Genomic DNA, 57,671 nt, shown 5'->3' with positions numbered 1-57,671 from the left:
AAAACTGTCTATAAATTGAGTTTTGCATGACTGTCACCAGTAGTTAGCAAAGCTAACCATTTAATTAGCAAGACTAACTAAATGGTTAAATTAAATAAAAGAAAGATGAAACAACAAAAACTAAACCATACAGCTGAGGCCTTTGCTTTAGTTTAAAATGACTTATTACTCAATGCTTTATTCAATAAAGCTTGTAACTGTTCAGCTTCTTGCTGATTTAATTGTTGCATCATTTGGTCAGAGATATCTTTGTACACTACCTGCTCCAAAGACATTTTTTCTGCGACTTCTTCCGTAAGCAACACACGCTTAGCACGAGCATCCTCATTACATGCGATGCGTTTCACCAAACCCTTTTTTTCCAAACGCACAACCATTGTCGATGCGGAAGGCTTAGTCACTTGCAGCTCTTCTGCAAGATCGGTTATTCGCACACCCTCAGGGTAAACCTGAATCACACGTAAATAATCGAACTCATTAAAGCTTAGATGTGATAATGGATCTTCTTTGGCATAGACACGCCAAGCTTTGGCGCAAAAACGCTCTAAATCAATCAAGCTTTCTTCTAATGCCATAAAAGCCACCACCACTTAGTTAGCAAGACTAACTATTTTAAATGAGTCACTCATCAAGTTCAATCATAAAAAAAGCCGCTCTCATCGAGCGGCTCTAAATCATTCAATTTCCAGCTTCTTGGCAGCCTTTAACTTGGCCAATCTATCTTGCTGTAATTGATCGTAAATTTGCGCCAACTCCAAGAAAGAATAGCGATGCTCAACATAATCGTAAACGTTGAACGAAATCGCGAGCTTATAAAGTGAGATGGCACTTGCGATATCACCTTCAAGCTGATTACGCTTTCCAAGGTAGAAATACGTTTCCGTCAATCGTTCAGCTAGGCGATAGTTCTCTCTCGTTCCATCCATAATTGCTTTAAGCGCGTCTTCGTCCGAGACGTCTCGTAGCATGATGGCAACAAGAACCCATCCCCACTCTTCACTACGATCTCGTAAATAACGCTGTTGAAGATTGGCTTTTGCTTGCTCTGGATTTTGCTCAGCTTCGATGATGTACAGCCATAATGAACGAAAAGGATCCGTTGGCATTTCTTGATAATGCTTGGTCATATCTTCTAAAGCGAGATCGATTCTGCCACCATAATACAGTGCAATCGCACGGTTGCGCTCAGCATAGGTATTATCAGGAGCCAACTCTATGGTCGAGTCAAACGCTTCATATGCCGCATCAAACTCTCCTACTTGGGTAAAGTATACTCCCAAAAGATTGAAGATGTCCGGCTGAGCAGGATTCAACTGCAAAGACTGGTTAAAGTCCAAACGGGCAAGATCACGTAAACCAACGCTGTCGTAGTAGCTACCGCGCTCATAATGCATTTTAGCGCGCACTTCATCACTAAGGTCGGGACGTTGTAGCAACTGCGAGAGACGCGCGATTTGTACTTCTTGTTGAACACTAGGCTGAAGTGGCACCGCCATCGGTGGATATAACCACTTTTGTGCTGATTGTTGAGAAGTATTTGCACAACCGGTCAGCGCGATAGCAACACATAAAATTGCGGTTTGAAACCATTTCACTAATTGATACTCCTGTTTGGACCGCTCAAGATTTATTTCTCTTAATGCAATATAGGCGATAACCTCGTTTGAGGTTAATACATCGAAACAAACCAAAAAAGGGGAGCGAAAATGCTCCCCTTTTATAACATGCTTTCAGGCCCTTAATCTAATAAAAGGCTGAAAGTCTCATTTTGTCTTACTCGTCTTTAGCAGCTGGTGCTTCAGCAGCAGCTTCTTCAGCTGGCTTTTCTACCGCTTCTTTCATGCTTAGACGTACACGGCCTTGGCGGTCGATTTCAAGAACTTTAACTTGAACTTCTTGACCTTCAGCTAGGTAGTCAGACACTTTCTCTACGCGTTTTTCTGCGATTTGAGAAATGTGTACAAGACCATCTTTGCCTGGAAGAACCGTTACGAATGCACCGAAGTCTGCTAGACGTGCAACTTTACCTGTGTAGATACGGCCCACTTCAACTTCAGCAGTGATCTCTTCGATACGGCGGATAGCTTCTTTCGCAGCAGTGCCTTCAGTTGCCGCAATCTTGATAGTACCGTCGTCTTCGATTTCGATAGTTGTACCAGTCTCTTCAGTTAGAGCACGGATAACTGCACCACCTTTACCGATAACGTCTTTGATCTTCTCAGCGCTGATCTTCATCGTGTGAATACGCGGAGCAAATTCAGAGATGTCTTCACGAGCACCAGAGATTGCTTCATCCATTACAGATAGGATGTGCTTACGTGCGCCTTGAGCTTGGTTAAGCGCAATTTGCATGATTTCTTTAGTGATGCCTTCGATCTTGATGTCCATTTGAAGTGCAGTGATACCAGTGTTAGTACCTGCTACTTTAAAGTCCATGTCACCTAGGTGGTCTTCATCGCCAAGGATGTCAGAAAGTACAACGAAATCGTCACCTTCTTTAACAAGACCCATTGCGATACCAGCAACAGATGCTTTGATTGGCACACCTGCGTCCATAAGTGCAAGAGAAGTACCACATACTGAAGCCATTGAAGATGAACCGTTAGATTCAGTGATTTCCGATACAACACGTACTGTGTATGGGAACTCATCAACAGAAGGCATTACTGCAGCAATACCACGCTTCGCCAGTTTACCGTGGCCGATTTCACGACGCTTAGGAGAACCTACAAAACCAGTTTCACCTACACAGTATGGAGGGAAGTTGTAGTGCAGTAGGAAGTGATCTTTACGCTCACCAGTTAGCTCATCGATGATTTGAGCATCACGCTGAGTACCTAGCGTTGCAGTAACGATCGCCTGAGTTTCACCACGAGTGAATAGCGCGCTACCGTGAGTACGAGGAAGAACACCAGTACGTACATCTAGTGCACGAACCATGTCTTTTTCACGGCCATCGATACGAGGGTTACCTGCAATAATACGGCTACGTACTACTGTCTTCTCTAGATCATGGAAGATAGTGTGGATTTCTTTTGTGTCTGCTTCAGGATCTTCAGCAAGAAGAACTTCATTTACTTCCGCAGCGATCTCATGGATGCGGTCGTAACGAGCCATTTTCTCAGTAATTTGGTAAGCTTCAACAAGTTTAGCTTCTGCTAGATCAGCAATCTTATTTTTAAGCGCTGTGTTCTCTTCAGGAGCAACCCAATCCCAAGCAGGAGTTGCAACTTCTGCTTTGAATTCGTTGATAGCTTGAATAGCAACTTGTTGTTGGTCATGACCATAAACAACCGCCGCTAGCATTTCTTCTTCAGTTAGGTTGTCCGCTTCTGACTCAACCATCAGTACTGCTGACTCTGTACCTGCAACAACAAGGTCAAGCTTAGAAGTTTCTAGTTCAGTTTGGCTAGGGTTAAGTACAAGCTGACCATCGATATGACCAACACGCGCCGCACCGATAGGGCCGTTGAATGGAATGCCAGAGATAGCAAGAGCAGCAGAAGTACCGATCATTGTAACGATATCTGGCTGAACATCTGGGTTTACAGACATTACTGTCGCGATAACCTGAACTTCGTTTTTAAACGCGTCTGGGAATAGCGGACGGATTGGACGGTCGATTAGACGAGCTGTTAGCGTTTCGCCTTCAGAAGGACGACCTTCACGTTTGAAGAAGCCGCCTGGGATTTTACCCGCAGCGTAAGTACGCTCTTGGTAGTTAACCGTTAGTGGGAAGAAGTCTTGACCTGCAACGGCTTCTTTTTTACCTACAACAGATACGAATACAGACGTATCATCCATTGTGACCATAACTGCTGCTGTAGCTTGACGTGCAATAACGCCAGTTTCTAAAGTAACTGTGTGGTTACCGTACTGGAACGTTTTAACAACTGGTTTTTCGAACATTGTTATTCCTTGTTTCTAATCTTCCTTTAGTGCTTAAAGAAATCTTAGATGTGTTAATTGACACTCAAGGCATTACGAATCGCGACTAGTAAAAAGAAACTCGGAAATTCCTTTTGAATAGTCGCGACCTTTTGGTCGACGTGGTTGACTGTAATGCTATGAGCTTTTGAGAAAACCTCTTACAAGGTTTAGCCGCCAGTATTATAACGGCATAAGTCTAATTTGGCTAAATTTAGGCAACAAAAAAGGGGCATAAAGCCCCTTTTTAGACAAACTGCTATGCAGTCGCTGATTAGCGACGTAGGCCTAGACGTTTGATTAGGTCTTGGTAGCGAGCTAGGTTTTTACCTTTTAGGTAATCTAGAAGCTTACGACGACGAGAAACCATGCGTAGAAGACCACGACGGCTGTGGTGATCGCCTTTGTGCGCTTTGAAGTGACCTTGTAGGTGGTTGATAGAAGCTGTAAGTAGAGCTACTTGAACTTCTGGTGAACCAGTGTCGCCTTCGCCTTGTGCGTATTCTGCAACGATTGCTGCTTTAGTTTCTGCATTCAGAGACATAATTCTCTCCTAATAAGAGTAGGTTTAAAGTTGTAGCAGCCAATCTCTGATTCAGCCGCTACGCGAAGCGAGGATTATAGGGAAATTTCCTATCTCGTGCAATATAAAAATACCGACACTCAGGTCGGTATTTTCAATCATTTACTTGGATGCAACGTCATCTCGGAACACGACCAATCGCTTAGGAGCGATTTTGCCATCTTCGTTCATTTCGCCAACGCCAATAAATAAGCGTTCTTCACCCATAGTAAGGCGAAGTGAGCCCTCTGTCGGAGCACCAAATACTTGAACGGGCTGCCCATGTTGGACCATATCCGCCAGTTCAGGCACCAAGTTGACTTCTGGTAAGTCTTCTACCGCTGTATCCATTGGCAAAAGTAGCGGGTCCAGTAGTTCTCGAGGCGCTCGTTCCTCGCGGTGAGCTTGCTCTAGCAACTCATTTAGTTGCTCAAGTGTTACCATATTCTCGTAAGGGTATTTAGCCACACCAGTACGACGAAGCATAGTTACGTGCGCACCACAACCTAACATTTCGCCCAGATCATCAACGATAGTACGAATATAGGTACCTTTAGAGCAGTGCACTTCCATCTCTACTTCATCGCCTTCAAAACGGTGAAGAACAATCTCATATACCGTGATCTTACGAGATTCACGCGGAACTTCGATGCCTTTACGAGCGTATTCATACAAGGGTTTACCTTGATACTTCAACGCAGAGAACATGGAAGGCACTTGATCAGATTCACCACGGAACTGATCGATGCACGCTTCTAGCTTGTCTAACGTAACATCGACTGGACGCGTCTCTACAACTTCACCATCCGAGTCAGACGTATTGGTACGTTCACCCAGCTTTGCGATCACGCGGTAGCGTTTATCAGAATCAAGAAGAAACTGAGAAAATTTTGTCGCTTCACCCAAGCAAATTGGCAGCATGCCTGTCGCTAATGGGTCCAAGGCTCCAGTGTGGCCTGCTTTCTCGGCAAAGTAGATTCGCTTTACTTTTTGCAGTGCATCATTGGAAGAGATACCTGTTGGTTTGTCCAACAGTATAACGCCATTAATTGGACGACCTTTACGACGACGAGCCATTATTCTTCGTCCTCACGACCAGAATCTTTTTGCTTTTGTTTGTCTGAACTAACGACTTCAGACACTAGGTTAGACATACGCATACCTTCAACAAGCGTATTGTCATAGTGGAAGCGGATTTCTGGCGTTAAACGTAGACGAATACGCTTACCTAACATCATGCGAATGTGCACTTCGTGCTCACGTAGCGCTGCTAGACATGATTCAGGTGTTTGCTCACCCACACATAGGAAGGTCACAAATACTTTTGCGTAAGCTAGGTCACGAGAGACTTCTACGTCTGAGATCGTCACCATGCCAAGGCGAGAGTCACGAACTTCACGTTGAAGGATCATCGCTAGTTCTTTTTGCAGCTGCTGTGCAACGCGCTGCGTGCGGCTAAATTCTTTTGACATATCTTTACTCTTATATAGAAAGAATGGGGGGTTGGTCAAAGCCAGCCCCCCATGGTGTATTCAACAACCAATTACTACTTATCTTTCAAAGACAATATTAGTAATTTTAGTCAATTAGTCTAGAGTACGTTTAATTTCAACGATTTCGAAGACTTCGATTTGGTCACCAACGCGAACATCATTGTAGTTCTTAACGCCGATACCACATTCGTAGCCATTCTTAACTTCTTGAACGTCATCTTTGAAACGACGCAGTGACTCTAGTTCACCTTCGTAAATAACAACGTTATCACGTAGTACACGGATTGGGTTGTTACGCTTGATCACACCTTCTGTAACCATACAACCAGCGATAGCGCCCAGTTTCGGTGACTTAAACACGTCACGAACTTCAGCAAGACCAATGATCTCTTGCTTGAATTCTGGAGCAAGCATACCGCCCATTGCTTGTTTCACTTCGTCAATCAATTGGTAAATGATTGAGTAGTAACGTAAGTCAACAGCTGCGGCTTCAACAGCACGACGAGCAGAAGCATCTGCACGAACGTTAAAGCCAAGGATGATTGCGTTTGAAGCTTCCGCTAGTACTACGTCAGTTTCCGTAATACCACCAACACCAGAACCAACGATGTTCACTTTAACTTCGTCAGTAGATAGCTTAACTAGTGAGTCTGCGATTGCTTCTACAGAACCTTGAACGTCTGCTTTAAGTACAACGTTAAGTTCAGCAACTTCACCAGCAGTCATGTTAGAGAACATGTTCTCTAGTTTAGATTTCTGCTGACGAGCAAGTTTCACTTCACGGAACTTACCAGCACGGTAGTTAGCTACTTCACGCGCTTTACGCTCGTCACGAACTACTGTTGCTTCATCACCTGAAGATGGTACACCTGAAAGACCTAGGATCTCTACAGGGATAGATGGGCCAGCCGAAGTAATTTCTTTACCTAGCTCATCACGCATTGCACGAACACGGCCGTATTCTTGACCACAAAGAACGATGTCGCCTTTGTTTAGTGTACCTGATTGAACAAGTACTGTTGCAACTGGACCACGACCTTTATCTAGGCGAGATTCAACAACAACACCAGATGCCATGCCTTCAGCTACAGCTGTAAGTTCAAGAACTTCAGACTGAAGAAGGATTGCTTCTAGAAGACCATCGATGTTTGTACCCTGTTTAGCAGAGATGTGAACGAACATGTTCTCACCGCCCCACTCTTCAGGAATAACGTCGTATTGAGCAAGCTCGTTCTTAACGTTATCTGGGTTCGCGTCTTCTTTATCGATCTTGTTCACAGCAACAATTAGAGGAACGCCTGCCGCTTTCGCGTGCTGAATCGCTTCTACTGTTTGTGGCATTACGCCATCGTCTGCTGCAACTACAAGAACAACGATATCTGTCGCTTGAGCACCACGAGCACGCATTGCAGTAAACGCTGCGTGTCCAGGAGTATCAAGGAACGTGATCATGCCGTTGTCTGTTTCAACGTGGTACGCACCAATGTGCTGAGTAATACCACCCGCTTCGCCAGAAGCAACGTGTGTGCGACGGATGTAGTCAAGTGTTGACGTTTTACCGTGGTCAACGTGACCCATGATAGTAACAACTGGAGCACGTGGAACTGCTTCCGCGTTAGTGTCACGGTCAGATAGTACCGCTTCTTCCAGTTCGTTCTCTTTACGAAGAACTACTTTATGGCCCATTTCTTCAGCAACAAGTTGTGCTGTTTCTTGGTCGATCACTTGGTTGATAGTCGCCATAGCGCCCATCTTCATCATTACTTTGATAACTTCTGTCGCTTTAACCGACATCTTGTTAGCAAGTTCTGATAGAACGATCGTTTCGCCAATTACAACGTCTTGCTTAGCAACCGTTGCTGACTTATCAAACCCGTGCTGCATTGAAGTCGGCTTAGCAAGTTTGCCCTTACGACCTCTACCGCCACGTTGGTTGTTACGGCCACCGCGAGCTTGGTCGTCTTTACCCGAAGCTGCTTTTTTCTTCTTACGACGACCGCCTTCTACTTTGCGATCTGCTTCATCTTCGGCTTCACGTGCGTATTGTGAAGTCGTTACATGGTAATCTGTATCTTCCATATCACCCTTTTTCTCTTCTGCAGCAGACCAACGCTCTTTATTCTTTTCAGCCAATTCGCGAGCTTCTTCAAGCTTGCGCTGACTTTCCTCTTCAGCCTTACGCTTAGCTTCTTCTTCCTGACGACGTTTAAGCTCGTCGGCCTCTTTTCGCGCTGCTTCTTGCTTAATTTTCTCTTCAGCATCACGCTTTGCTTTTTCTTCAGCATTACGTTGTGCATTCGTATCTACGTCTCGCTTCGCTTTTTCTTCAGCTTCACGTTTCGCTTTTTCTTCCGCTTCACGTTTTGCAGCTTCTTCAGCTTCACGTTTCGCAGCTTCTTCAGCTTCACGTTTTGCAGCTTCTTCTGCTGCACGTTTTGCTGCTTCTTCTGCTTCACGTTGTGCTGCTTCTTCAGCTTCACGTTTCGCTTCATCTTCAATTGTGCTGCGCTTCACGTATGTACGTTTTTTGCGCACCTCAACCTGAACATTCTTACTCTTACCACCACCCGCGTTCACACTAAGTGTACTACGAGTTTTACGCTGAAGCGTAAGGCGAGTCGGCTCTGAATCACCTGATTTATCACCGTGTTCTTTCTTTAAATGAGAGAGAAGCTTCTGCTTCTCTTCATCAGTAACATTGTCAGAGCTCGCCTTTTTAATGCCAGCGTCAGCAAGTTGTTCAATCAAGCGGTCGACTGGCGTACCAATCTCATCACTCAGTGCTTTAACTGTTAATTGTGTCATGCCGCTTCCTCCTTGCCGAAAATTATGCTTCTTCGCCGAACCAACAGATGTTACGTGCGGCCATAATTAGCTCACCTGCACGTTCTTCGGTCAGGCCTTCGATACCTTCTAAATCGTCAATACCTTGGTCAGCAAGATCTTCCAGTGTCGCTACACCTTTCGCTGCCAATTTAAATGCCATCTCACGCTCAAGACCTTCAAGTGCAAGTAGGTCCTCAGCTGGTTCTAGACCTTCAAAAGACTCTTCTTGTGCTAGTGCGATCGTCGTTAGTGCATCTTTTGCACGTCCACGAAGCTCTTCGATTAGTTCTTCATTCAAACCATCGATTTCTAGTAGCTCGTTAACTGGCACGTATGCGATTTCTTCTAGCGTTGAGAAACCTTCTTCAACAAGAAGTTGAGCGAAGTCTTCTTCAATATCTAGGTACTTCATGAAGTTTTCAATAGATGCTTGTGATTCTTCAGCGTGTTTCTTCTGAAGATCAGCAACTGTCATAACATTCAGTTCCCAACCTGTTAGTTGAGATGCTAGACGCACGTTTTGACCGTTACGACCGATAGCTTGCGCTAGGTTGTCAGCTTCAACTGCGATGTCCATTGAGTGTGCATCCTCATCAACGATGATAGAAGCAACATCAGCTGGCGCCATTGCGTTGATAACGAATTGAGCTGGGTTATCATCCCAAAGCACAATATCGATACGCTCCCCACCAAGTTCGCCAGAAACAGCTTGTACACGTGCACCACGCATACCAACACACGCACCTACAGGGTCGATACGTTTGTCATTTGTTTTGACAGCGATCTTAGCGCGAGAACCAGGATCACGTGCCGCGCCTTTCAACTCGATAATATCTTCTGCGATTTCAGGCACTTCAACACGGAACAGTTCTGCCAACATTTCTGGCTTAGAACGAGTGATGAACAATTGGAAACCACGTGCTTCAGGCGCGACTTTGTAAAGAAGGCCACGTACACGGTCGCCTGGACGGAAGTTTTCACGAGGAAGTTGGTCATCACGCAGGATTACCGCTTCAGCGTTATTACCAAGATCAAGCACGATTGTGTCACGGTTTACTTTTTTCACGACACCAGTGATTAGATCACCTTCATTGTCGATGAACTGTTCAACGATTTGTGCGCGCTCAGCTTCACGAACTTTTTGTACGATAACTTGCTTAGCAGTTTGAGTCGTAATACGGTCAAACGTTACTGATTCGATTTCGTCTTCTACGTAGTCGCCAAGCTCGATTGAGTCATCTTCGTATTGCGCTGCTTCTAGTGAGATCTCTTTTGTAGGGTTCTCAACGTCATCAACAACTAACCAACGGCGGTAAGTTACAAACTCACCGGTTTTACGGTCAATGGCAACACGTACGTCGATTTCGATTTCGTATTTTTTCTTTGTAGAAGTTGCTAGAGCAATCTCAAGAGCCTCAAAGATACGCTCACGAGGTACCGCTTTTTCGTTCGATACCGCTTCTGCTACCGCTAAAATTTCTTTACTCATTGTATTTAGCCTCTAAGCTTAAACTTTTTTAGGGAACTAAAATTTAGGGATCAGGTTAGCTTTGGAAATGTTACTTAGAGCAAACTCTTCTTGCTGACCGTCTACAGTAATTGTCACTGTTTCGCCATCAACACCGTGGATAATACCTTTCCACTTACGACGGTTTGCTACAGCCATTTTCAATACGATGCTGACCTCGTGACCAATAAATTGCTCGTAATGTGCTGCTTTAAAAAGTGGTCTTTCTAAACCTGGAGAAGACACTTCTAGGCTGTAAGCAACAGAAATTGGATCTTCAACGTCTAAAACTGCACTAACTTGGTGGCTAACTTCTGCACAGTCGTCTACGTTAATACCATTTTCATGGTCAATGTAGATACGTAACGTTGAGTGCGCGCCTGCACGAATGAATTCTAATCCAACTAACTCATAACCTGATGCCGCTACTGGCGCGTCAAGCATTTCAGTAAGTTGTCTTTCTAAACCAGTCATTTAACCACTCCAGAAACAAAAAAAGGGCTCAGAGCCCAATCAAAAAACCAAGCAGTATCTGAGCTATTTCAAAAAGCTCAGATAACAAAAAACCCCGATAGTCGGGGTTTTATGCTGCTGGACCCTGATACGTTAAGAATAGCCAACAATTGCTTTTCTTAACTCGTAGTGTGGTTAGCACTACGCAAACTTGCCAATCTACGATTTCCTTTTAAAGAAAGAGATTGGTTGCGGGGGCCGGATTTGAACCGACGACCTTCGGGTTATGAGCCCGACGAGCTACCAAGCTGCTCCACCCCGCGTCCGACTTGCTGAGCATTATACTCGCAAACAAGTGATTTACAAGTTTGTAAATACATGGTGCCGAGAGAGGGACTCGAACCCTCACACCTAAGGCACTAGCACCTCATGCTAGCGTGTCTACCAATTTCACCATCTCGGCATCAAAACCTTACAGCTTATTGAGGAATTTCATCACCCGCTGGGGCAGGAACTTCACTCGCTGCATCCTTAACTTGTTCAACAACTGGTTGACCTAACGTTGGGTCTACCCATTGTGATTCAGTCTGGTGCGTAGACATACGACCAAGTAACAAGCTAACGATAAAGAATACGGTTGCTAAAATAGCAGTTGTTCGGGTTAAGAAATTACCTGAGCCGCCAGCACCAAACACTGTGTTTGAAGCACCAGCACCGAACGAGGCTCCCATATCTGCGCCTTTACCTTGTTGAATCAACACAAGGCCAATCACACCAAGCGCTGCCAACAGGTAAATCACAAGTAGAACTGAAAACATTTTTTCCACCTATGTTCCAAATTGTTGAGCCAGCGCCGTTCAAAAGAATAAATCATTATGAACAAGGCTAGCGACCTCCTAACGGGAGGCGGAGCAATACTAGCGAAAGCCAGTAACGCTGACAAGGGAAAATTAGTAAAAAATCAATGCCAATGCGTTAAGCGCTCAAAAAAAGGGCAAAAGATGCCCTTTTCATTCAAGACATGCTTTAACGCAATGATTAACAACTTGCTTTAACAGCCTCAGCGATTTTCAATGCTGAGTGTTGAACTAGTTCACCATCTTCGCCTTCCACCATAACGCGGATCAAAGGCTCAGTGCCAGACTTACGCAGCAGTACACGCCCTTTATCACCAAGTGTCGCCTCTACTTCAGCGACAGCGTTTAATACAGCTGTAGCTTCAAGAGGGTTACTTTCTCCTGAGAAACGGACATTTTCTAAAACCTGAGGATATAGTGTCATTCCTTGCGATAGTTCATATAAAGACATATCGCTGCCAATTACAGAAGCAAGTACTTGAAGTGCAGCAACAATCGCATCGCCGGTTGTGACTTTATCTAATAAGATCACATGGCCTGAGTTTTCAGCACCAATTTTCCAACCTTTTTCTAGCAGTTGCTCCATGACATAACGGTCACCAACAGCGGCACGTACAAACGGAATGCCTAGCTGCTTTAAACCATTTTCCATACCCAAGTTAGTCATTAGTGTACCAACAACACCACCCTTTAGCTCACCACGACGAAGAGCATCACGAGCGATGATATAAGCAATTTGGTCACCATCAACTTTGTTACCTAGGTGATCGACCATAATGATGCGGTCACCATCACCATCAAATGCGAGACCAAGGTGCGCTTGCTCTTCAACAACACGCTGTTGAAGTGCTCGTACGTCTGTTGCGCCCACTTTTTCATTAATGTTGATGCCGTTAGGCTCTACGCCCATAGCGATAACTTCTGCCCCAAGTTCTTTGAAGACATTTGGAGCGATGTGGTACGTTGCACCGTGCGCACAGTCTACTACGATCTTAAAGTTCGCAAGGCTCAACTCAGATGGGAAAGTACTCTTACAGAATTCGATGTAACGACCAGCTGCATCATTTAGACGGGTTGCTTTACCAAGCTCAGCAGACTCCACACATTCAATTTCTTTATCTAACTCAGCTTCGATCGCCAATTCGATATCGTCAGGTAGCTTAGTACCCTCAGAAGAAAAGAATTTAATTCCGTTGTCGTAATATGGGTTATGTGATGCAGAAATCACAATACCAGCCTCGGCACGGAAAGTCTGAGTTAAATATGCCACAGCTGGAGTTGGCATGGGACCAGTAAATGTTGCTTTAAGTCCCGCAGCTGCAAGGCCTGCCTCTAGTGCAGATTCAAGCATATAACCTGAAATACGTGTATCTTTACCTATGATAACTTTCTTTGTGCCTTGTTTCGCTAGTACACGACCAGCAGCCCAGCCAAGCTTAAGTACGAAGTCTGGAGTGATTGGGTATTGTCCTACTTTACCGCGCACACCGTCAGTACCAAAGTAACGTCTTTCATTCGACATAAACTTTCCTTTATTATATTTAAATATTGTTTTTCGTCATCTCAACAACTTTCATCGCTTCGATTGTCTCTTCAAAGTCATGCACGCGAATGATCTGCGCGCCTTTCATCGCGGCAATCGTAGCACAAACGACACTTGCGTTCGTACACTCTGCCGCTGGCTTGTCTAACAGTTTGAAGATCATGGATTTACGAGACATGCCAGCCAAAATAGGCAGGCCGAATTCATGAAACTTTTCAAGATGAGCAAGCATATGATAATTGTGTTCGATTGTTTTGCCAAAGCCAAACCCAGGATCGAGAATCAGTTGAGATTTATCAATCCCTGCTGCTTCACACGCCGCGATACGTTCTTCTAGAAAAGCCGACACGTCCCCCATTAAATCATCATAATGAGGGTCAACTTGCATGGTCCTAGGCTGACCTTTCATATGCATCAGACAAATTGGAAGGTTTGCTTCTGCTGCGACTTCCAGAGCACCTGGCTCTTGCAGCGAGCGGATGTCATTGATCAAATCAGCCCCAGCATCAATTGCTTGACGCATCACTTCTGCTTTACTGGTGTCAACGGAAATCCACACATCATACTTTTCACGAATGGCTTTGATTACTGGGACAACACGCCTAAGCTCTTCTTCCAAAGACACATCCGGTGCACCAGGTCTTGTCGATTCACCACCAACATCAACAATACTTACACCAGCCTTTATCATTTTATCAACTTGAGCAAGAGCAAGTTCAATTGAGTTGTATTTACCGCCATCCGAAAAGGAATCCGGTGTCACATTTAGAATGGCCATGACATGTGGACGCGAAAGGTCCAAAGATTTGTTATTTGCTGTAATCATCATCATAAACACAAAAACCCCGAGATAACTCGGGGTTTAATATTATCGATACTCTTTATTCAGAGTCTTTCTTTTCAGGCGCTTCGTTAGAAGTTGTTTCAGAAGAGCTAGGCTGTTCTGCATCTTTCGCAGTCTCCGTTGCTTCTTCTTTAACTTCTTGCTTTGCTTGAGGCTTGTCGCTGTCTTCTGGTTTGCTTGCTGAGTTATCACTCCAGCCCGCAGGCTCACGAATTTCAGCTTTGCGCTCCATTAAGTCATCAATCTGGCGAGCATCAATGGTTTCATACTTCATCAGCGCATCTTTCATCGCATGCATGATATCCATGTTCTCTTGAAGAATCTTCTTCGCACGATCGTAGTTGCGGTCAATGATCTGACGAACTTCGTCATCAATCAACTTCGCTGTATCGTCAGACACATGTTTAGTCTGAGTTACACTACGTCCTAAGAACACTTCGCCTTCGTCTTCTGCATACAGCAGAGGACCAAGCTTTTCAGAGAAACCCCATTGAGTAACCATCTTACGAGCAATATCTGTTGCGCGCTCGATATCATTAGAAGCACCGGTTGATACTTTGTCAGCACCGTAGATAAGTTCTTCTGCTAAACGACCACCGTACAAGCTAGAAATCATTGATTCTAGGTGTTGGCGAGACATGCTCACGCGGTCCTGCTCTGGAAGGTACATTGTTACACCCAACGCACGACCACGTGGAATGATAGACACTTTGTACACTGGATCGTGTTCAGGAACCAAGCGACCAACAATCGCGTGACCCGCTTCGTGGTATGCGGTTGACTCTTTCACTTCCTCAGACATCACCATTGAACGGCGCTCAGCACCCATCATGATTTTGTCTTTCGCCAGTTCAAACTCAACCATAGAAACGTTGCGCTTGTTACCGCGCGCAGCAAACAGGGCTGCTTCGTTAACTAAGTTTGCTAGGTCAGCACCAGAGAAGCCTGGAGTACCACGTGCGATGAGAGAAGGCTCTACATCACCCGCTAGAGGGACCTTACGCATGTGAACTTTTAGGATCTGTTCACGGCCACGTACATCTGGAAGACCAACTACCACTTGACGGTCAAAACGACCAGGACGCAGTAGCGCAGGGTCTAGCACGTCCGGACGGTTAGTCGCAGCGATAACGATAATACCTTCGTTACCTTCGAAACCATCCATCTCAACGAGCATTTGGTTTAGTGTTTGTTCACGTTCATCATGACCACCACCAACACCTGCGCCACGTTGACGGCCTACCGCATCGATCTCATCGATAAAGATGATACAAGGTGCAGCTTTCTTTGCTTGTTCAAACATGTCACGCACACGAGATGCACCAACACCAACGAACATTTCTACGAAATCAGAACCAGAGATAGTAAAGAATGGTACTTTCGCCTCACCGGCAATGGCTTTCGCTAGAAGCGTTTTACCCGTACCAGGAGGACCAACCATTAGAACACCCGTTGGAATCTTACCGCCTAGTTTTTGGAAGCGGCTTGGATCGCGTAGGTAGTCCACCAGTTCTTTCACGTCTTCTTTTGCTTCGTCACAACCAGCAACGTCAGCAAAAGTTGTCTTGATTTGTTCTTCGCTCATCATTCGAGCTTTGCTCTTACCAAAAGACATGGCGCCTTTACCACCGCCGCCTTGCATTTGACGCATGAAGAAAATCCATACACCAATTAGTAAGATCATTGGGAACCAAGAGATGAAGATAGTACCAAGCAAGCTTTGCTCTTCTGGAGGCGTGCCTTGTACTTTCACGTTTTGGTTAATTAGGTCATCTAGAAGCTTTTGGTCATACACTGGCATGTAAGTGACCATTTTGGCACCGCCGCCACGACGAACAAAGCTAATTTCACCGTCTTTAAAAGTTGCTTCTTGAATCTGGCCTTGGCCAACTTCCTGTACAAACGTGGTGTAATCCACGGTTCTGCCATTGCTTTCTCCAGGGCCAAAGCTCTGAAATACCGACATCAATACGACGGCGATAACAAGCCACAGAATTAAATTTTTTGCCATGTCACTCAAGGTGTAAGCCTCTCGATAACTAATTGTAATTAAAGGTAGGGTACTACAGTTCATTAACTGTAGCTATAGTGTTAACACGCTCTCAAGAGAGCAAAATGGTTAACCTTTGTAACCAGTGGCTACGACGAAGACCTCTCGAGAGCGAGCTCGCGATGAGTCTGGTTTTCTAATTTTTACGGCTTTAAACATGTCTCGGACTTCTTTCACATACTGATCGAAGCCTTCCCCTTGGAAAACCTTTACGACAAAGCTACCATTAGGCGCTAGAACTTGTCGACACATATCTAAAGCTAATTCAACTAAATACATAGCGCGAGGTTGATCAACAGAATTGTTTCCCGCGATGTTAGGCGCCATATCAGACATTACTACGTCTACCATGGAAGGTTGGATCCTTTCTAGCAAAGCGTCCAATACCGCATCATCACGAAAGTCGCCTTGTAAAAAGCTAACGCCAGCAATCGGGTCCATAGGAAGCAAGTCACACGCAATGATCTGCCCACTGTCCCCTACTATCTTAGCAGCATATTGAGACCATCCGCCCGGCGCGGCCCCCAAGTCGACGACTGTCATTCCAGGCTTTAACAATTTATCTTTCGTTTGAATCTCATCGATCTTGAAATAAGCACGTGAGCGGTAGCCTTTTTTTCGGGCTTCATTCGCGTATTTATCATCAAAGTGTTCTTTCAACCAACGACCAGAACTAGCCGAATGTTTTTGTTTACTCATTTTAATCCCAACAAGGCACAAATTGGAGCTATTGTTTTAATAGGCGCTACCTATTACTCAATAAATTATAGTCTTCAGCAATAGATGGCGTTAAAATAGCTTTTTTCAACCCTTATTTTAAAGAAAATTGGCCGCGTAATGAACCTAAGCACCAAACAAAAGCAGCACCTTAAAGGCCTAGCTCACAGTTTAAAACCTGTTGTGCTAATGGGCGCAAATGGACTTACAGAAGCCGTGCTAGCAGAAATTGAAATCGCTCTTAACCATCACGAACTTATCAAAGTAAAAGTTGCTTCGGAAGATCGTGAAACAAAACAGCTAATCATCGACGCTATCGTACGTGAGACGGGCGCTGAAAAAGTTCAGACTATTGGTAAAGTGCTTGTGCTATATCGCCAGTCTGAAGAGCGTAAAATCGAAATCCCTCGTAAGTAACTCTACTTACGTTGCTGAAGAAAAAAGGTCGCCTGAGGCGACCTTTTTGCGTTTTATCAGAGTAGTAATGCTACTCCAAACGACTTAGATATATTCTACTCGGTCAATTTCGAAGTCTTTCGCGCCACCCGGAGTTTGAATAGCAACTTCATCGCCTTCCATCTTACCAATCAGGCCACGAGCAATAGGTGAGCTCACTGAAATGCGACCTGCTTTGATATCGGCTTCGTCATCACCAACGATTTGGTACGTTTTTTCTTCTTCGGTGTCAATATCAATCAAGGTTACGGTTGAACCAAAAATAACTTTACCCGTGTTCTCCATCTTCGTTACATCAATAACTTGAGCAACTGACAGTTTGTATTCAATGTCACGGATTTGTGCTTCACAAATGCCCTGCTCTTCACGAGCGGCGTGATATTCAGCATTCTCTTTTAAATCACCTAGCTCACGAGCTTCAGCAATTGCCTCTGAGATCTGAGGACGTAGTTTAAGTAGACGATCGAGTTCTGCACGTAGCTTTTGCTCGCCACGTAGTGTCATTGGAACTTTTTCCATTTTATAACCTCAAGCCCAAATGGGTCTTTGGACAAAAAAAGCCCACCCTGTCATAGGACTGGGTAGTGCGCTTAAAGATGTATTTCGTTTAGTGTAAACAAACTCCCGGACGAAATCATCTTAATTCGAAAGACAGCAAGACTATGCCTTTTCGGCATAATGATATAACTCACTTTTAGAGCGGTTCTAGGGCGAATCACCTTCTCAATTTATTGAAAAACAACACTGTTCATTACACCAAAAACCTCAAAAAAGATAAAAACTAATCAATGTCAGACCAATGTCATTGCCAATAATTTCAATCAAAAACAGTAAGTTAAATAAAAACAACGCACAATTGAACAGTGTTCATCAGTGGGATTTATATCATTTTACTAACTCATACGGAAACTTTAGCAGTAAAACATGTCCAGCGAGTTGTTAGATCAATGGCTTACAAGTGCGAACTATATCGCTCAATTAGCCAATTTTGGACCAACAACTTGTGAGAGATCACCTCTCCCCCATACAACAATGATTATGGACAGCTAACTAGGACAAATAAGATGAAAAAGACTCTAATTGCTCTTTCTGTATCTGCAGCAGCTATGGCAACTGGCGTAAACGCAGCTGAACTTTACAACCAAGACGGTACTTCTCTAGAAATGGGCGGCCGTGCTGAAGCACGTCTATCTATGAAAGATGGCGACGCTCAAGACAAATCTCGCATCCGTCTAAACTTCCTTGGTAAACAAGAAATCAATGACAACCTATACGGTGTTGGTTTCTGGGAAGGTGAATTTGAGACTGCTCAAAACGGTACTGTAGACGGCGACGACAAGAGCGATCTAGAAACTCGTCTTGCTTACGCTGGTCTTGGCGGTGCTTACGGTGAGTTCGCATACGGTAAAACTGAAGGTGCACTAGGCGTTATCACTGACTTCACAGATATCATGGCTTACCACGGTAACTCTGCAGCAGACAAACTAGCTGTATCAGACCGTACAGACAACATGATGGCTTACAAAGGCCAGTTTGAAAACCTAAGCGTAAAAGCAAGCTACCGCTTCGCTGATCGTATGGAAAACAAAAACACTGGTGAGTACTACGACAACAAACAAGACGGTTACTCTCTATCTGCAATCTACGCTCTAGCTGACACTGGTCTTGAGCTAGGTGCTGGTTACGCAGATCAAGACAAAGCTAACGAGTACATGCTAGCTGCATCTTACACAATGTCTGATCTTTACTTCGCTGGTGTATTCACTGACGGCGAGAAAATGGAAGATTCAAACAACAGTAACACAGTTGATTACACTGGTTACGAGCTAGCGGGTGCTTACACTCTAGGCCAAACAGTATTTACAACATCATACAACAATGCAGAAACTAACAACGAAACTTCTGCAAACAACTTCGCTGTTGATGCTTCTTACTACTTCAAGCCTAACTTCCGTGGTTACATTTCTTACAACTTCAACCTGATTGATGCAGGTGACAAGTTTGGTTCAACTGACACGAGCAAAACAGTTGCAACTAAGATCGATGCTGAAGACGAGCTAGCTCTAGGTCTACGTTACGACTTCTAATTCCGGTCTTTGACTAGAATATCGAATGCCCGCTTTAAGCGGGCATTTTTTATACTTCATTTTAAGCAGCGCGCCTTTCTCTCGTGTCTCATTCATGAAGACATTTGAAGCATTTCTTTAGTTACCTAGCATATTGAAAGGACTTGCGTATACTCAATCACATAACTCACCTTAGAAAGTATCATTATGCGTTTACGTTGGCCCTTGCTCATATTCTCTTCATTACTTTCTGCTTTTTCACAAGCGTACCCTCATCAAGAGGTGTTGCCTGAAGGCGCCCGCATCAGTTTAGTTGCGGAAAAACTCAGTGAAAATGCTGAGCTTGACGGTGTTCATCCTACCGAACAACTGTTCCCACCAGCGAGTACATTAAAAATCGTCACCGCATTAGCCGCAAAGCTAGAACTGGGTGATAATTTCCGGTTTCGAACCAAGCTGGAAACGTCGAACTCAGATACAGTGATTTACTTTGTCGGCGACCCAACACTCCAAACCAACGACTTAAAATCACTTCTCACTCTAGCTAAGAAAAATGGCTTAAAACGGATTAACGGTGACCTATGGCTCGATAACAGCGCATTCACTGGTTATAACCGTGCGGTGGGCTGGCCGTGGGATATCTTGGGAGTTTGCTACAGCGCTCCGGCATCGACCATCACACTCAATAACAACTGTGTACAAGCCTCTATCTATACACAAAAAGATGGTGGAACGCGGGTCTACGTACCAGAGCATCAACCTATTCGTGTCACAAGTACCGTAGAAACAGTTTCTAAAACCATTAAGAAAAGTCGTCATTGTGACTTAGGTTTAGTTGCAAATCCCGATAACAACTACAAGCTAACAGGGTGCTTGGTTGAAAGAGACAAACCATTGCCACTGAAATTTGCGGTTCAAGACCCTGAGCGTTACACCAGTCAAAGGTTGGCGGCTTTGCTCAAGGAGCTCAACATTGGGGTATCGGGAAAGATTAGGGTCGGTACGGCGCCAGAAAAGCAGCGAAAGCTCATCGCAATGCATCAATCAAAAGCCTTACCAGACATTCTCGAAGATATGCTCAAAAACTCTGACAACTTAATTGCCGACACATTAACCAAAACACTTGGCGCTAAATTTTTCGTTCAGCCAGGCAGTTTTACTAACGGGACAGAAGCGATCAAGCAGATCATTTTCGCCAACACTGGTATTGATATTCGTAATGCGCGCCTAGAAGACGGCTCAGGACTTTCGCGAAATAACCGGATCTCCGCGACCAAGATGGCTGAAATGCTGCGCTATATTTGGAAGCATGAAAACGAACTCAAATTGATTGCCATCATGCCGAAATCAGGTGAATCCGGCACATTAAAGTACCGACAAAGTATGCGAAAACTTCCAATTAAAGGACAGCTGATCGCGAAAAGTGGCTCTATCTACGGGACTTACAATATGGCTGGATATGGCTTGGATAAAAATGGTCAACCTAACACCATTTTTGTTCAGTTTGTTTCAGACTACTTCCCAGAAAAACGGGACGACAACACTCCTGTCATCGCCCCGATTACACATTTTGAGCAGCTTTTTTACAATGACATTGTGAACTTTAGTCAGGCAATACCTAAGAAATAGTTCACCACGTTAAAGTAAATCCACATTCCTGAAATATCGACGATAGACGCAAGAACTGGACTCACCAATACGGCAGGGTCCAACTTGCAAGCTCGTGCAATAATTGGCAACAGCCCGCCCAATGTTGTAGAAATGGTGACTTGAATGAACAGCGCAACTGCTATTGCCAGAGCGATATCGGTCAGTTCAAAGCCTCCTGTTGATTGTCCTGCACTAAATAACATAATGCGTCCAATCATCACGATAGCGATTGCTAGCGCAATAAATAGAGCGACTCGGCTCTCTTTCCACAAAACTTCTAACCATTGGCGTTTTTTTAACTCTCCAGTAGCAAGAGCACGAATCACCAAAGTTGCTGCTTGTGTTCCTGTGTTACCACCAGCAGCTGCAATCACTGGCATGTACACTGCAAGTAAAACAAGCTGACTAAGGGTGTCCTCATACTGAGCGATGATCAAGCCTGACACTATCCCTAAAAGAGCCAGCGCAATGATCCATCCAATACGCTGTTTTACATGCCCTAAAACACTAGTTGATAAATAACCATCGGGTGTATCAACTTCAGACATATGCAGACCCAGTTGGTGAGCATAATGACGTGCGCGTTTGTCATGACCTGCTTGCTCAAGTTGAGCAATAAGACTATTCACATAGCCGACAGAGCAATGCTGTAAAATACCTACAGCCTCATCAATCGGCATAACCGTAAGCAAATGGACTTGTTGCTCTTGCTCATACTGCAAGAATGCATTGCGAGCTGCACCAATTTCTACTTCAGAAAAGTTTGGTGTTGTTTCAATAAAAGTGTTGTTCATTACCGTCATGGCGAATCTCCCGATTGGCATTGGTAACGACCATCGACAAAGCATGAAAAAGCCACTCTCGCACGCTAAAAGTCAGACAACAAATAAGATGCACAGAGAAAACCAATGCGAATGCACTGTCTATTCAGAATGTATGAAGGAAATAACGAGAAAAAATTAGAAAAGATGCCTCACCACTTAGGTAAGGCGGAGATCGCCAATACCGAAGCGGGTTATTTCGCTCCCTTAATCTTACTCACCCAACGACTGGGAGGATGGTCGGTATTGTTCATGTAAATCTCCGATAGCGCTGCCATTATTGGCAGCGCAAGTATAGTAGCAAAGTTCATCAGGTATGGAAGTTTTACTTTGCCGTTTTTGCTAAATTTTCATACAAAAAAAGCGCCCTTCGGACGCTTTCATTTGCAGTCATTATGGATTACTGAATAGTAATACGAGCAAATTTACGTTTACCTACTTGGAACACGTAAGTACCCGCTTCTGGAGCAAATTTGCTGTCCGCAATTTTTTCACCATCAATCTTCACAGCGCCCTGCTTAACCATGCGCATCGCATCTGACGATGATGGACATAAACCTGCTTCTTTCAACAGATTACTCACTGGGCGACCTGCGTCAAAGTCAAACTCTGGCATTTCATCAGGAATTTGGTTCTTCGCAAAACGGTTTACGAATTCTTGCTCTGCTGCATCGGCATCGGCTTCACTGTGGAAACGAGCAATAATTTCTTTTGCTAGCAATACTTTGATGTCACGAGGGTTTTTGCCCGCTTCTACATCAGCTTTGAATTGAGCAATCTCTTCCAGAGGACGGAAAGAGAGCAGCTCGTAGTAGCTCCACATTAGGTCATCAGAAATAGACATGATTTTACCAAACATTTCGCTTGGCGCTTCGCTGATACCGATGTAGTTGTTTGCTGACTTAGACATCTTCTTCTCGCCATCAAGGCCCACTAGAAGCGGCATCATCAGTACAACCTGAGGTTTTTGACCGTGAGACTTTTGCAGTTCACGACCCATTAGAAGGTTGAACTTCTGGTCTGTACCACCTAATTCAACATCCGTTTCCATTGCTACTGAGTCCCAGCCTTGTAGAAGTGGGTACATGAACTCATGAATAGCAATTGGCTGACCACCCGCGTAACGCTTTTTAAAGTCGTCACGCTCTAGCATACGAGCAACGGTTTGGTTTGCCGCAAGGCGAATCATACCTTCTGCGCCCAGTTCAGACAGCCACTCAGAGTTAAACTGAATTTTAGTCTTTGCAGGATCGAGAATTTTGAACACTTGCTCTTTGTACGTTTCAGCGTTACGCAATACGTCTTCGCGACTTAGCGGTGGACGAGTTGTGTTTTTACCTGTTGGGTCACCAACCATTGCAGTGAAGTCACCGATTAGGAACGTCACTTCATGACCTAGTTCTTGGAACAAGCGAAGCTTATTGAAAATAACCGTATGGCCTAGGTGAATGTCAGGTGCTGTTGGATCAGCGCCCAATTTAATACGTAGAGGACGGTCTTCTTTTAGTTTTGCGATTAACTCTTCTTCTGGAATCAGCTCTTCAACACCGCGCTTAATCTCGGCTAGTGCAGCTTCAATGCTCGCCATTCTTGTTCACTCCCACAGATTTGGCAAAAATATAATAGCTGAACATATTACTTGAATAGCGATGCATTTTGAAACACGTTAGACTAGGTAGTTGTCACTTTTTCCGTTTAATTTAGCAATCAAGTACCTCATGCATTCGATTTTTGTCCGACTTCCACTCTTGCACAAAGTATTGATCGGTTTTTTTAGTGCGTTGATTATCTTCGCGCTCTTCTTTTTACCTGATCCGCAAGACCTAGACCCGCAGCAGAGCCGATTAAAAGTTGGTCAACATTATCCTGTGCCAGTTTCCCTCGAACTCAGTGCACTAAATAGTTCATCGCCTGCGGTTCCCGCCGTGCTGCGCTGGGAGACATACAAGGTAAAAAATGGCGAGAGTGCTGCCATCTTATTTAGTCGCGTAGGGCTTTCTGCTCGTCTATTACATGAACTGGTGTCATCAGACAAAGAAGTAGAAAAACAGTTAACTCGGCTTCGACCTGGTGACCGATTGCAATTTGGCTTTGACGAAAATAACGACTTGGTGCAGCTAAGAAGGACACTAAGCGCGTTCGAGACTTTTCGTATCACATTAAAAGACGGCAAGTACGTTTCTGAAGTTGATAAGAAAGAAGTCGACTTCCAGTACAACTACGCAGAAGCCACCATCAAATCAAACTTTTGGAATGCAGGAATATCTTCTGGATTAAATGGTAACCAAATCATGGAACTGGCTGGCATATTTGGTTGGGACATCGACTTTGCTTTAGATATTCGTAAAAACGATAGCTTCCGAGTACTTTACCAAGAGGAAGTGGTAGAAGGAGAAGTAATCGGCCGTGGAAAAATCATTGCTGCGATCTTTAAAAACCAAGGCGATACCTTTACCGCAATATTGGATCAGAAAAGTGGCAAGTATTACGACGAAAATGGGCGTGCAATGAAAAAAGCATTCTTACGCGCGCCGTTGGATTTCCGTCGAGTTTCGTCTAACTTCAACCCACGCCGCTTACATCCAGTGACGGGACGCGTTCGTCCTCATAGAGGCACGGACTATGCAGCACCAGTGGGCACCCCGATTTGGGCGGCTGGTGATGGTGTCGTTCAAAAATCGTCTTACAACAAATTTAATGGTAACTACGTTTTCATTAAACATAGTAATACTTACATTACCAAGTACCTGCACTTAACCAAACGTACTGTACGAGCTGGTCAACGCGTTAAGCAAGGCCAAACCATTGGTACGCTTGGCGGAACTGGCCGTGTAACAGGCCCCCACTTGCACTATGAGTTCCTTGTGAATGGTGTCCATAAAAACCCACGCACGGTGAATTTGCCACAATCTAAATCCCTGACAGGCAAAGCGAGACAAACTTTCATGGCAAACGCGAAAGTTAGCATGGACAAGCTTGAACGCTACAGCAAACTGTTAGCAATGAAGTAAGGCAAGGTATTGAAAAGGGCAGCTTCGCTGCCCTTTTTGTTTTGTCGATATCATCACGATAAAGCTTACTGTTCAGAGTGATGCCCTCTCCCGAGCATAAGCAAACACGGTGTCAGAACTAACGTTAGCAAAGTCGCAAATGCCAAACCACCCGCGACAGCGGTCGCAAGCTGAGACCACCATTGAGTGCTTGGTGCGCCAAACTCCACTTTCTGATTAACTAAGTCGATGTTCATTTCTAACACCATTGGCAATAAGCCTAATATGGTGGTCACCGTCGTGAGTAAAACGGGTCTTAAACGCTGCACACCCGTACGCAAAATAGCCTCAGATTTTTCTAAGCCACGTTTACGCATCTGATTATAAGTATCGATTAAAACAATATTGTTGTTTACCACGATACCAGCCAACGCAATCACTCCAATTCCCGACATAATGATGCCAAATGGCTTTTGGAAAATAAGTAACCCAGCGAAGACACCAACGGTAGAAAACAGCACTGCACTAAGGATTAAGAAAGCTTGATAAAAGCTATTAAACTGCGTAATTAAAATCAAAGCCATCACACCAAGCGCGACAATAAAAGCATTTTGCAAGAATGCTGATGAGTTTTCCTGCTCTTCATTTTGACCCCGAATCTTATATTCAATGCCTTCTGGTAAGTCGAGCTGTTCCATTCCAGCGGCAATCTTAGGTAACTCAAGCGCCAAATTGTAACCTTCCACCATATCCGCTTTAATATTGATAACTCGATGACCGTCGACCCGACGAATAGTGTCTTGCTTATGATCTGGTTTGATTTGAGCAAAATTCGTAATCGGAACCAGACCAGCTGCCGTTTTCACTCTCAGTTGATCAAATCGACCTATGTCGCGCTTATCTTGCGGATAGCGCACCAAAATATCGACTTCTTCATCCGCATCATCGGGCAAATAATCGCCTATTTTCAAGCCGTTCGTAACAAACTGGACGGTATTCCCGACTAAAGTAGCATCCGCTGCAAAGCGAGAGGCGTCATCTCGCTGGATATCAATTTGCCAATCAATCCCTTCCTTATTAGTGGTATCACTCAAGTTGGTCAGTGCAGGATTACCATCAGCCCAATGTCGTACTTTTTTGGCTGCTTCATCTAACGCACTAACACTCAAATTTCGTGATGACACTTCAATCACGAGATCATGCTCGACAGGCGGTCCTGCGTCCGGGAATTTATACTCAAGTTCAACACCATAAAAGCGGTCTGTCGTCTCTTTTAGTTCCTCAATAATGGTTTTCACTTTGCGTCGATACTGCCAATCCACAGGCGTTATTTGAATCTGGCCAATCTCGTCCCCATTATCGCTCGATCCTGTGCGCGTGTAGACACTTTCAAACTCGTCATGACCGAGCATCACCTTCTCGATTTCGCGCATAACAACATCTTTTTCGTGAATAGACAGGTCACCATAAGAACGAACTTTAACGGTAAAAAAGGCAGGGTCCACCTCAGGGAAAAACTCTGCACCCAAGCCAGCTTTGTTGTAAGTGAAGCCGACACCTGCCGCTAGCAGTATCGCGCTGAGTAAGACTTTCCATGGATGACGAATCGCTACCGACAGAGTCTGGTAATAAAGCTTGGTAATGCCTGTCGCTTTTTCAAAGTTGCCGTTATGCAGCTCCACCATTTCTCGCTGAGCTTTCTGATTGACTACTTGAGGCTTGCCAATGATCCCACCGATGACAGGAACGAACAATAAAGCCATCATCAGCGAAGCGGCCAAGGTAGCAATTAAAGTAAGTGGTAAGTACTTCATGAACTCACCAGTGATGTCTGGCCAGAAAAGTAACGGAGCAAACGCAGCCAATGTGGTTGCTGTGGATGCGGTAATAGGCCAGGCCATTCGCTTTGCTGCATCTCGATAGGCTTCTTTACGTGGCGTTCCTTCTTGCATGCGCCGATCTGCAAACTCTGTCACCACAATGGCACCATCCACCAACATGCCTACCGCCATAATTAAAGCAAACAGTACGACGATATTGACCGTCAGCCCAAATACCGATAACACCAACAACCCAGTCAAGAACGATCCTGGAATAGAAATCCCCACGAGAAGCGCGGTCCTAACCCCCAATATGGCAATAATGACGATAACTACGAGGATAATTGCGGATAAGATATTGTTTTGTAGATCACTGAGCATCAATTTGACATCGTCGGATTGATCCCAAGTATATTTAACTTGCAAATTGTCGGGCCACTCGGCGCGCTTCTGTCCCAGAGCCAGTACTTCTTTTACCAGCTCAACCGTTTCAATGATGTTTTCCCCTGCCCGTTTTTTTACGTCCAAAACGATGGCAGATTCGCCATCTAAACGAGCAAAACTTTCAGGATCGCGAAATGCACGTCGTACTGTCGCCACATCGCCAAAAGTGATCACCTCTTTGCCATTCACCTTGATCGGTAGTTCAAGCACATCTTTCAGTGAATCAAAAACCGATGGGACTTTTACCGAAAAGCGTCCATACCCAGTATCGACAAACCCCGCAGCCACAACTCGGTTATTCAAGGCAATTAAATTATAGATGTCCGCTTGATCGAGACCGTAGCTTTCCATCAATAGCGGATCGACAACTATCTCCACGATGTCTTCGCGATCTCCTGCGATTTCAACCTCAAGAACCTGACGGAAACTTTCCAAACGATCACGTAACGTTCTGGCAATCTGAACAATGGTTCGCTCTGGTACGGTGCCATAGAGCACAACGGTCAAAACAGGCTCTTCAGATGCAAACGTGACTTCGTTTACCGTCGGCTCATCACTGTCCTCTGGTAACTTTGGCTTCGCAAGATCAACTGCATCACGCACATCTGCCATCGCTTTATCAAGATCCACTCCGACACTAAATTCCAGCGTCACCGAAGCATGACCTTCTGATGCCACAGAGGTCATCTCTTTTACGCCTTCAATTGAACGCAGCTCTTGCTCTATTGGACGAACCAATAAACGCTCGGCATCGACAGGAGAAATGCCTTGATGCCCAACAGAAACGTAGATAATAGGAATGGTAATATCAGGGCTCGATTCCTTGGGGATTGTGACGTAAGTAATGACACCTGCAATTAATATCATCACCAACAATGTCAGCATAGTGCGAGCACGAGATAACGCAGCATCAATCAGAGTGTACATAGGTGCTCCTTACTGCTCATTAGCCGCTTCAATAACTACGTCATCAACTTTATTGGCCAGTACTTGATCACCATCTCGCACAAAACCTTGTCCCAGCACGATAATGTCTACACGCTCTCCTAACCCAGAGAGCCACACACCATCATCCTCGGCCTTAACGAGTTGAATTGGAACAAACTCAACATGCTCATTACGCAGTGTCTTGACACCTAAGTTACCTTCTTCATCTAGTGCTAACATGGCAGCCGTAATCTTTACTGCCAACACTTCACTCAACGGCAGCTGTACTTCTGCGCTCATACCGGCAGGAATTCTTGCGTCTTGATTATCAATTTCGATTTCAATTGGAAATGTATTAGTAGAAGCAGAAGAAACACGTCCAATGTAGCGCACACGACCTTGATGATGCTGTTGGTTAATGGTTCTTACGTCGGCTTCTAGGCCTTCCTTAAGGTATTGTATATGCCGTTCACTGACATCGGCTTCAATCACTAAAGTATCCAAATCAATGACCGTCGCAATAGGGTCGCCAATCCCGACAAAATCACCTAACTCAACAAAGTGGTGATCTACGATGCCATCAAATGGCGCTTTAACTTCAGTATTTCTTAAAGCCGTTTGCACGTTACTCAAATTCGCACGTGCATCTACCAACGCTGCTTGCGCTGTCGCAAATGCAACCTCACCTTGCAGTCCTCGACTTTTTAGCGATTTAGCTGCATTAAACTCTTTTTCTTTAACCAACAGCATCGCCTGGGCTCGTTTAAGTTGAATGCCAAGGTCGCGCTTATCGATGTTTGCGATCACTTGTCCCTGTTTGACCGCTTGGCCTTTCTTTATGTTAAGACTGACTATTTTACCGGCAACTTCAGCGCCAAGACGCGCTTGACGATTGGGCGCTGTTCGTCCATACAATTCAATGGTTTTACTAGTAGGTTCGGCAAGAAAAGTATCAAACATCACCTTTGCAAGTGGTGTCGTGTTCGTGGATGTTGAAGAGTTAGGATGATCATCTTGTGCTTTGAGTTGGCCGATGGTTAGCCATGCAACAAGAAGTAAGACGAGGATAAGAGATACTAGCCAAGGGCGCTCGACAATTCGGCGTCCAAAAGAAAGTCCAGACATATAAAGTCCTTTTTATTATTTCTCTGCATATCTGCGAGCGTGCGCTTTACGTGACATCCTTCTACATAAAGCACAGGCAGCCATTAGCTGCCTGTTAGGTGTTAATTACACACTGAACGATGCACCACAACCACATGTTGTCGTTGCATTTGGATTATTTACGAAGAAGCGCGCTCCTTCCAACCCTTCTGTGTAGTCAACAATACCGCCAACGAGATATTGCAGACTCATAGGGTCTACAACCAGTGTTACACCACTGTTTACGATTGTCGTATCGCCTTCGTTTACATTTTCATCAAAAGTAAAGCCGTATTGGAAGCCGCTGCAGCCGCCGCCAGTAATGTATACGCGCAGTTTCAATGCTGGGTTTTCTTCTTCAGCAATCAATGCTTTAACGCGAGATGCTGCTGCGTCAGAAAAAGATAATGGTACGTTTACTTCGCTCACGAAGACCTCTCTCACTCGTGTAATGCGTCAAGCCTGAAGCAAGACGTCAAATTTGTGCTAATTGAGACGATTATCCAATACCTGACAAACTCGTTCAAGTATTCGCCGCCGATTCTTTATAACAGATGCGGATATATAAGATTACACTGCGAAACAACACATAAATTAAGCAAAACGTTTCTAACTTGATTATAGCTAGGTACAATGCGCTCCACTTGGTCCGAGCAATCAAAAGAGGATAACCCCATGACCAAATCATCAGAGCTGTATCAAAAAGCTCAGCAAACCATCCCTGGCGGTGTCAATTCACCAGTTCGTGCATTCAACGGCGTTGGCGGCTCTCCGCTATTTATCGAACGAGCAGACGGTCCACTGATTTTTGATGCCGATGGTAAAGCGTATATTGATTACGTTGGCTCTTGGGGTCCAATGATTCTTGGCCACAACCACGCGGTTATCCGCGAGGCAGTAATTGATGCAGCGCAACGCGGTCTTAGCTTCGGTGCGCCAACAGAACTTGAAATCGCGATGGCAGAATTAGTTTCTGAGCTTGTTCCATCAATGGAGCAAATCCGCATGGTAAGTTCTGGTACTGAAGCTACGATGAGCGCGATTCGCCTTGCACGTGGCTTCACCGGTCGCGACAAGATCATGAAATTTGAAGGTTGTTACCACGGCCATGCTGACAGCTTGCTAGTAAAAGCAGGTTCTGGTGCACTAACACTAGGTCAACCAAGCTCTCCTGGCGTTCCTGCAGATTTTGCTAAGCACACGCTAACAGCAACATTCAACGACCTAGATTCTGTACGCGAGCTATTTGCTGCTAACAAAGGCGAAATTGCTTGTATCATCGTTGAGCCAGTAGCTGGCAACATGAACTGTATTCCACCAGTGGAAGGCTTCCACGAAGGGCTACGTGAAATCTGTGATCAAGAGGGCGCGCTACTAATTTTTGATGAAGTAATGACAGGCTTCCGTGTTGCTCTAGGCGGCGCGCAAGCACACTACAACATCAAACCCGACCTAACGACACTGGGTAAAGTGATTGGTGGCGGTATGCCAGTAGGTGCTTTCGGTGGCCGTAAAGAAGTGATGCAATACGTTGCACCTACAGGCCCAGTTTACCAAGCTGGTACCCTTTCCGGTAACCCTGTCGCAATGGCAGCAGGCTACGCATGTTTGAACCTTCTAAAAGAAGAAGGCAACGAAAAGCGCCTAGCTTCTAAAACGAAACAACTTGCTGAAGGTTTTAAGTCTCTAGCAGAAAAACACGGTATTCCGCTAGTTGTTAACCAAGTGGGCGGTATGTTCGGCTTCTTCTTCACTGACCAAGAAAAAGTAACTTGCTACGAAGACGTAACGAAGTGCGATGTAGAACGCTTCAAGCGTTTCTTCCACTTAATGCTAAAACACGGTGTCTACCTTGCGCCATCTGCGTTTGAAGCGAGCTTTACTTCACTCGCTCATGGTTCAAAAGAGATTGATGCCACACTAGAAGCGGCTGACCGCTGTTTTGCTGTTCTTGCAGAAGAAGCGAAATAATCGCTAAAAACGGCGATAACGCATTTAGAAAAGGACCGTAACGGTCCTTTTTTATTGCCAATTCAAAATAACCAATATCGCTAATACCCCAACGACAATGCCAAACCACGGTATTCGCTTAGCTTTTTTCTCGGTTTGACACTTTTTATCACCGTTGCAACAACCCATAGCTCATCTCTTGATTGATAACCGACTGATTTGTAGTCATTATAGCAAGGTACATCGCCCTGCTCTAATTCGGCATTGTCATAAGCTTGAAAGAGTTAAGAGTGCAAAGTAATAAAGGTTACACGCCATCATTGAAGGCATAAACCGTAAACGTCACCTGTAAGTTGGACTAATACCATGCCAAATAATGTAAAAATAACGTCGAGTCACCGAGTACTAATGGTTGCTTTACTCGCCGCTGCTTTTGCTTGCTACTTATTGGTTGAGCCATATATCAATTCCATTGTGATGGCTTTTATCATTTCTTTGCTCATGTTTCCGATACACGAATGGTTTGAGCAGAAAATTCCCAAGCACCCCAATATGGCGGCACTGCTGTCATGTGTCGTCTTGACGTTTATTATTGTTATCCCGCTTTTATTTGTGTTTGCCGCCATTGTTCAGCAAGGCTCTGTTTTCTCACAAAATACATATAATTGGGTTACCAATGGTGGTATCCAAGATATATTCCAACATCCTTTCGTTATCAAAGGCTTAGCGATTGTTAATGAGTACTTACCTTTTGATAAAATCGAGCCCAAAGCCATCGCTGAGAAAATTGGGCAATTTGCCACATCGTTTGGCTCTAACTTAGTTGCTATTAGCGCAAAGATTTTAGGAGACGCAACCAACTTCCTAATGAACTTCTTCCTAATGCTGTTTGTGTTGTTTTTTCTGCTTCGTGACCACGACAAAATTATCTCTGCGATTCGTCATATTCTGCCACTTTCACGTAGCCAAGAAGACCGAATATTGACAGAGATAGAGCAAGTTTCTAAATCAGCCGTAATGGGCTCATTCATGACGGCGATTGCTCAAGGTTTGGCTGGCGGCATCGGTATGTGGCTCGCCGGCTTCCCTGGGCTATTTTGGGGAACGATGATGGGCTTTGCATCATTCATTCCAGTGGTAGGAACCGCGCTAATCTGGATTCCTGCAGCAGCGTACTTGTTCTTAACAGGCGATATGACTTGGGCTATCTTTTTGACGGTGTGGAGTGTAGTTGTCGTTGGCTCTATAGATAACCTATTGCGCCCGTTGCTAATGCAAGGCAGCGCCGGCATGAATACCCTTATGATTTTCTTCTCATTACTGGGTGGTCTGCATCTGTTTGGTTTGATTGGTCTTATCTACGGCCCACTTATTTTTGCCGTGACCATGGTACTGTTTAATATCTACGAGGAAGAATTCAAAGACTTCCTTAACCAACAAGACAACAGCTAGTCACCGCTTAATCACTTCAAGCTTGGGGCAGATTGTGCGAAAATCTGCCCCAAATTATTTCTGATGAACCAAATTTATGTCTGCTTATATCGCTCCTAGCCAAATAGCTCAGCGCCAACTTGAATACTTCAACGGAAAACACGTTTTAGTCGCTGGTGAAGTTGAAGACCTATTTCCTCTTGAGTTAGTAGCTCATTGTGAGTCTGTTGAAGTGTTTACTTCCAACTATAGCTACTACCGCCAAATTCAAACCTCTGACAAAGTGAAAAGTCATTTTGGCTCTGTGTTTGATGTTGAAACAAAAGCAGACATGGTCCTTTTATACTGGCCAAAAGCAAAAGCCGAAGCAGAATACTTGCTGGCGATGTTGATGGCGAAACTGGGCATTAACACCGAAATCGTCATCGTTGGTGAAAACCGCTCCGGCATCAAGAGCATCGAGAAGATGTTCCAAGAATACGGCCCTGTGAACAAGTACGACTCTGCTCGTCGCTGCTCATTTTACTGGGGTAATTGCCTCAATGAACCAAAACCTTTCAACCAAGCAGATTGGTTTAAGTCTTACACTGTTACACTCGGTGAGCAGTCGCTAGCGGTTAAGAGCCTACCTGGCGTATTCAGCCATGGCGAGTTCGACTTAGGTAGCCGATTGCTGCTTGAAACCTTACCTAAGCTGTCGGGCAAAGTGCTCGACTTTGGTTGTGGTGCAGGTGTGCTCGGTGCGTTTATGGCGAAAGCGAATCCAGAGATCGCGATTGAGATGTGTGACATTAATGCTTATGCGATCACTTCTAGCCAAGCCACATTAGAAGCGAATGGTTTATCCGGACGCGTATTTGCATCAGATATATACTCGGATACCGCAAAAGACTACCGCTTTATCGTCAGCAACCCGCCATTCCACAGTGGTTTAGACACAAATTACAACGCAGCGGAAACCTTGTTGGGCCAGGCACCACAATATCTAATCAAAGACGGTGAAATGGTGATTGTCGCGAATAGCTTCTTAAAATACCCACCAATTATCGAGCGGGCGTTTAATAATTGCGAGACGCTAAATAAGACCAATAAATTTTCTATCTACTACGCGAAAAAATCATAACTTCCCCCGCGCAGGCACAAACCTGCGCGATTTTTTCTCATAAATTCAACACTCATAAGAAAAACTGCGTCACCCTGCACGCTTTACAACTAACTTTCTTGTCAAAGAAAAAAAACTCGTTAATTTTGTTAATTCTATCTAGTTGAACATCTTATCCGTTTTTAACGAGAACCTCGGCAGCGAAGTATGTTTTAGAACTGCCCATTATGAGTTGTAATCTTATCCATGTTTAAATTCTACAAAAAACAGAAATTTAAGCGCCTTCAGAGTACACTGATGACCGCATTTCTGGTGCTCAGTATCACACCTCTTACCATTACTGCGATCTTTTTCTTGCAGTCCCACAGTAAAGATCTGCAAGAACAAAGCACCTCGCACTTACTGTCTGTTCGAGATACAAAACAGCAGCAAATCATCGACTACTTTGAGGCACGAGAAACCGAAGTCATGGGCTTTGTGCGCTCAGAGTTGGCTTACGCCAGTGGTGGCCGATTCTACGGTCTCGTCAATGCTTTTAGTCGTTTAGGCAATGATATTGAAGAGTCTCGTAAAAACGCCCAACAGCGCTACATCGAGGGCAGCGGAGACCAAATCAAAACCTCAACGTTACCCGAGTCATCCAACTATGTAGGAAGTGAACGTTACCGGCTTTTGCATAAACGCTATCATTGGGCCTACTTGGAGCTCCTCAAGCGCTCTGATTTTAATGACATTTTGCTGGTCGACATCAATGGTAACGTCACCTACTCGATCAACAAAGACGATAACTACGGAACGAACTTGTTATCAGGCCCCTACAAAGACTCGGCACTTGGCAAAACTTTCAAGCGTCTCGCCGATGATGTGACTGAACGTCGAAAAGTAAACGAAGACTACACTCCTGTGATTGTGTCTGACTTCGAGCTGGAAGGGGGTAAATCAGTCGCTTGGCTAGGTGCACCAATTGTTCAGCAAGGTTATCTACACAGCTATGCCATGTTCCGCTTGCCAAATAATGGCATCACTAAGTTAGCCGCAGACGCTAATCGAGAGTCATCCATTAACACCCTGCTGGTTGGAAATGATCACCAACCTCGCACAATTAACACGAAACAAGACGACATTAAGAACAGTTTAGAAGTGATCGATAAAGCACTCTCTGGTGCGTTTGGTGTCGGCACTTACACGAACGGCTTAGGTGAAGAAATCATCGCGGCTTATGCACCGATTGAAACTCGTGGTGTGATTTGGGCGCTCGTCGTACAGTTACCAGAAAACGAAGCTTTCGCTCGTATCCATCAACTCGAAAAACTATTCGTTATCGCTATGTTGATCGCCATTATCCTTGTGGTGATAGCTTCTCACTATTTATCAAACTTTATCACTTCTCCGTTGCTGAAATTGACTTGGGTTGCCGAAAAGGTCTCTGCAGGGGATCTTGATGACACGTCTTTTAATACGGTTCGTAAAGATGAAATTGGTCGGCTTGCGTTAAGCTTTGAACGAATGCAACGCTCTATTCGAGAGAAGATTCAAACCATTAAGAAGCAAAATGAAGAACTAGAAAGCAGCATACAGATCATTCAAAAACAGAATGAAGAACTGCAATTGGCCGATAAATTAAAAGATGAATTCTTAGCCACGACTTCTCATGAACTTCGTACACCGTTACACGGCATGGTCGGGATTGCTGAAACCTTAGCGTCCGGCGCCAATGGTGCGATCCCCGCTAGCCAGAAATATCAGCTTGATATCATCATTAAAAGTGGTCAGCGTCTCGCTAATCTAGTCGATGACTTGTTGGATTATCATAAAATGCGTTATGGAAGCATGGATATCCAGAAATCAGCAGTGAGTTTGGGCAGTGCAACACGATTGGTTTTAGAGCTTTCTAGCCATTTACTCGGAAGTAAAACCATCCGCATCATCAACCAAGTCCCAGCGGATTTAAAAGCAGTGTCAGCTGACCCGCAACGCCTTGAACAAGTGCTATATAACCTGATTGGCAATGCGATTAAATACACCTCAGAAGGTAAAATTGTTATCTCCGCTAATGTGGTAGATGATCATGTACGCGTACAAGTCGTGGATACTGGACAAGGAATTCCCGCAGAACAACTTGAACATATTTTTGAACCACTTATCCAAGCAGGGCAAGACGCGAGCCGTTATCGTCAAGGTGCAGGGCTTGGGCTCTCCATTAGCCGTCAATTGATCGAATTAATGGGAGGCTCGTTATACGTCAGTAGCCAACCAATGGTCGGAACTACCTTCAGTTTCACTTTACCGCTCGCCAGTGAAGAAGAAATCCAAGCAACCCAGACTCTAGCTGCGCACGGACACTTCCAAATCCCTGAAGTTAATGTAGAGAACCGCGAAGACTTATCACTTCCAGAGAACCCAGACGGCCCGTTACTGTATGTTGCTGACGATGAACCAGTAAACTTACGCGTGCTTGAAAGCTTTTTACGTTTAGAGGGCTATCGTGTGCGTACCGTCTCCGATGGGCCAGAAACGTTAGCGCTCGTCGAGCAAGAGAAGCCGGAACTTCTGTTATTGGATATCATGATGCCAGGCATGAGCGGCTACCAAGTTTGTAGTGAACTACGTGAAACCTATGATCATGCCGAGTTGCCAATCATTATGCTCACCGCACTCAGTCAAACAGAAGATCGTGTAAGAGGTTTTGAAGCAGGAGCCAACGACTATTTATCGAAACCATTTAATAAACAAGAGTTGGCGGCACGTATCCAAGCGCATTTAACGGCAAGTAAAGCAGAAATGCGCCATATGGAAAACAAAGTGCTAGAGTCTGAACTTAGACAGCGAGCAGTCGTTGAAGCAAGCTTACTTGAGACTCAAGGTCGTTTGTTGGAACAGCTAGAATCGGCTCCTGAAGCTATCATCTGTCTACGTGAAGACAAGCGTATTCGCTTTGCTAACGAAGCTGCTTGTAAGCTATTCAAGCGCAGCTTAGAACAGCTAAAGCGCTCATCTGCTGATGAGCTGATTGCCCCTAAATATCTAACCGTCAAACAACCTCATTACTGTGGCAAGATTGATATCTATATTGAAGATATTCGTCAGAACATCGAAGCAGACATTCTTAAGCTCCCTGAAGGTTCAGGGTTAGATATCATGTACATCTTTAATGTCGGCGGTGGAGCCAGTGCCGCTCGCATACATAATCTAGAAACCGCCGTAGAAGTGCTTTCAAGTTATGCATTTGATGGTGACAAAGACCAATTGCAAAAGCTAAAAGAGCTTGGCGGAGAATTTACGCGCCTTGCAGACAAAGCACTCGGTAATAAAAAGGACAAGCAAGAACTTATGCGGGAAGTTCTAGTCGACGCAATGACACATGCTTTAGAGTATTGGGAATCTGTAACGGGTGAAAGTAAATTCGCATTTGCAGAGCAAAGTGGCTTGTGGCGCGTTTATCTAGACCGAAGTACTTTACAAACACGCACCTTAGATAAATACATGCGTATAGAAACATTACCCAAAACACCACGTTGGAGAACGGTGCTAAGCTCGATAGAGTTCATTCTCGAACACTGCAAAGAACAGAGCCCCGAGAGAGCATACATAGAAGCACAACGAGATAAACTACAGCGACTATTGACCAGCTAATATTTATCAAAAAAACTAGCCCAGCGTGCATGCTGGGCTTTTTTGTTATTCGAGTATTCCCTTCCTAGAGATAAAAGAGACCGCCTCTTCCTACCCCATTACCATATTTCCAATAACGAACATTCGGTTAGACAACGCTATCTATTGTTGGTCTTCAAAACGTACGACCTTATCCATTTAACTTGTCTTAACTAGGTAAGTTCGAGCAACCGAAAAAACTTCATTCATATAATAAAAAAAGGACAACAAACGGAAGAAAACTGTCGATAAAAAAGGCCATTTTTCAGATAACAAGCGGATTTTGACGAACTATTGATAGAGATTGCGAACTTAATCACAACAGAACGGCAGATTAATTTTTAGCTGATTAATTAACACCATTTCTGCATGTGAGCGAGATCTCCGAACCTAGAAAACAAGCAGGAAACGTATATTTAAAAAGGACCAGCAGGTTAGTAATCACCAACACTTATTATTAACAAGGATATAAACTGCGACGCATATCAACGTTTATTTTTTGGCCCAATGCTGGTTAAAATTAGCCAAAATAACGTTTATAACGGAGAGCTCAGAGATTTTAACGTTTTTAACGGGAATCAAGTTTGATTATTTTATGGATAAGGTGTTTTCTTACTCCTACCTAAGGCCTACAGGCCACTCTTGGCGAAACTCAATGTTGTAATGAGTAAGGCATGTACAAGAGGTAGGTCTTAGAGAGTGTTTATCAATTGATGACATTCAATTCCATTTAGTGAAATGAAAGCAAATAGTAAGGAACAGCTATGCTTGCCAATATTAAAAAAACAGCACTAGCAACAGCAATTATTGCAACGGCTACTACAGGTTTTGCATCGGTAGCTACTGCGGCTGAACGCAGTGAACTGACTATCCACCCTAAAGAGTTTACAACTTTCGTTCGTAACTTTAACCCTTTCTTGGGTGCAACTAACCTGCACACAACAACCGACTTTATTTACGAGCCGCTCGTTGTTTTTAACGAAATGCACGGTAACACGCCTGTATTTCGTCTAGCAGAAAACTTTACCATGGCTGATGACCTGATGAGCGTAACCTTCGATATCCGTAAGGGCGTAAAATGGTCTGATGGCAAAGCGTTTACCGCTGATGATGTTGTTTATTCTTTCAACCTAGTTAAAGAGAAGCCAGAGCTAGACCAATCTGGTATCAACTCTTGGGTGACTGGCGTAGAAAAAGTTAACGACTACCAAGTTAAATTCCGTCTAAGCGAAGCAAACTCAAACGTTCCTTACGAAATTGCGAAAGTACCAGTCGTACCTAAGCACGTATGGAGCAAAGTAAAAGATCCAGCAACATTCACAAACGAAAATCCAGTAGGCAGTGGTCCATTTACTGAAATCGACACTTTCACACCGCAGCTATATATCCAGTGTGAGAACCCGAATTATTGGGATGCTGACAACCTAGATGTAGATTGTCTGCGTGTGCCACAAATCGCGAACAACGACCAATTCTTGGGCAAAATCGTTAACGGCGAAATGGACTGGACGTCTTCATTCGTACCAGACATCGACCGTACGTACGCTGCAGCAAGTCCGAATCACCACTACTGGTACCCACCAGCGGGTACTCAAGCATTTGTAGTGAACTTCAAAAACCCAGACGCTGCGAAAAACGAAGCACTAACTAACGTTGACTTCCGTCGTGCGTTCTCTATGGCGCTAGACCGTCAAACTATCATTGATATCGCTTTCTACGGCGGCGGTACAGTGAACGACTTCGCATCTGGCCTTGGCTACGCATTCGAAGCTTGGTCTGATGAAGAGACGCACAACAAGTACAAAGGCTACAACACATACAACGCGGAAGGTGCGAAAAAGCTTCTAGCTAAAGCTGGCTTCAAAGATGTAAACAAAGATGGCTTTGTGGATACACCATCTGGCAAGTCTTTCGAGCTTCTAATTCAATCACCAAACGGTTGGACTGACTTCAACAACACGGTACAACTAGCCGTTGAGCAACTAGCAGAAGTGGGCATTAAAGCTCGTGCTCGTACACCGGACTTCTCGGTATACAACCAAGCTATGCTAGAAGGTACTTACGACGTTGCTTACACCAACTACTTCCACGGTGCAGATCCACACTTGTACTGGGATAGTGGCTACAACTCGAAGCTACAAGCTGGTGACGGCATGCCTCGCTTTGCAATGCACTTCTACAAGAACGATAAGCTAGACGGTCTTCTTAACAGCTTCTACAAGACAGCAGATAAACAAGAACAACTAGAGATCGCTCATGGCATTCAGAAGATCATTGCTCAGGACCAAGTAACTATTCCTGTGCTATCTGGCGCGTACATGTACCAATACAACACAACTCGCTTCACTGGTTGGTGGAACGAAGAAAACCCTAAGGGCCGTCCAAACATTTGGGCAGGTATCCCAGAGCGTCTACTTCACGTACTGGACCTAAAACCAGTTAAATAAGTAGAAGTTCATTTCAAGCGGCATACATCCCGTGTGCCGCCTATAAAAATCCCTTGTTAACGAAACCAATATGTGGCGCTCGTCGTCAGGGGATTTTTCGCTCTAAATTTCGCTAGGAGCGACCTGAAACCAGAAACAGGGAAAAAATCTGGGTGAGTAAGGTGTGAGTTATGGGTTATTTTTTAAGACGTTTGTCGTTCTATCTTGTCGCGCTCTTAGTTGCAGCGACGTTAAACTTTATTATTCCGCGAGCAATGCCTGGTGACCCAGTTACCATGATGTTTGCTAATGCTTCAGTACAGGTGACTCCAGAACGAATCGCAGCAATGAAAGAACTGCTCGGTTTCGTTGATGGGCCAATTTACATTCAGTACTTCTCGTACATTAAAAACATTCTAAGTTGGGAATTGGGCACCTCAATCCAGTTCTACCCACTTTCAGTTAATTCTTTACTAGGTAGTGCATTTGGCTGGTCACTATTTCTAGCTGGTACTGCGGTTGTACTTTCTTTCTCCATCGCTTCTGTCCTTGGTATTTTTGCCGCCTGGAAGCGCGGTAGTAAGTACGATGCATTCGTAACGCCTGGCACATTGATCATTCAAGCTATTCCACAAATGGTTATCGCAATGTTAGCGCTGTTTACCTTTGCGATTGGCCTGAAATGGTTCCCATCTGGCTATGCTTACACGCCAGGTACTATTCCTGATTGGACAAGCTGGGAGTTCATCAAGAACGTGGGTTACCACGCTGTACTACCTCTATTCTGTGCAACCATCGTTCAAATTGGTGGCTTCTTAGTTAACATGCGTAACAACATGATCAACCTTCTCGCCGAAGACTATATCACGATGGCTAAAGGTAAAGGGCTGAGTGAAAACCGCGTCGTCTTTAATTACGCCGCACGTAACGCACTACTTCCAAGTGTTACCGCACTGTCTATGTCTTTAGGTATGGCCATTGGAGGTCAATTAATCATCGAGATGATTTTCAACTACCCAGGCCTAGGTACTGTTCTATTGAACGCAATTCACGCTCGTGACTACCAAGTACTTCAAGGTCAGTTAATTATCATGACGATGTTCATGCTGTGCTTCAACTTAATGGCTGACATGCTGTACATGATTCTAGACCCTCGCCTACGTACGGGAGGCAAATAATCATGAAAGAACTATTCAAACTTATTTTAGGTAACGCATTTGCTCGCATTGGTCTTGGCATTGTTACGCTGTTCGTGTTCGTTGCGATTGCCGCTCCTTTACTTACAAAGCATGCGCCAGACAAGCGAACCGGTAACCCACACGAATACCCAAGCTTTGTTGTAAAACAGGCACAAAACAACCCTGATGGTTGGGTCGCTAAAAACCTAGCAGACGATCGTCGTACACTGCTTATGTCTAAAAAGGCCGACCACGTATTAGGTACTAGCCGAATGGGTCGCGATATCTGGTCGCAGGTGGCTTACGGTGCACGAGTATCACTGGGTGTAGGCTTTGGTGCTGGCATCATCGTGTGTTTCTTAGCAACAGTCATTGGTATATCGGCAGGTTACTTCGGCGGTAAAGTGGATGACGTATTGAGTGCCGCGATGAACATCATGTTAGTAATCCCGCAGTATCCATTGCTATTCGTGTTGGCGGCCTTTATCGGTGAAGCAGGCCCACTCACCATTGCCTTGATTATCGCTGGTACTTCTTGGGCATGGGGTGCACGTGTTGTCCGCTCTCAAACTATGGCACTACGCGAGAAAGAGTTCGTTAAAGCTGCCGAAGTATTGGGAGAGTCTTCATTCCGCATCATCTTCGTTGAGATTTTACCAAACCTTATCCCAATTGTCGGTGCGAGCTTCATTGGCTCAGTAATGTTGGCGATCAACACTGAAGCGGTCATTTCGTTCCTAGGTTTGGGTGATGCCAACACGATCAGTTGGGGCATCATGCTTTACAACGTGCAAACCTCATCAGCCATGCTGATTGGCGCATGGTGGGAAGTACTAGCACCTTGTATTGCCCTAACACTACTGGTTACTGGTCTTGCTCTGTTGAACTTTGCCGTTGACGAAATTGCGAACCCTCAACTTCGTTCTCACAAAGGCATGAAACGCTGGAAAAAACTAGCAGCAAAAGACAAGAAAGAGCGTGAGCCTGAACTGGCACCACAAAATGCACTATGGAGCGGAGATAAATAATCATGACTGCACCACTAATTTCCATCCGTAACCTATGCGTAGACTACATCACAGACGCGGGCGATGTCCGCGCCTGTAACAACGTGAGCTTCGACATTGCACCAGGTGAAGTATTCGGTCTGGCTGGTGAATCTGGCTGTGGCAAATCCACTGTTGCCTTCTCACTAATGCGCCTTCATAAGCCACCAGCGTTTATCACAGGTGGTGAGGTTATCTTCAACGGTGAAGATATCCTTCAGTACAGCGATGATCGCATGCAAGCGTTCCGCTGGAGTGAAATGTCGATGGTATTCCAGAGTGCGATGAACGCTTTGAACCCTGTTCTAACCATGGAAGAGCAGTTCTGTGACGTCATCATGCGTCATACCAATATGACTCGCGCTCAAGCAAAAACACGCGCTGAAGGTCTGCTGGAAATCGTTGATATCCACCCTAGCCGATTGAGTGATTACCCGCACCAGTTCTCTGGTGGTATGCGTCAACGTCTAGTAATCGCAATCGCTTTGGCTCTGAACCCAAAAATGATCATCATGGACGAACCGACTACCGCATTGGATGTAGTGGTTCAACGTGAAATTCTACAAAAAATTTACGCGCTTAAAGAAGAGTTTGGTTTCTCAATTCTGTTCATCACACATGACTTGTCATTGATGGTCGAGTTCTCGGATCGTATCGGCATCATGTACTCAGGTGAGTTGATTGAAGTCGCGCCTTCTAAGCAAATTCTGGAAAGTCCTTACCACCCTTACACCAAAGGTTTGGGTAGCTCTTTCCCTCCACTAACTGGACCAAAGACCAAATTGACTGGTATTCCAGGTAACCCGTTGAACTTGCTAGAAGTACCACGGGGCTGCCGCTTCCAAGCTCGTTGCGATCGCGTACATGAAGCATGTACACGTGTACCAACCCAATTACGTCAAATTGAACCAGGTCGCCTCTCAAATTGCCATTTGTACGGCGACACCATTGCTCAAGCTAAGGTTTAACAACAAAAAAACGCTAGCTAAGAACAAAAATTACACTGGAGAGAATTATGAGCAAACAATTCGGCGAACTGCTGATTGAGGGTAAAAATGTCGTTAAGGACTTCCCTTTAAACAGTAACTCAATCAAACAATCTAAGATGCGCGCAATCAACGACGTCTCTTTCAAAATGTACAAGAGCCGCGGCTTGTCAGTGGTAGGTGAATCTGGTTCAGGTAAGTCTACTACTGCAAAAATGATTGCAAAAATGTACGCACCAACCGATGGCATCATTGAATACAAAGGTCGTGATATCCAAGACATCACCTCTCGTCACGATTTAATGACCTACCGTGAAGGTGTACAAATGGTGTGGCAAGACCCGTTTGGCTCGCTAAACCCAACGCACAATATCTTCCACCATATTGCGCGCCCGCTGCTGATTCATAAGAAAGTAGCACCGGGCAACAAGAAAGAACTGGAAGAGCGTGTGTACGACCTACTTGAACAAGTTGGTCTTATTCCACCAAAAGAAACGGCGCAAAAGTTCCCGCACCAGCTATCTGGCGGTCAGCGTCAACGTGTAAACCTAGCTCGTAACATCGCAGTTGGTGCTGAAGTGGTATTGGCGGATGAGCCAACATCGATGCTCGATGTATCAATCCGTGCCGGTGTTCTGAACTTGATGGAAGAGATGAAGTTCGAGAAACAAATGTCTCTGCTTTACATCACTCACGACATCGCAACAGCGCGTTACATTGCTGAAGATCTCGCGGTCATGTACGTAGGTCACATGGTTGAATGGGGCGATACTGAAGAAATCATTCACGATCCTCAACACCCATATACGCAACTGTTGGTATCTGCGGTTCCAGATCCATCGAAGTCTATTCACGAGAAACTGAAAGGCAACAAAGGGGAAATCCCACTTTGGACACCAGAATCTGTCGGCTGTCCATTTGCTGGACGTTGTGTACACGCTACCGACAAATGTCGCGAACGACTACCGGGCGTCACTCAACTGTCCGACAACCACTTTGTCCGCTGTTACTTATTTGAAGATTAATCATAACGAGGGTCAGGTTCAGCCTGACCCATTCCTGTTTTTATCGTTTCCCGGAGACATTGAATGCTGCTACTGACTAACCACATTGGTTATGAACGTCTGGGCCCAAAGAAAGCCATTATCCAGACCGAACAACCACACTTGTCTTCTTACACTGCTCAATTGATTTGTGCCACTAGCGAGCAAACCGTGGCAACTTTTGCGGTTGAAGAACAAGGTAAAGTGGCGAACTGGCATCAGGGCTATTTCTACCTCATCGACTTTTCCTCTTTCACAACGTCAGGTGACTATTTCTTGCAAGTAGAAGATACGCGCTCTTCCTCTTTCATCGTTGGCGAACACATTCTGTTGGATCAAACTTTGTCAGATGTGATCCACTACTTCAAATCGCAACGTTGCGGCGGGATCTTCGATAAACAAGATCGACAACTTCCAGTACTAAACTCCAATAAAAAGGTTGATGTACACGGCGGCTGGTACGACGCATCAGGAGACGTTAGCAAGTATTTAAGTCACCTTTCATACGCGAATTATTTGAATCCTCAACAAACCCCAATGGTGGTTTGGAACATCCTAAAAGGGGTTTCATTGCTTGAAGGAAGCGAAGACATTGCAGCTTTCACACGTACACGTCTGATTGAAGAAGCCCTGTTCGGTGCAGACTTTCTTGTGCGTATGCAAAACGAAAAAGGCTTTTTCTACATGACGGTCTTTGACAAGTGGAGCAAAGATACTGCGCAACGCGAGATTTGCGCGTACGAAACTCAACTTGGTCACAAATTTGACGACTATCAAGCAGGCTTTCGACAAGGTGGCGGTGTCGCCATTGCAGCGCTAGCGGCAGCGTCGCGTTTAAGTGTTCACGGTGAATACGATCAACAAAAATACCGCAACGCTGCCGAAAATGGTTACTGGCACTTAAAAGAGCACAATACGCAGTACCTCAATGATGGGGAAGAAAACATTATCGACGAATACTGTGCGCTACTGGCTTGTGTAGAACTGTTTAAAGCAACCAAAGAAACTCGCTACTTGGAAGAGAGCCGTTTGTGGGCGCAACGTTTAGTTGCACGCCAAATGAGCGACGAGCAGATTCAACACTTTTGGTCAGCAAACCAAGACGGCAGCCGTCCATATTTTCACGCAGCCGAAGCTGGTCTACCAGTTATTGCCCTATGCGAATATCTATCAATTGAAGACGACTCAGCACGAGCGGAATCGGTAAAACGTATCGTCAACCTAGCGTGTGAGTTTGAGATCACAATATCGAATAAAGTGATCAACCCATTCGGTTACCCTCGCCAATATGTTAAAGGCGTAAATGAGTCAAAACGCGAGGCATTTTTTGTCGCACACAACAATGAATCCGGCTATTGGTGGCAAGGCGAGAATGCTCGACTGGGCTCACTCGCGACCATGGCGTACCTTGCTCAACCGCATATAGCGTCGCAAGAAGTACAGCAACAACTTTCTGTGTTTGCTCAAGATGCATTGAACTGGGTTGTAGGCTTAAACCCATACGACATGTGCATGCTAGATGGCCATGGTCGTAACAACCCTGATTACCTCCCTCAATATGGTTTCTTCAACGCAAAAGGTGGCGTGTGTAACGGAATCACTGGCGGCTTTGAAGACGAGGAAGACATTGCATTTAACCCACCAGCACAAAAAGAAGACGTGTTACAAAACTGGCGCTGGGGCGAACAGTGGATCCCGCATGGCGCTTGGTACTTACTCGCGATAATGAGTCAAGCTCAGCATGTTTCTCAGTTGGCGACCTCTAAAAATATGAAGGAAGAATAATCATGGGAATGTATTTTGTCGGTATCGATGGTGGCGGCACGTCATGTCGAGCCAGGATTAAAGATTCACAAGGTAATTTTCTTGGCGAGGCCAAAAGCGGCAGTGCCAACATCATGCTAGGTGCTGAAATAGCAATGGCTTCGATTCTTGAATCCATCACTTCGGCTACCGAGCAAGGCGGTCTGACACAACAAGATTTCGCGTCGATGCACGTCGGCTTAGCCCTTGCTGGCGCAGAGCACAAAGCATCTTGGCAAGCCTTCATGTCTCTTCCTCATCCATTTGCCAGTATGACTCTGAATACCGATGCTTACGGTGCGTGCGTTGGTGCGCACAATGGCGAAGATGGCGCAATCATGATTGCGGGAACCGGTTCTTGTGGCATCTACCTTAACGGATTGGAGCAACATGTTGTCGGTGGTCGTGAGTTCCCTATTTCGGATCAAGGTGGCGGCGCAGTGATGGGGCTACGCCTAGTTCAGCAAGTTTTGTTAGCTGAAGATGGCATCAGAGAAAAAACGCCCCTAGCACAACACGTTATGACGCATTTCGAAAATGAGGTCGACAACGTGGTGGCGTGGTCAAAACAGGCGCTTCCTCGTGATTATGGGCAGTTTTCTCCGGCTATTTTCCAACATGCGGAACAAGGCGATGCACTGGCCATTGAAATGCTGAAGCAAACCGCAGCGGATATAGAAATGTTTCTCGTGGCATTAAACAAGCGCGGCGCAACACGTATTTGTTTAATGGGTAGCATTGCTGAACGCATTTTACGTTGGCTCTCACCACCAGTTCAGCAATGGATTGTTGAGCCACAGTTTGACGCGATTGAAGGCGCAATTATGTTTGCTGGCAAACCAGAACATAACCTTTACTCGCTCAGTGCGGCGTAGGAGTAGATATGGAATATCGTGTTGATCTCGTGGTCCTTTCTGAGCAGAAACAAAACTGCCGCTTTGGCCTCACCTTTCATAACTTGAGCGACCAAGACCTAAACAGCTGGAGCTTAACTTTCGCTTTCGATCGTTACATTCTTCCAGACAGCGTTTCAAATGGTCAACTGACTCAAATTGGTAGTTTTTGCACACTTAAGCCAGAAGGGGTGGTACTGGCTGCCAACCATCACTATTACTGTGAATTCAGTATTGGTTCGAACCCATTCCGTTATTACTCGGATGGCTTTAACGAAGCGATGATCAACTTTGTCGTTGATGGAAACCCACAGCGCGCACAAGTGGATGTCACGCCTATCGTATTAGCTTCACCATACCGTGAACGCAGTGAGATTCCTGCAAGTTTAACCCATGCACAGCCCTTGCTGCCAAAACCAAACCATATTGAGGTCAGCGATCACTATTTTAGCTTTGATCATCATGCTGGCGTCGCGGTTTATTCAAGCCTGGCCAATTCAGCTAAAGAATGGCTACTTGATGAGCTTAAGCGCATTCACCAATTTGAGTTCGCATCAGACAATGGCAGTCAGATCATCTTCAAAGGCAACCCAACCTTGGATGAAGGCGCTTACAAACTGAAAGTAGCCGAAGAGTCAATCAAAATTGAAGCAGGATCTTCGTCTGGTTTTACCCATGCTTGTGCAACGTTATTACAACTAATCAAAGTTGGCGATCAACCTAACTCAATGGAAGTAGTTTGCTGTTCAATCAAGGACAGGCCACGTTTTCGTTACCGCGGTATGATGCTGGATTGTGCTCGTCATTTTCACTCCGTTAAGCAAGTCAAACGCTTGATCAACCAACTGGCTCATTACAAGTTCAATACGTTCCATTGGCATCTTACCGACGATGAGGGGTGGCGAATTGAAATCAAATCACTGCCTCAACTGACCGATATTGGTGCTTGGCGCGGATTGGATGAGATCAATGAACCACAGTACACGCACTTTGATGAACGTTACGGCGGCTTCTACACACAAGAAGACATCAAAGACGTTATCGAATTTGCATCGCAACGAGGCATCACCATCATTCCTGAAATTGATGTACCTGGTCATTGCCGAGCCGCCATCAAGTCGTTACCAGACCTATTGGTAGAAGCGGAAGATACCACCGAATACCGCAGTATTCAGCATTACAACGACAACGTCATTAACCCTGCTCTGCCGGGGAGTTATGAATTTATCGACAAAGTGCTAGAAGAAGTCTCTGCGCTTTTTCCTGCGCCTTACGTTCATATTGGTGCCGACGAAGTACCTAACGGCGTATGGTCAAAAAGCCCAGCATGCCAAGCACTAATGGAACAACTGGGTTACAGCGACTACAAAGATTTGCAAGGACACTTCTTACGTTATGCCGAAGACAAACTTCGTAAATTGGGCAAACGCATGCTGGGCTGGGAAGAAGCTCAACACGGCGACAAAGTCAGTAAAGATACGGTGATCTACTCATGGCTAAGCGAAGAAGCGGCATTGAACTGTGCCCGCCAAGGCTTTGATGTGGTGCTGCAACCTGCACAAACCACTTACCTAGATATGACCCAAGACTACGCACCTGAAGAACCGGGCGTGGACTGGGCAAACCCACTGCCACTAGAAAAAGCTTACAACTACGAGCCGTTAGCAGAAGTCCCTGCTGACGACCCAATCAGAAAACGCATTTGGGGCATTCAAACCGCTCTATGGTGCGAAATCATCAACAACCCATCGCGCATGGACTACATGATTTTCCCTCGCCTAACTGCCATGGCAGAAGCATGTTGGACTGAAAAACAACACCGCGATTGGACCGACTATTTATCACGTTTGAAAGGTCACCTTCCTCTGCTCGACTTGCAGGGAGTGAATTACCGTAAACCGTGGAAGTAATACCAAGCTAGATGCCAACGTATCACGCTTAAACAGTTTTTAAATTTTTGGCTGCAGGCGCAGCTTCGTAAAAAGGAAAGACACAAATGAAATACGGCTATTTCGATAACGAGAATCGCGAATACGTCATCACTCGCCCTGACGTACCAGCACCATGGACCAACTACCTAGGTACTGAGAAGTTCTGTACGGTTATCTCGCACAACGCGGGTGGCTACTCGTTCTACAACTCTCCAGAATACAACCGTGTTACTAAATTCCGTCCAAATGCGACATTCGATCGCCCAGGACACTACGTTTACTTGCGTGATGATGAGACAGGTGATTACTGGTCAATCTCTTGGCAACCAGTTGCGAAGAGCCTAGACGAAGCAAACTACGAAGTTCGTCACGGCTTGTCTTACTCTAAATTTAAGTGTGAGTACAACGGTATTGAAGCTGAAAAGACGCTATTCGTACCAAAAGGCGAAGACGCTGAAATCTGGGATGTAGTGATTAAAAACACCTCTGACAAACCACGTACGATCAGTGCATTCTCATTTGTTGAGTTCTCATTCAGCCACATTCAATCTGATAACCAAAACCATCAGATGTCTCTGTACTCGGCAGGTACGGCTTACAACGAAGGCGTGATCGAGTACGACCTGTACTACAACACCAACGATTTCGAAGGCTTCTACTACCTAGCTTCAACATTTGCCCCAGATTCATACGACGGCCAACGTGACAGCTTCCTAGGCCTATACCGTGACGAAGCAAACCCGTTAGCGGTAGAACAAGGTAAGTGTTTCAATACAGCGCAAACTTGTTACAACCACTGTGGCTCTTTGCATAAGCAATTTACTATTCAGCCGGGTGAAGAAGTTCGCTTTGCTTACATTCTCGGTATCGGTAAAGGCAACGGAGAGCGTCTGCGTGCTAAGTACCAAGACCTTGCAGAAGTCGACAACGCATTTGCGGGTATCAAAGCACACTGGGATGAGCGTTGTGGCAAGTTCCAAGTGAAATCACCAAACGAAGGTCTAGATACCATGATCAACGCTTGGACGTTATACCAAGCGGAAACGTGTGTGGTGTGGTCTCGCTTTGCTTCATTCATCGAGGTGGGAGGCCGTACTGGTCTTGGTTACCGCGATACAGCGCAAGATGCGATCTCAGTTCCTCACGCTAACCCTGCAATGACGCGTAAACGTATCGTTGACCTACTGCGCGGTCAAGTGAAGGCGGGTTACGGTCTACACCTATTCGATCCAGATTGGTTCGATCCAGAAAAAGCAGACGTTAAACCATCGAAATCACCAACAGTTGTTCCTACTCCATCTGATGAAGACAAGATTCACGGCATCGAAGACACATGTTCTGATGATCACCTATGGCTAGTTCCAACCATCTGTAAGTACGTGATGGAAACCGGTGAGCACAGCTTCTTTGACGAAGTGATCCCTTACGCAGACGGCGGTGATGCAACCGTTTATGACCACATGAAAGCAGCGCTAGACTTCTCGGCTGAATACGTCGGTCAAACCGGTATCTGTAAAGGCCTGCGTGCAGACTGGAATGACTGTCTGAACCTAGGTGGCGGCGAATCTTCAATGGTGTCGTTCCTACATTTCTGGGCACTGCAGGAGTTCATCGACCTAGCGAAATACCTAGGCAAAGAAGCCGACGTTGAAAAATACACAGTGATGGCAGCAAACGTTCGTGAAGCGTGTGAAACTCACCTTTGGGATGACGAAGGCGGTTGGTACATCCGTGGTCTGACGAAAAATGGCGACAAGATCGGTACTGCGCAACAAAAAGAAGGTCGTGTACACCTAGAGTCAAACACACTTGCGGTACTTTCTGGTGCGGTATCTCAAGAGCGCGGCGAAAAAGCGATGGACGCTGTCGATGAGAACCTATTCTCTGAATACGGCCTCCACCTAAACTCACCATCTTTTGCAACACCGAATGATGATATCGGCTTCGTAACTCGTGTTTACCAAGGCGTAAAAGAGAACGGTGCGATATTCTCGCATCCAAACCCATGGGCTTGGGTAGCTGAAGCGAAACTGGGTCGTGGTGATCGTGCAATGAAGTTCTACGATGCGCTAAACCCATACAACCAGAACGACATCATCGAAAAACGTATTGCAGAACCATACTCATACGTTCAGTTCATCATGGGTCGTGACCACCAAGACCACGGTCGTGCAAACCACCCATGGTTAACAGGTACGTCAGGCTGGGCTTACTTCGCTGTTACCAACTTTATTCTTGGTGTGCGTACAGGCTTCGATGGCCTAACTATCGATCCATGTATCCCAACGAACTGGCCTGGTTTCGAAGTGACTCGCCAATGGCTAGGAGCAACGTACAACATCAAAGTCGTTAACCCAGACTCAGTAAGCAAAGGCGTTAAGTCGATTACCGTGAACGGTGAAGCTGTAAATGGTGCATCTGTACCAGTTCAAGCGGAAGGTTCAGTAAACGAAGTTATCGTTACTCTAGGTTAATCATCTTTTGGGGGAGTCCTTCTCCCCTTTTGATTTATCCGGTGCATTTATGTTTTACAAGTGCATCGGTTCGCTAGCAAAGATTTAAGACGCGGTGGGATGCCGCTCTTATCGAGGATCGAATCATGATCAAATTTGGTACAGGCGGTTGGCGTGCATTTATTGGTGAGGAGTTCACCAAAGATAACGTACGCTTGGTTGCCCAAGCAGTTGCAAACATCACGAATAACGAATCGGTTGCTGATCGCGGTTTTGTGATTGGCTATGACCGTCGTTTTCTTTCCGATAAAGCAGGTCGTTGGTTCGCTGAAGTTCTAGCAGCAAACGGCGTTATGGTTAGCTTTATCGACAAATTTGTCCCAACACCTATCGTAATGTTTAAAGCGAAAGAAATGGGCTGCGCATACTCGGCATGTATTACCGCATCACACAACCCTGCCGATTACAACGGCATTAAAGTCTTCATTGAAGGTGGTCGTGACGCAGATGAAATCATCACCCAAAAAATCGAATCACAAATAGACGCGCTCACTGCGCAAGATGTAAAAAGCGTCGACTTTGAACAAGCGGTTGAAGATAAGCTGATTGAAATCATCAATCCGATGAACGAATTCGTTGACTCAATCATCGACTTTATCGACATCGAAGCGATCAAGAAGGCGAATTTACGTGTTTTGATCGACCCAATGTTTGGTGTCGCGAAAAACGCACTGCAAACCGTATTAATCAACGGCCGCTGTGACGTTGATGTGATTAACGATGGCAAAAACCCAGATTTCGGTGGGTTAATGCCTTCGCCAAGCGCTGCAACACTCTACCGTTTGATGCACCTAGTGAAAGAGCAAGGTTACGATATTGGCATCGGTACTGATGGCGATGCGGACCGTCTTGGTATTATCGACGAAAAAGGTAACTTCATTCATCCAAATGAAGTGCTACTGCTGCTTTACTACTACCTACTTGAATACAAAGGCTGGAAAGGCTCCGTGGTACGTAACATCGCAACCACCCACCTTCTCGATAAAGTCGCCAAAGATCATGGCGAGAAATGCTTTGAGGTTCCTGTAGGCTTTAAGCACATCAGCTCCCAAATGGAAGCGGATGACTCACTGATTGGCGGGGAAAGCTCTGGTGGCCTAACCATTCGCGGCCACATCAAAGGTAAAGACGGCGTATTCGCATCAAGCCTATTGGTAGAAATGATTTCAGTAACCGGCAAGAAGCTGTCTGAGTTGCTGGATGAAATCTACAGCAAGTACGGCTATGCCTACATGGCAGAAGGCGATTGTAAGTTCAAACCAGCGCAAAAAGACGTACTGTTCAACAAGATTTATGTTGAAAAGCAGTTGCCTGAGTTTGAGTTTGAAATCGAAAAAGTCAGCTATGAAGATGGTGCGAAAGTCTACTTCAAAAACGGCGGTTGGATCATCGCCCGCTTCTCTGGCACTGAGCCACTGCTACGAATTTTTGCAGAGATGCAAGATAAGGACACTGCGGAACGTGTTCTTCAACAGTTTAAAGACTTCTTGTCTTTATAACTGAACCTTGTGCCCGCTTCGAGCACTATGATGAGAGTCGACGCTGTCTGAAAAGGCGCTCATCAACAGGAGAAGAGCACTTGCCCGGCTCCACAGCCGGGCTTTTTTATTGTATGTTGGAAAGTCGTAAACGAGATAGCAAAGATACTCAGGAGCGTTAAGCAAATGCCAGGACGCCTTGCGTTTCAATTTTCACCGCGACGGACTCACCTATATTTAATGCTTGCGAAGCTGTAGCTAACAAACGGTCACCATTCGCGTTAATCACATAACGGCAGTGATCACCCATAAAATGCTGTTCCAATACGGTTACCGAACTATCTTCATCGGATTGAATTTGTACATGCTGCGGTCTTAGCAGTAAAGAGCACTCCGCCTGTACTGGAATATCTTGTTGAGCCGTGGCTTCAACCACGCCCAAGTGGGTTTCATATTCTGAATTCGAAACTCGTTTAGCAGCAAGGTAACTGCCACCACCTAAGAAATCAGCGACAAATTTACTTGAAGGTTGGTAGTAAAGCTCAGGTGCTGTGCCATATTGCTCGATGACTCCATTGTTCATCACTGCCATTTTATCGGCGAAAGCAAAAGCCTCTTCACGGCTATGCGTAACAAAAATGGCAGTCACACCTTGGGCCTTAAAAATCTTACGGATCTCACTTATCAACTCATGGCGAACTTGCGTATCAATATTAGAAAACGGTTCATCCAGTAACAGTAAGTCTGGGCTGTAAGCTAATGAGCGAGCAATCGCAACACGCTGCTGCTGTCCACCAGACAATTGATGAGGATAACGATCGCCATAACCTTGAAGATGCACGAGTTCTAACATCTCTTGAACTTTGGCATTTTTCTCTTTTGTCGAGCACTGCTTTAAGCCAAAGGCAATGTTTTGCTCCACCGTCAAGTGAGGAAAAAGTGCGTAATCTTGGAAAATCATCCCTATATTACGCTGTTCTGGCGGCAACCAGTTTTCCCCATCATCAATTGTGACGCAATTTAGACTCATTTCGCCTGACGTTAACGGCAATAATCCCGCAACGGCCTTTAATAGTGTTGTTTTCCCACAGCCACTAGCTCCTAGCAAACAGACAATCTGCCCTTGTTCTACCTCAAGAGACAATGATTCGAGTACGGTTTGATCGTCATATTGGCACGTTAGGTTTTTAATTGATAATGCACAGCTCATCAGTGATTTTGCTCCAGTGAACGGTTAACAACAACAAGCGGGATCAACCCAACAAGAACCAACAGAACCGCTGGCAAAGCGGCCAATTCTAAATGCTCATCCGAGGCGAAGTTATAAACGTATGTGGCTAGTGTTTCAAAGTTAAACGGACGAAGTAACAAAGCCGCATTGAGCTCTTTCATTGACTCGATAAACACTAATAAAGCCGCAATCAGTGCACCGCGCTTAACCAGCGGAAAGTGCACGCGCCACAGCATGGCATTGGGCTTACAACCCATAGTGCGCGATGCCATATCTAACGACGGAGAAATTTTATTTAAATTACTTTCGATACTACCAATCGCTACCGCGGAAAAGCGCACAACCATGGCAAATACTAGTGCGAACATGGAACCAGAAAAGATAAGTCCCGGCCTTCCCCACTCCATGGCTTTAGCAACGTCGTTGACACGATGATCCATAAACAGCACAGCGACCATCACACCGATGGCTAGTACCGTTCCTGGTACTGCATAGCCCATAGAAGAAAGACGCATAAATGCCAAGCTTTCTCGTTTACCATTGACTCGATGGGTAAAGTTAACGATCAGTGCGACAGCAACACCAATAATCGCAGCAATAACAGACACAACTAAGCTATTCCATGCGTATTCACGAAACTCTGAGGTCCAACTCTGTGCAAAATAAGTGATCGCATAATCAATCAGCTGTAGTAGCGGCAAAATAAACGCGACCGAAACCAAGCCCCAGCACCAAACTAGTGCGGTCCACTTTTTCCAGCCCGTCAACTCGTAACGAAAATCTTCGTGACTGTTAAATTGGCTTTGAAAAAGCTTTTGTTTACGGCGGCTGTATCGTTCTGCACTAAGAAGCAGTACTACAATGACGAGCATCATGGCAGAAATCTTGGCTGCCGCATTAAGATTAGAGTACCCCAACCAAGTATCGTAGACCGCTGTGGTTAACGTATTCACCGCGAAGTAACTTACCGTACCAAAGTCGCCAATGGTCTCCATTGCGACCAATGATAAACCCACTGCGATAGAGGGTCTTACTAACGGCATCGAGATGCGCCAAAAGCTTTCCCATGGAGAGCACTTGAGCAAACGCGCGCTTTGCAATAAAGAGACATTTTGCTCCATAAACGCAGCCCGGCACAATAAATACACGTAAGGATACAACACCAAAGCCAACACAAAGGTCGCACCAGGCAACGTACGAATGTCAGGGAACCAATACTCGCCAGGTCCCCATCCGGTTACATCACGCAAAAAGATCTGAATCGGGCCTGCAAAATCAAACCAATCAGTAAAAATATAACCAATGATATAACCTGGCATTGCAAGAGGTAGTACCAATGCCCACTGCAACCATTTTTCGGTCGGCAGTTTACACATGGCCATTATCCAAGCGCTTGGAATACCAAGAATTAAGGACAGCACCATTACGCCAACAGTTAGCGCAACCGTGTTAAAAATATAAGTCGGCATGACCGTTGCCATTAAATGAGCAAACAAATCATCCGTTTCACCAATCGCGGTGTAGAAGATCGCTAAGATCGGCAAAACCAGTAGCAGAGTTATTACCCCACTACTGGTTTTCCATAAAGAGTGTTTATCTTTCATCGCCTAATTACTGCAAGGCTGTATGAAATACAAATGCTGTTGCAAATACATCTCATATCCTTTAATCAAATGGGGGTACTGTTATACCCCCACAAGGAATTAAAGGTCAAATTTCACTTCGTCTAATAGCTTAATTGCCGCTTCGTGGTTGGCTGCAATATCGTCTAGAGAAAGCTTGTCTGCTTTAAAGTCACCCCAAGATTCCACAAGCTCAGAACGCTTCACGCCTTCTTTAACTGGGTACTCATAGTTAACTTCTGCGTACATTTGCTGCGCTTTGTCACCCGTTAGGAATTCCATTAGCTTCACAGCATTGTCTTTGTTTGGAGAGTACTTCGCCATCGCCATACCAGAGATATTCACGTGAGTGCCTGTAGTCTCTTGGTTAGGGAAGTTGATGTAAACTGCATCAGCCCAAGCCTTTTGCTCTTTGTCGTTAACCATTTTACCTAGGTAGTAGCTGTTACCCAGAGAAACATCACATAGGCCTTCTTTGATCGCTTTAACTTGTGCACGGTCGTTGCCTTGTGGTTTGCGAGCAAGGTTTGCTTTCACGCCTTCCAACCACTCTTTGGTTTCTGCTTCGCCATTGTGAGCAATCATTGCTGAAACTAGAGAAACGTTGTACGGGTGCTTACCGCTACGAGTACAAATTTTACCTTTGAACTCTGGCTTAGCTAAGTCTGCGTAGTTGAAATCTGCGCCTAGTTTACCTACGCGATCACGTGATGAATAAACGCTACGAGAACGTAGAGTTAGAGCAAACCACTCATTCTCTTTATCTTGGTATTGAGCAGGTACGTTTTCTTCAATGATTTTGCTATCGACTTTCTGAACTAAACCTTTGTTTGTCAGTTCAGCTAGACGGCTGATGTCTGTCGTAAGAATAACGTCAGCAGGGCTGTACTCACCTTCTTGAGCTAGCTTTTCTGCTAAGCCTTTTTTAGCAAATTTTACGTTTACTTTGATGCCAGTTTCTTTAGTGAACTCATTGAACATAGGTTCAACTAGGAAAGGTTGACGGTAAGAGTAGACGTTCACTTCTTCAGCAGCCATTGCTGTTGGAGCTAGAGTAGCGCAAGTTAGTGCTGAAAGAGTTAGCAGTTTTTTCATTGTTTAATCCTTTACCATGCTAATGATAACGTTTATCAGTTGCGTTATTATATGTATGTTCAATAAGAAGACAATGACGAATATTAAAAAACCTGCTCATCGGAGCAGGTTTTATTGTGTTAAGTGTGTAACCATTTATTACAAGCTAATGATTATTTCACCGTAACAAACTCTGGGTAAGCACCAACACCACAATCATGCATGTCCATACCTTCCATTTCTTCATCTTCTGTAACGCGAATCCCAACGGTTGCTTTCAAGATTGCCCACACAACTAGGCTGGCACCAAATACCCAAGCAAAGATAACTACGGCACCTAAAAGCTGTGCACCAAACGTTGCATCACCGTTGCTCAGTGGCACTACCATTAGGCCGAAGAAACCACACACACCGTGAACTGAGATAGCACCTACTGGATCGTCAATTTTAAGTTTATCTAGAGCAATGATACTGAATACTACTAGTGCACCCGACACCGCACCAATCGCAACCGCGTACAGTGGTGATGGCGATAGAGGGTCTGCAGTGATGGCAACCAAGCCAGCTAGCGCGCCATTGAGAATCATCGTTAAATCGGCTTTACCCCAAGTAGTTTTACAAACGAATAGCGCCGCAATTGCACCGGCAGCCGCTGCTGCGTTAGTGTTTAGAAAGATCTGACCTACCGCTGTAGCATTCTCAAAATCTGAAACCATCAACTGAGAGCCACCGTTAAATCCAAACCAGCCAAACCAAAGGATAAAAGTACCCAACGTTGCCAAAGGCATGTTAGAACCTGGAATCGGATAGATTTCACCATTTTTACCGTACTTACCCTTACGCGCGCCAAGCAGTAACACACCAGCAAGAGCAGCAGAAGCACCTGCCATATGTACGATACCAGAACCCGCAAAGTCACTAAATCCAGCTTCTGCTAGGAAGCCTCCACCCCATGTCCAGTAACCTTCCATTGGATAGATAAACGCAGTTAAAATCGCAGAGAAAATCAAGAAAGACCAAAGCTTCATGCGCTCAGCTACCGCACCAGAAACGACGGACATGGCAGTTGCAACGAAGACAACTTGGAAGAAGAAGTCAGACTCTAAAGAGTGGTCGGCCCCTTCACCTTGAGTACCAATTAGCGTACCAAATGAAGGTAACCAGCCTCCTTCTCCATTATCGACATACATGATGTTATAACCGACAATCAGAAACAT

43 protein-coding genes and 2 tRNA genes (2 of these 45 running past the window's edge) are annotated in these 57,671 nt (G+C 45.1%); 18 read left to right on the top strand and 27 right to left on the bottom strand.

Annotated elements, in window-relative coordinates:
* From R7044_RS13710 to rlmE, 17 genes are all read right to left on the bottom strand, one after another.
* Nucleotides 1–28, bottom strand: the 5' end (the start) of a protein-coding gene (locus tag R7044_RS13710; RefSeq protein WP_064376537.1) for an MATE family efflux transporter. It extends 1,319 nt beyond the left edge of the window; the window shows 28 of its 1,347 coding nt (coding positions 1–28); its start codon is at nucleotides 26–28; the stop codon falls past the left edge of the window.
* 124 nt (nucleotides 29–152) lie between these two features.
* Complete coding sequence (locus R7044_RS13705) at nucleotides 153–575, bottom strand: MarR family winged helix-turn-helix transcriptional regulator (protein WP_005380103.1); 423 nt, start codon at nucleotides 573–575, stop codon at nucleotides 153–155.
* A 99-nt stretch (nucleotides 576–674) separates the two neighbouring features.
* On the bottom strand, nucleotides 675–1,595 hold the full coding sequence (nlpI, locus tag R7044_RS13700) for a lipoprotein NlpI (protein WP_005380101.1): 921 nt from the start codon (nucleotides 1,593–1,595) through the stop codon (nucleotides 675–677).
* A 178-nt stretch (nucleotides 1,596–1,773) separates the two neighbouring features.
* The gene (pnp, locus tag R7044_RS13695; protein WP_005380098.1) at nucleotides 1,774–3,909 is read right to left on the bottom strand and encodes a polyribonucleotide nucleotidyltransferase; all 2,136 of its coding nucleotides are present in this window, start codon (nucleotides 3,907–3,909) and stop codon (nucleotides 1,774–1,776) included.
* A 292-nt stretch (nucleotides 3,910–4,201) separates the two neighbouring features.
* The gene (gene rpsO / locus R7044_RS13690) at nucleotides 4,202–4,471 is read right to left on the bottom strand and encodes a 30S ribosomal protein S15 (RefSeq protein ID WP_005380094.1); all 270 of its coding nucleotides are present in this window, start codon (nucleotides 4,469–4,471) and stop codon (nucleotides 4,202–4,204) included.
* Between the two features lie 141 nt (nucleotides 4,472–4,612).
* Nucleotides 4,613–5,566, bottom strand: a complete 954-nt coding sequence (truB, locus tag R7044_RS13685) for a tRNA pseudouridine(55) synthase TruB (RefSeq protein WP_017820421.1) — start codon at nucleotides 5,564–5,566, stop codon at nucleotides 4,613–4,615.
* The gene (rbfA, locus tag R7044_RS13680; RefSeq protein WP_005380087.1) at nucleotides 5,566–5,961 is read right to left on the bottom strand and encodes a 30S ribosome-binding factor RbfA; all 396 of its coding nucleotides are present in this window, start codon (nucleotides 5,959–5,961) and stop codon (nucleotides 5,566–5,568) included. Before rbfA ends, truB begins: the two co-directional genes overlap by 1 nt.
* A 114-nt stretch (nucleotides 5,962–6,075) precedes the next feature.
* A complete protein-coding gene (gene infB, locus R7044_RS13675; protein WP_005380086.1) occupies nucleotides 6,076–8,787 on the bottom strand; it encodes a translation initiation factor IF-2 in 2,712 nt (903 codons plus the stop codon).
* Between the two features lie 22 nt (nucleotides 8,788–8,809).
* Nucleotides 8,810–10,297 (bottom strand): transcription termination factor NusA, encoded by a 1,488-nt coding sequence (gene nusA / locus R7044_RS13670; protein WP_005380084.1) that lies wholly within the window; start codon nucleotides 10,295–10,297, stop codon nucleotides 8,810–8,812.
* A 36-nt stretch (nucleotides 10,298–10,333) separates the two neighbouring features.
* Nucleotides 10,334–10,789, bottom strand: coding sequence for a ribosome maturation factor RimP (rimP, locus tag R7044_RS13665; protein WP_005386424.1), 456 nt, complete (start codon nucleotides 10,787–10,789; stop codon nucleotides 10,334–10,336).
* Between the two features lie 225 nt (nucleotides 10,790–11,014).
* A tRNA-Met gene (locus R7044_RS13660) sits at nucleotides 11,015–11,091 on the bottom strand.
* Between the two features lie 56 nt (nucleotides 11,092–11,147).
* A tRNA-Leu gene (locus R7044_RS13655) sits at nucleotides 11,148–11,231 on the bottom strand.
* A 16-nt stretch (nucleotides 11,232–11,247) separates the two neighbouring features.
* Complete coding sequence (gene secG, locus R7044_RS13650) at nucleotides 11,248–11,586, bottom strand: preprotein translocase subunit SecG (RefSeq protein ID WP_005380080.1); 339 nt, start codon at nucleotides 11,584–11,586, stop codon at nucleotides 11,248–11,250.
* Nucleotides 11,587–11,806: 220 nt separating this feature from the next.
* Complete coding sequence (glmM, locus tag R7044_RS13645; protein ID WP_005388992.1) at nucleotides 11,807–13,147, bottom strand: phosphoglucosamine mutase; 1,341 nt, start codon at nucleotides 13,145–13,147, stop codon at nucleotides 11,807–11,809.
* A gap of 19 nt (nucleotides 13,148–13,166) precedes the next feature.
* The gene (gene folP / locus R7044_RS13640; RefSeq protein WP_017820419.1) at nucleotides 13,167–13,997 is read right to left on the bottom strand and encodes a dihydropteroate synthase; all 831 of its coding nucleotides are present in this window, start codon (nucleotides 13,995–13,997) and stop codon (nucleotides 13,167–13,169) included.
* 52 nt (nucleotides 13,998–14,049) lie between these two features.
* The gene (ftsH, locus tag R7044_RS13635) at nucleotides 14,050–16,023 is read right to left on the bottom strand and encodes an ATP-dependent zinc metalloprotease FtsH (protein WP_017635895.1); all 1,974 of its coding nucleotides are present in this window, start codon (nucleotides 16,021–16,023) and stop codon (nucleotides 14,050–14,052) included.
* 108 nt (nucleotides 16,024–16,131) lie between these two features.
* Nucleotides 16,132–16,761 (bottom strand): 23S rRNA (uridine(2552)-2'-O)-methyltransferase RlmE, encoded by a 630-nt coding sequence (gene rlmE / locus R7044_RS13630; protein WP_104975562.1) that lies wholly within the window; start codon nucleotides 16,759–16,761, stop codon nucleotides 16,132–16,134.
* A 138-nt stretch (nucleotides 16,762–16,899) separates the two neighbouring features.
* Here rlmE and yhbY point away from each other — a divergent pair, with 138 nt between their 5' ends.
* Nucleotides 16,900–17,196 (top strand): ribosome assembly RNA-binding protein YhbY, encoded by a 297-nt coding sequence (gene yhbY / locus R7044_RS13625; protein WP_005380066.1) that lies wholly within the window; start codon nucleotides 16,900–16,902, stop codon nucleotides 17,194–17,196.
* Nucleotides 17,197–17,280: 84 nt separating this feature from the next.
* On the opposite strand, the gene greA is transcribed toward yhbY, so the two are convergent.
* Nucleotides 17,281–17,754, bottom strand: coding sequence for a transcription elongation factor GreA (greA, locus tag R7044_RS13620; protein WP_005380065.1), 474 nt, complete (start codon nucleotides 17,752–17,754; stop codon nucleotides 17,281–17,283).
* A 545-nt stretch (nucleotides 17,755–18,299) separates the two neighbouring features.
* Between greA and R7044_RS13615 the strand changes: the two genes are divergently transcribed.
* Nucleotides 18,300–19,322: a porin gene (locus R7044_RS13615; protein ID WP_005380064.1), complete on the top strand. Its 1,023-nt coding sequence runs from the start codon at nucleotides 18,300–18,302 to the stop codon at nucleotides 19,320–19,322.
* Nucleotides 19,323–19,508: 186 nt separating this feature from the next.
* Nucleotides 19,509–20,930 (top strand): serine-type D-Ala-D-Ala carboxypeptidase, encoded by a 1,422-nt coding sequence (dacB, locus tag R7044_RS13610; RefSeq protein ID WP_017635897.1) that lies wholly within the window; start codon nucleotides 19,509–19,511, stop codon nucleotides 20,928–20,930.
* Here the strand turns inward: dacB and R7044_RS13605 are convergent.
* Together R7044_RS13605 and tyrS are read right to left on the bottom strand one after the other, a co-directional pair.
* Nucleotides 20,909–21,754 (bottom strand): magnesium transporter, encoded by an 846-nt coding sequence (locus tag R7044_RS13605; RefSeq protein ID WP_005380062.1) that lies wholly within the window; start codon nucleotides 21,752–21,754, stop codon nucleotides 20,909–20,911. The two genes, dacB and R7044_RS13605, sit on opposite strands and share 22 nt — an antisense overlap.
* Nucleotides 21,755–22,172: 418 nt before the next feature.
* Complete coding sequence (tyrS, locus tag R7044_RS13600) at nucleotides 22,173–23,360, bottom strand: tyrosine--tRNA ligase (RefSeq protein WP_017820416.1); 1,188 nt, start codon at nucleotides 23,358–23,360, stop codon at nucleotides 22,173–22,175.
* A 130-nt stretch (nucleotides 23,361–23,490) separates the two neighbouring features.
* Here tyrS and R7044_RS13595 point away from each other — a divergent pair, with 130 nt between their 5' ends.
* Complete coding sequence (locus R7044_RS13595; protein ID WP_033905576.1) at nucleotides 23,491–24,783, top strand: peptidoglycan DD-metalloendopeptidase family protein; 1,293 nt, start codon at nucleotides 23,491–23,493, stop codon at nucleotides 24,781–24,783.
* 65 nt (nucleotides 24,784–24,848) lie between these two features.
* Here R7044_RS13595 and vmeK read toward each other — a convergent pair whose 3' ends face one another.
* The 3 genes from vmeK to erpA all read right to left on the bottom strand — a co-directional run bounded on the left by vmeK (nucleotide 24,849) and on the right by erpA (nucleotide 29,525).
* Nucleotides 24,849–27,953 carry a multidrug efflux RND transporter permease subunit VmeK gene (vmeK, locus tag R7044_RS13590; protein ID WP_225455629.1) on the bottom strand — a complete coding sequence of 1,035 codons (3,105 nt, stop codon included), beginning with the start codon at nucleotides 27,951–27,953 and terminating at the stop codon, nucleotides 24,849–24,851.
* Between the two features lie 9 nt (nucleotides 27,954–27,962).
* Nucleotides 27,963–29,078: an efflux RND transporter periplasmic adaptor subunit gene (locus R7044_RS13585; RefSeq protein WP_005380030.1), complete on the bottom strand. Its 1,116-nt coding sequence runs from the start codon at nucleotides 29,076–29,078 to the stop codon at nucleotides 27,963–27,965.
* Between the two features lie 105 nt (nucleotides 29,079–29,183).
* Entirely contained in the window at nucleotides 29,184–29,525 is a 342-nt protein-coding gene (erpA, locus tag R7044_RS13580; protein WP_005380031.1) for an iron-sulfur cluster insertion protein ErpA, read from the bottom strand.
* Nucleotides 29,526–29,771: 246 nt separating this feature from the next.
* Here erpA and hemL point away from each other — a divergent pair, with 246 nt between their 5' ends.
* The 14 genes from hemL (at nucleotide 29,772) to R7044_RS13510 (ending at nucleotide 52,548) form a co-directional block, all read left to right on the top strand.
* The gene (gene hemL / locus R7044_RS13575) at nucleotides 29,772–31,067 is read left to right on the top strand and encodes a glutamate-1-semialdehyde 2,1-aminomutase (protein WP_005380032.1); all 1,296 of its coding nucleotides are present in this window, start codon (nucleotides 29,772–29,774) and stop codon (nucleotides 31,065–31,067) included.
* 345 nt (nucleotides 31,068–31,412) lie between these two features.
* Nucleotides 31,413–32,498: an AI-2E family transporter gene (locus R7044_RS13570; protein ID WP_005386541.1), complete on the top strand. Its 1,086-nt coding sequence runs from the start codon at nucleotides 31,413–31,415 to the stop codon at nucleotides 32,496–32,498.
* Nucleotides 32,499–32,574: 76 nt separating this feature from the next.
* Nucleotides 32,575–33,600: a 16S rRNA (guanine(1207)-N(2))-methyltransferase RsmC gene (rsmC, locus tag R7044_RS13565; RefSeq protein ID WP_158159762.1), complete on the top strand. Its 1,026-nt coding sequence runs from the start codon at nucleotides 32,575–32,577 to the stop codon at nucleotides 33,598–33,600.
* A 225-nt stretch (nucleotides 33,601–33,825) separates the two neighbouring features.
* On the top strand, nucleotides 33,826–37,212 hold the full coding sequence (locus tag R7044_RS13560; protein WP_170893987.1) for a response regulator: 3,387 nt from the start codon (nucleotides 33,826–33,828) through the stop codon (nucleotides 37,210–37,212).
* Between the two features lie 782 nt (nucleotides 37,213–37,994).
* On the top strand, nucleotides 37,995–39,677 hold the full coding sequence (locus tag R7044_RS13555; protein WP_005380037.1) for an ABC transporter substrate-binding protein: 1,683 nt from the start codon (nucleotides 37,995–37,997) through the stop codon (nucleotides 39,675–39,677).
* A 170-nt stretch (nucleotides 39,678–39,847) separates the two neighbouring features.
* Nucleotides 39,848–40,834: an ABC transporter permease gene (locus R7044_RS13550; RefSeq protein ID WP_005380038.1), complete on the top strand. Its 987-nt coding sequence runs from the start codon at nucleotides 39,848–39,850 to the stop codon at nucleotides 40,832–40,834.
* Nucleotides 40,835–40,836: 2 nt separating this feature from the next.
* Nucleotides 40,837–41,862: an ABC transporter permease gene (locus R7044_RS13545; RefSeq protein WP_047102642.1), complete on the top strand. Its 1,026-nt coding sequence runs from the start codon at nucleotides 40,837–40,839 to the stop codon at nucleotides 41,860–41,862.
* Between the two features lie 2 nt (nucleotides 41,863–41,864).
* A complete protein-coding gene (locus tag R7044_RS13540) occupies nucleotides 41,865–42,848 on the top strand; it encodes an ABC transporter ATP-binding protein (RefSeq protein WP_005380040.1) in 984 nt (327 codons plus the stop codon).
* Between the two features lie 47 nt (nucleotides 42,849–42,895).
* The gene (locus R7044_RS13535; RefSeq protein WP_005380041.1) at nucleotides 42,896–43,891 is read left to right on the top strand and encodes an ABC transporter ATP-binding protein; all 996 of its coding nucleotides are present in this window, start codon (nucleotides 42,896–42,898) and stop codon (nucleotides 43,889–43,891) included.
* Nucleotides 43,892–43,954: 63 nt separating this feature from the next.
* Complete coding sequence (locus R7044_RS13530) at nucleotides 43,955–45,694, top strand: glycoside hydrolase family 9 protein (protein ID WP_017635902.1); 1,740 nt, start codon at nucleotides 43,955–43,957, stop codon at nucleotides 45,692–45,694.
* 2 nt (nucleotides 45,695–45,696) lie between these two features.
* Entirely contained in the window at nucleotides 45,697–46,587 is an 891-nt protein-coding gene (locus R7044_RS13525; protein ID WP_205390993.1) for an N-acetylglucosamine kinase, read from the top strand.
* A gap of 8 nt (nucleotides 46,588–46,595) precedes the next feature.
* Nucleotides 46,596–48,515 (top strand): beta-N-acetylhexosaminidase, encoded by a 1,920-nt coding sequence (locus R7044_RS13520; protein ID WP_225455628.1) that lies wholly within the window; start codon nucleotides 46,596–46,598, stop codon nucleotides 48,513–48,515.
* A gap of 86 nt (nucleotides 48,516–48,601) precedes the next feature.
* Complete coding sequence (locus R7044_RS13515; protein WP_033905583.1) at nucleotides 48,602–51,010, top strand: GH36-type glycosyl hydrolase domain-containing protein; 2,409 nt, start codon at nucleotides 48,602–48,604, stop codon at nucleotides 51,008–51,010.
* Between the two features lie 125 nt (nucleotides 51,011–51,135).
* Nucleotides 51,136–52,548: a phosphoglucomutase/phosphomannomutase family protein gene (locus R7044_RS13510; RefSeq protein ID WP_225455627.1), complete on the top strand. Its 1,413-nt coding sequence runs from the start codon at nucleotides 51,136–51,138 to the stop codon at nucleotides 52,546–52,548.
* Nucleotides 52,549–52,705: 157 nt separating this feature from the next.
* Here the strand turns inward: R7044_RS13510 and R7044_RS13505 are convergent, their stop codons facing one another.
* The 4 genes from R7044_RS13505 to R7044_RS13490 all read right to left on the bottom strand — a co-directional run.
* On the bottom strand, nucleotides 52,706–53,737 hold the full coding sequence (locus tag R7044_RS13505) for an ABC transporter ATP-binding protein (RefSeq protein ID WP_064376531.1): 1,032 nt from the start codon (nucleotides 53,735–53,737) through the stop codon (nucleotides 52,706–52,708).
* The gene (locus R7044_RS13500) at nucleotides 53,737–55,362 is read right to left on the bottom strand and encodes an ABC transporter permease (RefSeq protein WP_005386564.1); all 1,626 of its coding nucleotides are present in this window, start codon (nucleotides 55,360–55,362) and stop codon (nucleotides 53,737–53,739) included. Before R7044_RS13500 ends, R7044_RS13505 begins: the two co-directional genes overlap by 1 nt.
* Nucleotides 55,363–55,461: 99 nt before the next feature.
* Nucleotides 55,462–56,475, bottom strand: a complete 1,014-nt coding sequence (locus tag R7044_RS13495; RefSeq protein WP_005386566.1) for a Fe(3+) ABC transporter substrate-binding protein — start codon at nucleotides 56,473–56,475, stop codon at nucleotides 55,462–55,464.
* Nucleotides 56,476–56,627: 152 nt separating this feature from the next.
* Nucleotides 56,628–57,671 carry the 3' portion of an ammonium transporter gene (locus tag R7044_RS13490; protein WP_005386568.1) on the bottom strand. The gene runs 186 nt beyond the window's last position, so only the last 1,044 of its 1,230 coding nucleotides appear in the window; its start codon lies beyond the right edge, outside the window; it ends in the stop codon at nucleotides 56,628–56,630.

Source organism: Vibrio sp. 1402 (assembly GCF_033340275.1).
The sequence above is the reverse complement of the archived record's forward strand: the minus strand, read 5'-3'. Positions and strand labels throughout refer to the sequence as shown.

Excerpts from the sequence above, each read along its gene's own strand:
- infB (WP_005380086.1), bottom strand. The coding sequence starts at position 8,787 with ATGACACAATTAACAGTTAAAGCACTGAGTGATGAGATTGGTACGCCA.
- R7044_RS13495 (WP_005386566.1), bottom strand. The coding sequence starts at position 56,475 with ATGAAAAAACTGCTAACTCTTTCAGCACTAACTTGCGCTACTCTAGCT.
- R7044_RS13605 (WP_005380062.1), bottom strand. The coding sequence starts at position 21,754 with ATGACGGTAATGAACAACACTTTTATTGAAACAACACCAAACTTTTCT.
- rbfA (WP_005380087.1), bottom strand. The coding sequence starts at position 5,961 with ATGTCAAAAGAATTTAGCCGCACGCAGCGCGTTGCACAGCAGCTGCAA.
- R7044_RS13705 (WP_005380103.1), bottom strand. The coding sequence starts at position 575 with ATGGCATTAGAAGAAAGCTTGATTGATTTAGAGCGTTTTTGCGCCAAA.
- pnp (WP_005380098.1), bottom strand. The coding sequence starts at position 3,909 with ATGTTCGAAAAACCAGTTGTTAAAACGTTCCAGTACGGTAACCACACA.
- R7044_RS13530 (WP_017635902.1), top strand. The coding sequence starts at position 43,955 with ATGCTGCTACTGACTAACCACATTGGTTATGAACGTCTGGGCCCAAAG.
- R7044_RS13505 (WP_064376531.1), bottom strand. The coding sequence starts at position 53,737 with ATGAGCTGTGCATTATCAATTAAAAACCTAACGTGCCAATATGACGAT.
- R7044_RS13550 (WP_005380038.1), top strand. The coding sequence starts at position 39,848 with ATGGGTTATTTTTTAAGACGTTTGTCGTTCTATCTTGTCGCGCTCTTA.
- folP (WP_017820419.1), bottom strand. The coding sequence starts at position 13,997 with ATGATGATTACAGCAAATAACAAATCTTTGGACCTTTCGCGTCCACAT.
- nusA (WP_005380084.1), bottom strand. The coding sequence starts at position 10,297 with ATGAGTAAAGAAATTTTAGCGGTAGCAGAAGCGGTATCGAACGAAAAA.
- R7044_RS13555 (WP_005380037.1), top strand. The coding sequence starts at position 37,995 with ATGCTTGCCAATATTAAAAAAACAGCACTAGCAACAGCAATTATTGCA.
- tyrS (WP_017820416.1), bottom strand. The coding sequence starts at position 23,360 with ATGGCGAGCATTGAAGCTGCACTAGCCGAGATTAAGCGCGGTGTTGAA.
- R7044_RS13535 (WP_005380041.1), top strand. The coding sequence starts at position 42,896 with ATGAGCAAACAATTCGGCGAACTGCTGATTGAGGGTAAAAATGTCGTT.
- rsmC (WP_158159762.1), top strand. The coding sequence starts at position 32,575 with ATGTCTGCTTATATCGCTCCTAGCCAAATAGCTCAGCGCCAACTTGAA.
- glmM (WP_005388992.1), bottom strand. The coding sequence starts at position 13,147 with ATGTCGAATGAAAGACGTTACTTTGGTACTGACGGTGTGCGCGGTAAA.
- R7044_RS13545 (WP_047102642.1), top strand. The coding sequence starts at position 40,837 with ATGAAAGAACTATTCAAACTTATTTTAGGTAACGCATTTGCTCGCATT.
- greA (WP_005380065.1), bottom strand. The coding sequence starts at position 17,754 with ATGGAAAAAGTTCCAATGACACTACGTGGCGAGCAAAAGCTACGTGCA.
- R7044_RS13585 (WP_005380030.1), bottom strand. The coding sequence starts at position 29,078 with ATGTCTGGACTTTCTTTTGGACGCCGAATTGTCGAGCGCCCTTGGCTA.
- rlmE (WP_104975562.1), bottom strand. The coding sequence starts at position 16,761 with ATGAGTAAACAAAAACATTCGGCTAGTTCTGGTCGTTGGTTGAAAGAA.
- R7044_RS13540 (WP_005380040.1), top strand. The coding sequence starts at position 41,865 with ATGACTGCACCACTAATTTCCATCCGTAACCTATGCGTAGACTACATC.
- ftsH (WP_017635895.1), bottom strand. The coding sequence starts at position 16,023 with ATGGCAAAAAATTTAATTCTGTGGCTTGTTATCGCCGTCGTATTGATG.
- R7044_RS13615 (WP_005380064.1), top strand. The coding sequence starts at position 18,300 with ATGAAAAAGACTCTAATTGCTCTTTCTGTATCTGCAGCAGCTATGGCA.
- hemL (WP_005380032.1), top strand. The coding sequence starts at position 29,772 with ATGACCAAATCATCAGAGCTGTATCAAAAAGCTCAGCAAACCATCCCT.
- rimP (WP_005386424.1), bottom strand. The coding sequence starts at position 10,789 with ATGACTGGTTTAGAAAGACAACTTACTGAAATGCTTGACGCGCCAGTA.
- dacB (WP_017635897.1), top strand. The coding sequence starts at position 19,509 with ATGCGTTTACGTTGGCCCTTGCTCATATTCTCTTCATTACTTTCTGCT.
- R7044_RS13500 (WP_005386564.1), bottom strand. The coding sequence starts at position 55,362 with ATGAAAGATAAACACTCTTTATGGAAAACCAGTAGTGGGGTAATAACT.
- secG (WP_005380080.1), bottom strand. The coding sequence starts at position 11,586 with ATGTTTTCAGTTCTACTTGTGATTTACCTGTTGGCAGCGCTTGGTGTG.
- R7044_RS13560 (WP_170893987.1), top strand. The coding sequence starts at position 33,826 with ATGTTTAAATTCTACAAAAAACAGAAATTTAAGCGCCTTCAGAGTACA.
- rpsO (WP_005380094.1), bottom strand. The coding sequence starts at position 4,471 with ATGTCTCTGAATGCAGAAACTAAAGCAGCAATCGTTGCAGAATACGCA.
- yhbY (WP_005380066.1), top strand. The coding sequence starts at position 16,900 with ATGAACCTAAGCACCAAACAAAAGCAGCACCTTAAAGGCCTAGCTCAC.
- R7044_RS13525 (WP_205390993.1), top strand. The coding sequence starts at position 45,697 with ATGGGAATGTATTTTGTCGGTATCGATGGTGGCGGCACGTCATGTCGA.
- R7044_RS13595 (WP_033905576.1), top strand. The coding sequence starts at position 23,491 with ATGCATTCGATTTTTGTCCGACTTCCACTCTTGCACAAAGTATTGATC.
- truB (WP_017820421.1), bottom strand. The coding sequence starts at position 5,566 with ATGGCTCGTCGTCGTAAAGGTCGTCCAATTAATGGCGTTATACTGTTG.
- R7044_RS13515 (WP_033905583.1), top strand. The coding sequence starts at position 48,602 with ATGAAATACGGCTATTTCGATAACGAGAATCGCGAATACGTCATCACT.
- R7044_RS13510 (WP_225455627.1), top strand. The coding sequence starts at position 51,136 with ATGATCAAATTTGGTACAGGCGGTTGGCGTGCATTTATTGGTGAGGAG.
- R7044_RS13570 (WP_005386541.1), top strand. The coding sequence starts at position 31,413 with ATGCCAAATAATGTAAAAATAACGTCGAGTCACCGAGTACTAATGGTT.
- vmeK (WP_225455629.1), bottom strand. The coding sequence starts at position 27,953 with ATGTACACTCTGATTGATGCTGCGTTATCTCGTGCTCGCACTATGCTG.
- R7044_RS13520 (WP_225455628.1), top strand. The coding sequence starts at position 46,596 with ATGGAATATCGTGTTGATCTCGTGGTCCTTTCTGAGCAGAAACAAAAC.